This is a genomic window from Streptomyces sp. NPDC005576, assembly GCF_042871745.1.
Classification (GTDB): domain Bacteria; phylum Actinomycetota; class Actinomycetes; order Streptomycetales; family Streptomycetaceae; genus Streptomyces.
In genome coordinates this window covers 137,871-194,368 of record NZ_JBIAJC010000006.1, presented here as the reverse complement: position 1 = coordinate 194,368, position 56,498 = coordinate 137,871, and the positions used below count along the sequence as shown (strand labels likewise).

48 protein-coding genes and 4 pseudogenes (2 of these 52 cut by a window edge) are annotated in these 56,498 nt (G+C 71.0%); 30 read left to right on the top strand and 22 right to left on the bottom strand.

Features of this window, described 5'->3' with window-relative positions:
• The 5 genes and pseudogenes from allB to ACFYPN_RS12795 form a co-directional block, all read left to right on the top strand.
• On the top strand, positions 1 to 1,254 hold the 3' portion of the coding sequence (gene allB, locus ACFYPN_RS12815) for an allantoinase AllB (RefSeq protein ID WP_389298225.1). 66 nt of this gene lie to the left of the window's left edge; the window shows 1,254 of its 1,320 coding nt (coding positions 67-1,320); its start codon lies beyond the left edge, outside the window; its stop codon occupies positions 1,252 to 1,254.
• 2 nt (positions 1,255 to 1,256) lie between these two features.
• Positions 1,257 to 2,405: an allantoicase gene (alc, locus tag ACFYPN_RS12810; RefSeq protein ID WP_389298043.1), complete on the top strand. Its 1,149-nt coding sequence runs from the start codon at positions 1,257 to 1,259 to the stop codon at positions 2,403 to 2,405.
• A 181-nt stretch (positions 2,406 to 2,586) separates the two neighbouring features.
• Positions 2,587 to 3,152, top strand: a pseudogene (locus ACFYPN_RS12805) (GNAT family N-acetyltransferase).
• A 79-nt stretch (positions 3,153 to 3,231) separates the two neighbouring features.
• A pseudogene (locus ACFYPN_RS12800) lies at positions 3,232 to 3,415 on the top strand (hypothetical protein); the annotation flags it as partial.
• Between the two features lie 111 nt (positions 3,416 to 3,526).
• Positions 3,527 to 4,126: a GNAT family N-acetyltransferase gene (locus tag ACFYPN_RS12795; protein WP_358756312.1), complete on the top strand. Its 600-nt coding sequence runs from the start codon at positions 3,527 to 3,529 to the stop codon at positions 4,124 to 4,126.
• Between the two features lie 345 nt (positions 4,127 to 4,471).
• Here the strand turns inward: ACFYPN_RS12795 and ACFYPN_RS12790 are convergent, their stop codons facing one another.
• Positions 4,472 to 5,650, bottom strand: a complete 1,179-nt coding sequence (locus tag ACFYPN_RS12790; protein WP_358756316.1) for a Cmx/CmrA family chloramphenicol efflux MFS transporter — start codon at positions 5,648 to 5,650, stop codon at positions 4,472 to 4,474.
• A gap of 474 nt (positions 5,651 to 6,124) precedes the next feature.
• On the opposite strand from ACFYPN_RS12790, the gene ACFYPN_RS12785 reads away from it, so the two are divergent.
• Positions 6,125 to 6,454 (top strand): putative quinol monooxygenase, encoded by a 330-nt coding sequence (locus ACFYPN_RS12785; RefSeq protein ID WP_358756318.1) that lies wholly within the window; start codon positions 6,125 to 6,127, stop codon positions 6,452 to 6,454.
• A 127-nt stretch (positions 6,455 to 6,581) separates the two neighbouring features.
• Here the strand turns inward: ACFYPN_RS12785 and ACFYPN_RS12780 are convergent, their stop codons facing one another.
• A complete protein-coding gene (locus ACFYPN_RS12780) occupies positions 6,582 to 7,562 on the bottom strand; it encodes a DUF2804 domain-containing protein (RefSeq protein WP_358756320.1) in 981 nt (326 codons plus the stop codon).
• A 42-nt stretch (positions 7,563 to 7,604) separates the two neighbouring features.
• On the bottom strand, positions 7,605 to 8,435 hold the full coding sequence (locus ACFYPN_RS12775; RefSeq protein ID WP_389298040.1) for an aldo/keto reductase: 831 nt from the start codon (positions 8,433 to 8,435) through the stop codon (positions 7,605 to 7,607).
• Between the two features lie 325 nt (positions 8,436 to 8,760).
• On the opposite strand from ACFYPN_RS12775, the gene ACFYPN_RS12770 reads away from it, so the two are divergent.
• Positions 8,761 to 9,675 (top strand): DMT family transporter, encoded by a 915-nt coding sequence (locus ACFYPN_RS12770; protein ID WP_389298038.1) that lies wholly within the window; start codon positions 8,761 to 8,763, stop codon positions 9,673 to 9,675.
• Positions 9,676 to 9,892: 217 nt separating this feature from the next.
• Positions 9,893 to 11,089, top strand: a complete 1,197-nt coding sequence (locus ACFYPN_RS12765) for a cytochrome P450 (protein ID WP_389298036.1) — start codon at positions 9,893 to 9,895, stop codon at positions 11,087 to 11,089.
• Between the two features lie 8 nt (positions 11,090 to 11,097).
• Here ACFYPN_RS12765 and ACFYPN_RS12760 read toward each other — a convergent pair whose 3' ends face one another.
• Positions 11,098 to 12,096, bottom strand: a complete 999-nt coding sequence (locus ACFYPN_RS12760; RefSeq protein ID WP_358756327.1) for a Gfo/Idh/MocA family oxidoreductase — start codon at positions 12,094 to 12,096, stop codon at positions 11,098 to 11,100.
• A 270-nt stretch (positions 12,097 to 12,366) separates the two neighbouring features.
• Between ACFYPN_RS12760 and ACFYPN_RS12755 the strand changes: the two genes are divergently transcribed.
• From ACFYPN_RS12755 to ACFYPN_RS12730, 6 genes are all read left to right on the top strand, one after another.
• Positions 12,367 to 13,356 carry a sugar ABC transporter substrate-binding protein gene (locus tag ACFYPN_RS12755; protein WP_358756329.1) on the top strand — a complete coding sequence of 330 codons (990 nt, stop codon included), beginning with the start codon at positions 12,367 to 12,369 and terminating at the stop codon, positions 13,354 to 13,356.
• Entirely contained in the window at positions 13,353 to 14,417 is a 1,065-nt protein-coding gene (locus tag ACFYPN_RS12750; RefSeq protein WP_358756331.1) for an ABC transporter permease, read from the top strand. Before ACFYPN_RS12755 ends, ACFYPN_RS12750 begins: the two co-directional genes overlap by 4 nt.
• Positions 14,414 to 15,265, top strand: coding sequence for an ATP-binding cassette domain-containing protein (locus tag ACFYPN_RS12745; protein ID WP_358756333.1), 852 nt, complete (start codon positions 14,414 to 14,416; stop codon positions 15,263 to 15,265). Before ACFYPN_RS12750 ends, ACFYPN_RS12745 begins: the two co-directional genes overlap by 4 nt.
• 135 nt (positions 15,266 to 15,400) lie before the next feature.
• On the top strand, positions 15,401 to 16,567 hold the full coding sequence (locus ACFYPN_RS12740) for an ROK family glucokinase (RefSeq protein ID WP_358756335.1): 1,167 nt from the start codon (positions 15,401 to 15,403) through the stop codon (positions 16,565 to 16,567).
• Positions 16,568 to 16,664: 97 nt separating this feature from the next.
• Positions 16,665 to 17,294, top strand: a complete 630-nt coding sequence (locus ACFYPN_RS12735) for a hypothetical protein (RefSeq protein ID WP_358756337.1) — start codon at positions 16,665 to 16,667, stop codon at positions 17,292 to 17,294.
• A 130-nt stretch (positions 17,295 to 17,424) separates the two neighbouring features.
• A complete protein-coding gene (locus ACFYPN_RS12730) occupies positions 17,425 to 17,862 on the top strand; it encodes a hypothetical protein (protein ID WP_358756339.1) in 438 nt (145 codons plus the stop codon).
• A 37-nt stretch (positions 17,863 to 17,899) separates the two neighbouring features.
• On the opposite strand, the gene ACFYPN_RS12725 is transcribed toward ACFYPN_RS12730, so the two are convergent.
• A complete protein-coding gene (locus tag ACFYPN_RS12725) occupies positions 17,900 to 18,946 on the bottom strand; it encodes a LacI family DNA-binding transcriptional regulator (protein WP_358756341.1) in 1,047 nt (348 codons plus the stop codon).
• Between the two features lie 237 nt (positions 18,947 to 19,183).
• On the opposite strand from ACFYPN_RS12725, the gene ACFYPN_RS12720 reads away from it, so the two are divergent.
• From ACFYPN_RS12720 to ACFYPN_RS12705, 4 genes are all read left to right on the top strand, one after another.
• Complete coding sequence (locus tag ACFYPN_RS12720) at positions 19,184 to 20,110, top strand: sugar ABC transporter permease (protein ID WP_358756343.1); 927 nt, start codon at positions 19,184 to 19,186, stop codon at positions 20,108 to 20,110.
• A 5-nt stretch (positions 20,111 to 20,115) separates the two neighbouring features.
• Positions 20,116 to 21,060 carry a carbohydrate ABC transporter permease gene (locus ACFYPN_RS12715; RefSeq protein WP_358756345.1) on the top strand — a complete coding sequence of 315 codons (945 nt, stop codon included), beginning with the start codon at positions 20,116 to 20,118 and terminating at the stop codon, positions 21,058 to 21,060.
• 90 nt (positions 21,061 to 21,150) lie between these two features.
• Positions 21,151 to 22,488, top strand: a complete 1,338-nt coding sequence (locus tag ACFYPN_RS12710) for a sugar ABC transporter substrate-binding protein (protein WP_358756347.1) — start codon at positions 21,151 to 21,153, stop codon at positions 22,486 to 22,488.
• A gap of 126 nt (positions 22,489 to 22,614) precedes the next feature.
• A complete protein-coding gene (locus ACFYPN_RS12705) occupies positions 22,615 to 24,711 on the top strand; it encodes a beta-galactosidase (protein ID WP_358756349.1) in 2,097 nt (698 codons plus the stop codon).
• A 43-nt stretch (positions 24,712 to 24,754) separates the two neighbouring features.
• Here the strand turns inward: ACFYPN_RS12705 and ACFYPN_RS12700 are convergent, their stop codons facing one another.
• Positions 24,755 to 25,348, bottom strand: coding sequence for a helix-turn-helix domain-containing protein (locus ACFYPN_RS12700; RefSeq protein WP_358756351.1), 594 nt, complete (start codon positions 25,346 to 25,348; stop codon positions 24,755 to 24,757).
• Positions 25,349 to 25,499: 151 nt separating this feature from the next.
• On the opposite strand from ACFYPN_RS12700, the gene ACFYPN_RS12695 reads away from it, so the two are divergent.
• Positions 25,500 to 25,955, top strand: coding sequence for a hypothetical protein (locus tag ACFYPN_RS12695; protein WP_358756353.1), 456 nt, complete (start codon positions 25,500 to 25,502; stop codon positions 25,953 to 25,955).
• 61 nt (positions 25,956 to 26,016) lie between these two features.
• On the opposite strand, the gene ACFYPN_RS12690 is transcribed toward ACFYPN_RS12695, so the two are convergent.
• The 5 genes from ACFYPN_RS12690 to ACFYPN_RS12670 all read right to left on the bottom strand — a co-directional run bounded on the left by ACFYPN_RS12690 (position 26,017) and on the right by ACFYPN_RS12670 (position 31,419).
• On the bottom strand, positions 26,017 to 27,519 hold the full coding sequence (locus ACFYPN_RS12690; RefSeq protein ID WP_358756354.1) for a sialate:H+ symport family MFS transporter: 1,503 nt from the start codon (positions 27,517 to 27,519) through the stop codon (positions 26,017 to 26,019).
• Positions 27,520 to 27,598: 79 nt separating this feature from the next.
• Positions 27,599 to 28,279 (bottom strand): N-acetylmannosamine-6-phosphate 2-epimerase, encoded by a 681-nt coding sequence (locus ACFYPN_RS12685; protein WP_389298032.1) that lies wholly within the window; start codon positions 28,277 to 28,279, stop codon positions 27,599 to 27,601.
• Positions 28,276 to 29,283: an ROK family protein gene (locus tag ACFYPN_RS12680; RefSeq protein WP_358756358.1), complete on the bottom strand. Its 1,008-nt coding sequence runs from the start codon at positions 29,281 to 29,283 to the stop codon at positions 28,276 to 28,278. The genes ACFYPN_RS12685 and ACFYPN_RS12680 overlap by 4 nt, the downstream gene beginning before the upstream one ends.
• A gap of 177 nt (positions 29,284 to 29,460) precedes the next feature.
• Complete coding sequence (locus ACFYPN_RS12675) at positions 29,461 to 30,450, bottom strand: acetylxylan esterase (protein WP_389298030.1); 990 nt, start codon at positions 30,448 to 30,450, stop codon at positions 29,461 to 29,463.
• A gap of 243 nt (positions 30,451 to 30,693) precedes the next feature.
• Positions 30,694 to 31,419, bottom strand: a complete 726-nt coding sequence (locus ACFYPN_RS12670) for a FadR/GntR family transcriptional regulator (protein ID WP_358756504.1) — start codon at positions 31,417 to 31,419, stop codon at positions 30,694 to 30,696.
• Between the two features lie 175 nt (positions 31,420 to 31,594).
• On the opposite strand from ACFYPN_RS12670, the gene ACFYPN_RS12665 reads away from it, so the two are divergent.
• The 5 genes from ACFYPN_RS12665 to ACFYPN_RS12645 all read left to right on the top strand — a co-directional run bounded on the left by ACFYPN_RS12665 (position 31,595) and on the right by ACFYPN_RS12645 (position 38,129).
• Positions 31,595 to 33,196: an ABC transporter substrate-binding protein gene (locus ACFYPN_RS12665; protein WP_389298028.1), complete on the top strand. Its 1,602-nt coding sequence runs from the start codon at positions 31,595 to 31,597 to the stop codon at positions 33,194 to 33,196.
• A gap of 74 nt (positions 33,197 to 33,270) precedes the next feature.
• Positions 33,271 to 34,221 (top strand): ABC transporter permease, encoded by a 951-nt coding sequence (locus ACFYPN_RS12660; RefSeq protein WP_358756363.1) that lies wholly within the window; start codon positions 33,271 to 33,273, stop codon positions 34,219 to 34,221.
• Position 34,222: 1 nt separating this feature from the next.
• On the top strand, positions 34,223 to 36,190 hold the full coding sequence (locus tag ACFYPN_RS12655; RefSeq protein WP_389298026.1) for a dipeptide/oligopeptide/nickel ABC transporter permease/ATP-binding protein: 1,968 nt from the start codon (positions 34,223 to 34,225) through the stop codon (positions 36,188 to 36,190).
• Positions 36,187 to 37,200, top strand: coding sequence for an ABC transporter ATP-binding protein (locus ACFYPN_RS12650; RefSeq protein ID WP_358756367.1), 1,014 nt, complete (start codon positions 36,187 to 36,189; stop codon positions 37,198 to 37,200). Before ACFYPN_RS12655 ends, ACFYPN_RS12650 begins: the two co-directional genes overlap by 4 nt.
• On the top strand, positions 37,197 to 38,129 hold the full coding sequence (locus tag ACFYPN_RS12645) for a dihydrodipicolinate synthase family protein (protein ID WP_389298023.1): 933 nt from the start codon (positions 37,197 to 37,199) through the stop codon (positions 38,127 to 38,129). The genes ACFYPN_RS12650 and ACFYPN_RS12645 overlap by 4 nt, the downstream gene beginning before the upstream one ends.
• A gap of 226 nt (positions 38,130 to 38,355) precedes the next feature.
• Here the strand turns inward: ACFYPN_RS12645 and ACFYPN_RS12640 are convergent, their stop codons facing one another.
• Complete coding sequence (locus tag ACFYPN_RS12640) at positions 38,356 to 39,975, bottom strand: alpha/beta fold hydrolase (RefSeq protein WP_389298222.1); 1,620 nt, start codon at positions 39,973 to 39,975, stop codon at positions 38,356 to 38,358.
• Positions 39,976 to 40,232: 257 nt separating this feature from the next.
• Here ACFYPN_RS12640 and ACFYPN_RS12635 point away from each other — a divergent pair, with 257 nt between their 5' ends.
• Entirely contained in the window at positions 40,233 to 42,089 is a 1,857-nt protein-coding gene (locus ACFYPN_RS12635) for an exo-alpha-sialidase (protein ID WP_389298021.1), read from the top strand.
• Between the two features lie 7 nt (positions 42,090 to 42,096).
• Here the strand turns inward: ACFYPN_RS12635 and ACFYPN_RS12630 are convergent, their stop codons facing one another.
• From ACFYPN_RS12630 to ACFYPN_RS12595, 8 genes and pseudogenes are all read right to left on the bottom strand, one after another.
• Positions 42,097 to 42,747, bottom strand: a complete 651-nt coding sequence (locus ACFYPN_RS12630) for a CoA transferase subunit B (protein WP_389298220.1) — start codon at positions 42,745 to 42,747, stop codon at positions 42,097 to 42,099.
• A gap of 5 nt (positions 42,748 to 42,752) precedes the next feature.
• The gene (locus ACFYPN_RS12625; protein ID WP_389298020.1) at positions 42,753 to 43,508 is read right to left on the bottom strand and encodes a CoA transferase subunit A; all 756 of its coding nucleotides are present in this window, start codon (positions 43,506 to 43,508) and stop codon (positions 42,753 to 42,755) included.
• 89 nt (positions 43,509 to 43,597) lie between these two features.
• Positions 43,598 to 44,566: pseudogene (locus ACFYPN_RS12620) on the bottom strand (fumarylacetoacetate hydrolase family protein); the annotation flags it as partial.
• A 227-nt stretch (positions 44,567 to 44,793) separates the two neighbouring features.
• A complete protein-coding gene (locus ACFYPN_RS12615) occupies positions 44,794 to 45,732 on the bottom strand; it encodes a VOC family protein (RefSeq protein ID WP_389298019.1) in 939 nt (312 codons plus the stop codon).
• Positions 45,733 to 45,753: 21 nt separating this feature from the next.
• The gene (locus tag ACFYPN_RS12610) at positions 45,754 to 46,752 is read right to left on the bottom strand and encodes an amidohydrolase family protein (protein ID WP_358756378.1); all 999 of its coding nucleotides are present in this window, start codon (positions 46,750 to 46,752) and stop codon (positions 45,754 to 45,756) included.
• Complete coding sequence (locus ACFYPN_RS12605; RefSeq protein ID WP_358756380.1) at positions 46,749 to 47,879, bottom strand: FAD-dependent oxidoreductase; 1,131 nt, start codon at positions 47,877 to 47,879, stop codon at positions 46,749 to 46,751. Before ACFYPN_RS12605 ends, ACFYPN_RS12610 begins: the two co-directional genes overlap by 4 nt.
• 22 nt (positions 47,880 to 47,901) lie before the next feature.
• Positions 47,902 to 48,864 (bottom strand): cyclase family protein, encoded by a 963-nt coding sequence (locus ACFYPN_RS12600; protein ID WP_389298017.1) that lies wholly within the window; start codon positions 48,862 to 48,864, stop codon positions 47,902 to 47,904.
• Complete coding sequence (locus ACFYPN_RS12595; RefSeq protein WP_358756384.1) at positions 48,861 to 49,862, bottom strand: fumarylacetoacetate hydrolase family protein; 1,002 nt, start codon at positions 49,860 to 49,862, stop codon at positions 48,861 to 48,863. The genes ACFYPN_RS12600 and ACFYPN_RS12595 overlap by 4 nt, the downstream gene beginning before the upstream one ends.
• A gap of 127 nt (positions 49,863 to 49,989) precedes the next feature.
• Between ACFYPN_RS12595 and ACFYPN_RS12590 the strand changes: the two genes are divergently transcribed.
• Complete coding sequence (locus ACFYPN_RS12590) at positions 49,990 to 50,928, top strand: LysR family transcriptional regulator (protein WP_358756385.1); 939 nt, start codon at positions 49,990 to 49,992, stop codon at positions 50,926 to 50,928.
• Positions 50,929 to 50,968: 40 nt separating this feature from the next.
• Here the strand turns inward: ACFYPN_RS12590 and ACFYPN_RS12585 are convergent, their stop codons facing one another.
• Positions 50,969 to 51,961: a LacI family DNA-binding transcriptional regulator gene (locus tag ACFYPN_RS12585; protein ID WP_358756387.1), complete on the bottom strand. Its 993-nt coding sequence runs from the start codon at positions 51,959 to 51,961 to the stop codon at positions 50,969 to 50,971.
• A gap of 325 nt (positions 51,962 to 52,286) precedes the next feature.
• Here ACFYPN_RS12585 and ACFYPN_RS12580 point away from each other — a divergent pair, with 325 nt between their 5' ends.
• The 4 genes and pseudogenes from ACFYPN_RS12580 to ACFYPN_RS12565 all read left to right on the top strand — a co-directional run.
• Positions 52,287 to 54,011 (top strand): discoidin domain-containing protein, encoded by a 1,725-nt coding sequence (locus ACFYPN_RS12580; RefSeq protein WP_389298014.1) that lies wholly within the window; start codon positions 52,287 to 52,289, stop codon positions 54,009 to 54,011.
• A gap of 67 nt (positions 54,012 to 54,078) precedes the next feature.
• Positions 54,079 to 55,449, top strand: a complete 1,371-nt coding sequence (locus ACFYPN_RS12575) for a DUF1996 domain-containing protein (protein WP_389298012.1) — start codon at positions 54,079 to 54,081, stop codon at positions 55,447 to 55,449.
• Positions 55,425 to 55,985: a DUF305 domain-containing protein gene (locus tag ACFYPN_RS12570; RefSeq protein ID WP_358756391.1), complete on the top strand. Its 561-nt coding sequence runs from the start codon at positions 55,425 to 55,427 to the stop codon at positions 55,983 to 55,985. Before ACFYPN_RS12575 ends, ACFYPN_RS12570 begins: the two co-directional genes overlap by 25 nt.
• A gap of 131 nt (positions 55,986 to 56,116) precedes the next feature.
• Positions 56,117 to 56,227, top strand: a pseudogene (locus ACFYPN_RS12565) (3-oxoadipate enol-lactone hydrolase); the annotation flags it as partial.
• Positions 56,228 to 56,411: 184 nt separating this feature from the next.
• Here the strand turns inward: ACFYPN_RS12565 and ACFYPN_RS12560 are convergent.
• Positions 56,412 to 56,498, bottom strand: partial view of a helix-turn-helix domain-containing protein gene (locus ACFYPN_RS12560; RefSeq protein WP_358756392.1) — the end only. Its footprint extends 372 nt past the window's final position; 87 of the gene's 459 nt are visible here — the last part of the coding sequence; its start codon lies beyond the right edge, outside the window; the stop codon is at positions 56,412 to 56,414.

The window sequence follows — 56,498 nt, the reverse complement described above, 5'->3', positions numbered from 1 at the left end:
GGGCGGATCGGGGCGGTCCTGCCGCACGACACCGAAGTACCTCCGGGCGTACGGCTGGAGGAACTCGGCGACCGGGCTCTCCTCCCCGGGCTCGTCGACACTCATGTGCACGTCAACGACCCGGGGCGCACCGAGTGGGAGGGCTTCTGGACGGCCACCCGGGCGGCGGCCGCCGGGGGCATCACGACTCTCCTCGACATGCCGCTCAACTCCCTCCCGCCGACCACCACGGTAGGGCACCTGAGGACCAAGCAGCGGGTCGCGGCCTCCCGGGCGCATGTGGACACCGGCTTCTGGGGCGGTGCGGTCCCGGCGAACGTCAAGGATCTGCGACCGCTCCACGAGGCCGGCGTCTTCGGCTTCAAGTGCTTCCTCTCCCCGTCCGGTGTCGACGAGTTCCCGCACCTGGACCAGGAGGGGCTGGGGCGCTCGCTGGCCGAGATAGCGGGCTTCGGCGGTCTGCTCATCGTCCACGCGGAGGACCCCGGCCACCTGGACGCGGCCCCGCAGCGGGGCGGCCCCGCCTATGCCGACTTCCTGGCCTCGCGCCCCCGGGCCGCCGAGAACGCGGCGATCGAGGGGCTCATCGCCCATGCGAAACGGCTGAACGCCCGCGTCCACGTCCTGCACCTCTCGTCCGCCGACGCGCTGCCGCTCATCGCCGCGGCGCAACGCGAGGGGGTACGCGTCACCGTCGAGTCCTGCCCGCACTTCCTCACCCTCACCGCCGAGGAAGTACCGGACGGGGCGACCGAGTACAAATGCTGCCCACCCATCCGTGAGGCGGCCAACCAGGACGCGCTGTGGCAGGGGCTCGCCGACGGGGTCATCAGCTGTATCGTCTCCGACCACTCGCCCTGCACCTCGGACCTGAAGACGCCCGACTTCGCTTCCGCCTGGGGCGGCATCTCCTCCCTCCAGCTGGGGCTGCCCGCCATCTGGACCGAGGCCCGACGGCGCGGCCACTGTCTCGACGACGTGGCGCGCTGGATGTCCACCGGCCCCGCACGGCTCGCCGGACTGGACCGGAAGGGCGCCATCGAGCCCGGTCGCGACGCCGACTTCGCCGTACTCGATCCCGAGGCGACCTTCACCGTCGATCCCGCAGCCCTCCACCACCGCAACCAGGTCACCGCCTACGCGGGCCGGACCCTGGACGGCGTCGTCACGTCGACCTGGCTGCGCGGGAGCCGGATCGTCCACGACGGCGTCTTCGCCGACCCCTCCGGCCGCCTGCTCGAAAGGAACCTGTGACCATGACGGAGCCCGTGACGCCGCGCTGGACCGGAGACGCCCTCCCCTACACGGGGGGCGACCCGTACGCCGACTACCGCACCCCGGGCCCCGCCGGATTCCCCTTCGGCCACTACGTGGACCTCGCCGCGCGGCAGCTCGGCGCAGGGGTCGTCGCCGCCAACGACGAGTTCTTCGCGGAACGGGAGAACCTGCTGAAGCCGGGACACGCCGTCTTCGACCCCGAACGCTTCGGGCACAAGGGCAAGATCATGGACGGCTGGGAGACCCGCCGCCGGCGCGGTGCGAGCGCCGACCGCCCGCACCCCGAGGACGAGGACCACGACTGGGCACTCGTACGGCTCGGCGCCCCCGGCATCGTACGGGGACTGGTCGTGGACACCGCCCACTTCCGCGGCAACTACCCACGCGCCGTCTCCGTGGAAGCCACCTCGCTGCCGGGCGCCCCCTCGCCGGAGGAACTGCTGGCGCCGGACGTGAAGTGGACGACGCTGGTGCCCCCTACGGAGATCGCCGGCCACGCCGCCAACGGCTTCACGGTCGACGCCGAGCAGCGCTTCACCCACCTGCGGGTCAACCAGCACCCGGACGGGGGCATCGCCCGGCTCCGGGTCCACGGAGAGGTCGTACCCGACCCCGCGTGGCTCACCGCCCTCGGCACCTTCGACCTGCTGGCCCTGGAGAACGGCGGCCGGGTGGAGGACGCCTCGGACCGCTTCTACTCCCCGGCCACCAACAGCATCCAGCCCGGCCGCTCCCGGCGGATGGACGACGGCTGGGAGACCCGCCGCCGCCGCGACCGGGGCAACGACTGGATCCGTTACACCTTGCCCGCGCAGGCGGAGATCCGGGCGGTGGAGATCGACACCGCCTGTCTCAAGGGCAACGCGGCCGGCTGGGCGACACTCTCGCTCCGCGACGAGGGCGACGGAGCGGACGGGGACGACGAGGCGTGGACCGAGTTCCTGCCCCGCACCCGCCTCCAGCCGGACACCAACCACCGGTTCGTCCTGGAAGCGCCGCTACGCGCCACCCGGGTGCGCATCGACATCTTCCCGGACGGCGGGATCTCCCGGCTGCGCCTCTTCGGCTCCCTCACCGAGACCGGCGCGCACCGGCTGACGGCCCGTCACCACGAGCTCGGCGGCTGAGGGCTCGCGGAAGAACAACATGCGGGCACCCGACGCTCCGGCCTGCGAAGTCACGTCTCGGAACCAGCAGGTTGATTCCTGCGATCCCCTAGGGGCGTGGGTCAGTAACCGCTTCGCTGCAGCCGAGGCCGGAGAGCGGGGTCTCGGGTGGGCCGGGGGCTGCCTGGTCATGGATCCGGCCATGACCAGCGGTGTGACCACTGAGCCCGCCATCATCCTTGACGCCATGGAGCTGACTGCCGATCCGGAGCTGGAGGTCCGGTTCGCGAAGTCGGCCCACCAGATCCTGGTGGAGCTGGTCAGCGGAGGTGCTGCGCTGGGCTGGGTCGAACCACCCTCACGGGATGAGGTGGCGGAACTTCTTGACCGCGTCGTCTCCGCGGTGCGGGCCGGGGATGCGGCCCTGCGTGCTGCTTACCTCGACGGTCGGCTCGTGGGACTGGGGTACTGGCTGCGTTACAACGACCGACCCATCGGCCACACGCCGATCCGGAGAAGGTCGCGGTAGACGCTGCTGCCCATGGTCGCGGCGTCGGCCGGGCGCTGACCTCTGCCCTGATCGCTGACGCCCGGGAGGCGGGTATCGAAGTCCTCACCCTGGACGCCCGTGGCGACAACACCAGTGCCCTGCACCTCTACCGGTCGCTGGGCTTCACCGAATACGGCCGTCTCGCCGACTTCGTCGCCGTCGGCGAACACCGCTACGACAAGGTCTTCTGCATGCTGGACTTCCGTCGGCAAGACTGAGTCACTGCCACGCACCAAGGCCCGACGGCGCCCGGTTGCGCTCCGTGCTCTTCCATGCGGGACGATCACCACATATGTGGTGGGGAGAGACTGTCGAGTCGGTCGAGACGAAGCGGTCTGGGGCCGTCCGGCGGCGGTGGACAAGACGTTTCGGGCCTTCGATCCGCACCAGGTCCTGCTGCTGCCTCCGTCGCCGGACGACTGGCTGCCCGAGGACCACCTCGCCCGGTTCGTCCGCCGACCTGGTCGACGGGGCGCTCGACCGGGGAACGACTGAACGTGCTCAGCTCTGCCCGGATGCTGGTCACCCCGGCTGTCGGCCCGTCCGCGCCGATAGCGTCCACGCGGAGTCGGGCGATCACTTGGGGGTAGGGATGGAGCTGCGGACCACCGCGCTGGCGGGCACTCACGTGCGACTGGAACCGCTCACCCACGACCATCACGACGGGCTGTGCGAAGCGATCCGCGACGGCGAGTTGTGGAAGCTGCACGTGACGCTCGTCCCTCACCCCCACGACGTGGGTGCGTTCATCGACGACGCGCTCGCCGCTCGCTCCGCCGGCACCCAGCTCGCGTACGCGACCATCGACCTGGCTACCGGACGCATTGCCGGATCCACCCGCTTCATGGCGATCAGCCTGCCGAACCGCAGACTTGAGATCGGTTTCACCTTCCTCGGCCGTGCCTGGCAGCGCACCGCCGTCAACACCGAGGCCAAACTGCTGATGCTGAGCCACGCGTTCGAGACCCTCGCCATGAACCGCGTCGAGTTCCTCACCGACGTCCGCAACAGCACATCGCGGGCCGCGATCACCCGCCTCGGCGCCACCCACGAAGGGATCTTGCGCCAGCACATGGTCATGCGCGACGGCTGGATCCGTGACTCCGCGCTGTACAGCATCACGGCCCCTGACTGGCCCGACGTGAAGAACGCCCTCGCAAGCCGCCTTGAGCGGCAATCGCGCACCCTCTGACCAGTCGTTCAACCACCGCGAGAACCGGGCGCGTCCGCCCACAGGGGCTGAGTACGTTCACCTGTACGCCGACAGCAATGCGCGCGAGAGGTCGAGCGGCAACCGCGCCACGCGGTTTGGCGATCGCTTCTCAACGCTTTCGGTTGGGGCCTGAGACGGTGAGAAGCGCGGGACGCTGGAGTGGTCCTGTAGCCCGGCCTCGCCGTATGTGTCGTACCGGCTCTTCCCCGTGGACAGGCACGCGCGGGAGACGCCGGCCCCGGCTGCCATCTGGGCGATCGACGGCTGGGGCAGCGTTCCACGAGCCTTCGGCTTCCTTCGACGTTCAAGGGGCGTTCGCATGTGTCACTGGAACACCTCGTCGCTCCGGCCGGCCGCGACGCCGGTGCGGAGGGGGAGGGCGAGGAGTAGCGCGACACCGACCAGGAGTCCACTCGCCCACAGCGGTCCGAGGCCCCCGGCCTCGGTACTGAGGGTGGTCGCGGCGACCAGAGGGCCGGCGACGGCGCCGATGTTGAGTGCCGCGGTCGCATACGAGCCGGCCATCGTGGGGGCTTGTGCTGCCTCGTAGAGGACCCGGGTGATCAGTGTGCTGCCCAGGGCGAACGACAGCGCGCCCTGCACGAACACGAGGGTGCACAAGGCGACCGGCCTGTCGGCCATGACCGCCAGAGCCGGCCAGCCGATGAGCAGCAGCGGACCACCGACCGCGATGACCAGACCGGGACGCTGGTCCGACAGTCGGCCGGCGACGGTGACGCCGACGAAGGAACCGGCACCGAAGAGCACCAGAACGACAGAGATCCACAGCTCACCCAGCCCGGCGGTGCCGGTCACGACGGGAGCGAGGAAGGTGAAGCTTCCGAATGTCGCCGCGTTCACCAGCGCGCCCAGCAGCATCACCAGGATCAACCGCGGCCTGGTGAGCAGGGCGAGCTCCGCCCGCAAGGCAGGGCCGCCGGTCGCCTCGGCCTTCACGCGTCCCGCCGGGATGCCCCTCAGGACGCCGAGAGCCGCGGGCAGGCAGAGAGCGGCGACTGCCCAGAATGTGGCCCGCCAGCCGAGCACCGTCCCGAGTACCGACCCTCCGGGGACACCGGCGATCGTGGCCACCGTTGTGCCCGACAGCAGCACGGCGAGCGCACGGCCCTTCTTGTCCGGCGGGACCAGTGTGGCGGCAGCCGTCAGAGCGACGGCCAGGAACCCTGCGTTCGCGAGCGCGGCGACGACCCGGGTAGCGAGCAGGACCGGGAAGCTGGTGGTGACGGCCCCTGCGGCGTGAGCTGCCGCGAAAGCGAGGATGAATGCGAGAAGGCTGGATCTCCTGGGCCAGTTGCGGGCAAACGCGGCCACAAGCGGGGCCCCGACGACCATGCCGATCGCGAAGGCCGAGGTGAGCGTGGCGGCGGTCCCGACGGTGACGTCGAAATCTGAGGCAACGTCCGGCAACAGGCCGGCGAGCATGAACTCCGAGGTGCCCATGGCGAAAACCGCCACAGCAAGCAGGTACAGCGGGAGAGACATCGAAGGCTCCGAGGTGAGGAGAAGCACGGGAAGGTCATCTCGTCACCGCGGCCGGCCCCATGGGCACACTCGTCCCACCACGGAATGCGGCGCGACGACAGGGCTACAGGCTCAGGGCTTCAGGGGGCTGACGGCGTGACCGAAAGCCCCCACCTCGTCTGACTCAGGACTCGACATGGCTCGCACGCTACCCGACCGACGCCCCGTGAGGCACCTGTGCCACCAACGTCATGTCCCGCAACAGCCAGTGCCCCTCCCGGCAAGCTTCGCCCGTCGCCGGTGGCACACATGGCCGGTCGCGGCACCGGAGGAACGACGGGCGCGGGCGGGGACGGGGACGGGGACCGGGGGTGCCGGAGCGGATCGGTGCGCCCGGAAGGTTCGGTACGCGGTGGTATGTCACCCTGGTCGCGGTGCGGCCCGGGCCTCCGGTGCCCGGCGGCACGTCACCGTACGTCCCGACCAGGAGCAGCCATGATCTTCATCGCCGTCAAGTTCACCGTCCTCGTCGCCGAACGCGACAACTGGCTCCCCGCGATGGAGGAGTTCACCCTCGCCACCCGCTCCGAGCCGGGCAACGTCTTCTTCGACTGGTCGTTCAGCGTGGAGAACCCCAACCAGTTCGTGCTGCTCGAAGCCTTCCGGTCGGCCGAAGCGGGCGAGGCACATGTGCAGTCCGCCCACTTCCAGGCCGCCATCAAAACAATGTCGTCCCTGGTCGCCGAGGTCCCCGAAATCATCAACGTCGAGGTCCCGGGCGACGGCTGGTCCCGGATGGCGGAGGTCGCCCCGGTCAACCGCTGAGGAGAGGCGGGGGGAGGGATGGCGGTGGTCCGGGCGGGCGGCCGTCGCAGCGCCGACCGCACAGGTCCGGCCCGTCGCCCGTACCACCGGGCTCTTGGTAGCGCCACCGCCGGCAACGGCTACGGCGCTACCACCGGTTGTGCGCCTCCTCGGCCCAGCCGACCAGTCCGTCGAGATCCGTCGCCGTCCCGTCGTCGGTCAGGGCCCAGCCACTGAAGGTGCCGAAGCACTGATGGGTCTCGTTGGCGACGACCCCGAGGTTCGTCCGGCCGGCCTTCTCGTGGAACGGGTGGAACCACACGTCCACCCGCTCTCCGGCGATGTGCCACGGCCGCAGCCAGTCGGACCGGTCGTAACTCCACCGGAGTTCCTCGCCGATCTTGTGCAGGCGGCCGTCGACGAACAGGGCGTTCTCCGTGACGCCGGTGCCCTCGGTCCACTTGCCGCCCAACTGGAGCGCGCGCCCCGGAGCCGCTCCGGCCGCCCAGTTCCACGTGATCGTGTACGGCCACTTGCCGCGGCCGTGATCCAGCACGGCGAACGCGTCCGGACCGCCCACCGCGTACGTCCGCCCCCGCACCGCCAACGTACCGCGCACGGGTCGCCCGACGTCCTTGACGGTGTACTGGAACCGCTTGCCGCTCCACGGAACGACCACGCCGAGCGCTTCGTGCCCCGGAGGCAGCGGCACCTCCACGTCGAGGCGCACGTCCGGCCCGGTCGCCCGGATCGTGGAGCCGCCCGGGGTCTGCGCGATGTCGATCTCCAGGGTGCCCGTCCGGGCCGAGACGGAGCCCTCGCCGCTGCGTGCGGGCAGGACCGTGCCACGGGCCAGCGGCACCACCGCGTCCGTACGGTGCTCGACGCCGGTCGCCCGGTCCAGTACGTAGAGCTCGTGCACGCCCGCGTAGTCCAGTGACGAGACGACCAGCCCGACGATGTGGTCCGGTGTGACGATTCCCCAGTACTCCCAGCGCTTTCCCCGGCCCCAGCCGCGCAGGTTGGCGGTGTGCAGGGGGCGGCGGGTCCAGCCGACCGCCGCGGGGTTCAGCCGCCCGTCGGGGCGGCAGAGGTCGACGGGGGACGTCAGCTCGGGTTCATGCGTCATCCGCGCAGAATAGGGCCACCGGGCGGCCCTCGGACCGGGCGGTCAGAACTCCTCGTGGTCGTCCGGATCGCCGCCGAACCGGTGCCGGTCCCCCGAACCGATCCGGTCCAGTTGGTCCGGCGTCAGCTCGAAGCCGAACAGATCGAGGTTCTCCCGCTGCCGCCCCGGGTCGGCCGACTTCGGGATCGGCACCACGCCCAGCTGGGTGTGCCACCGCAGCACCACCTGGCCGGGCGTCACCCCGTGCTCGCGGGCGATGGCCACGGTCTCCGGTGCCTCCAGCACCTCGCGGCCGCGCGCCAGCGGACTCCAGGCCTGCGTCACGATGCCCTTCGCCGCGTGCACCTCCCGCAGTTCGTCCTGGGGGAGGAGCGGATGCAGTTCGATCTGGTTGACCACGGGCACCACCCCGGTCTCCCGCTCCAGCCGGTCGAGCTGCGCGGGGGAGAAGTTCGAAACACCGATGGAGCGGACCAGCCCCTCCTCACGGAGTTTGATCATCGCCTTCCAGGTGTCCACGTACTTGTCCACGCGGGGCAGCGGCCAGTGGATGAGATAGAGATCGACCCGGTCGACGCCGAGCGCGGCCCGCGACTCCTCGAAGGAGGCCAGCGTCTCCTCGTAGCCGTGGTGGCGGCCGGGCACCTTGGTGGTGACGGTGATCTCCTCGCGCGGCACTCCGCTGCGGGCGATCCCGCGTCCGGTACCGCGCTCGTTGCCGTACTTCTTCGCCGAATCGACGAGCCGGTAGCCGAGGCCCAGCGCCCCGGCGACGGCCTCCTCCGCCTCGTCGTCGTCCAGCGGATAGGTGCCGAGACCGACCGCGGGAAGGGTGCGGTGGTCCAGGAGGGCGAGCTGCGGGGTGGCGCTCATGATCGTCCTTTCCCGGTTCCGTGCGGTCCCGCCAGCGTAGGACGGCCGGTGCCGCCGGGCAGGTCGCGGCGGACGGGGCCCGTGCGGGGGCGGGGGCGCGGGGTGCGCGTGTTCGGCGAACGGGTGAACGCGACCGGGGACGCGGGTTCCGCCCCGGGAACGGCGCCGGATAGCGTGACCCGGTCCGTGCGCGAGCCGGCGAGGTCTCCCACGCCGCGTCCCTCGCGATGACGTCTCCGCCGCGCGGAGATCCCCGGTCGCGGGGATCCGCCCCCGCCGGCAGACCCCTCGCCGCGCGAGAACCCACGAGTACCAGGAGTACCGAGTGTCCGCTGCCGCCCTGCCCGCCGTCGCCCCGTCCCGCCCCGCCTGGTCGACCGACCTGCCCGTACTGGCGGTCGCCGTCGTCTGGGGATCGAGCTACCTCGCGGCCAAGGGCATCACCACACCGGGGACCGTCGTCGCGGTCCTCGTCCTGCGCTTCGCTGTCGTGCTGCCCGTCCTGGCCGTCGCCGGAGCGCGCGGTCTCCGCGCCCTCACGGCGGCCCAGTGGCGGGGCGCGGGGCTGCTCGGTCTCATCCTCAGCGGGATCTTCCTGCTGGAGACGTACGGAATCGTGCACACCTCGGCGACGAACGCCGGGCTGATCATCAGCCTCACCATGATCTTCACCCCGCTCGCGGAGTCGGCGGTCAGCCGAACCCGGCCGACCGGCCGCTTCCTCCTCGCCGCCGGGCTCTCCGTCACGGGCGTGGTGCTGCTGACCCAGGGCGGCGGGTTCACCAGCCCCTCCGGCGGTGACCTGCTGATGCTGCTCGCCGCCCTCGCCCGTACGGTCCACGTCCTCGCGATGGCCCGGATCAAGGCCGTCCGGTCGGCCGACTCGCTCTCCCTGACCACGGTCCAGCTCGGCAGCGCGGTCGCCGTCTTCGCCGTGCTGGCCGCCGCACCCGGTACCGGCACCGCGCCCTGGACGGTGGCCGCCGGATTCGGCGCGGGGGAGTGGGCCGGACTGCTCTTCCTCGCCGCGTTCTGCACGCTCTTCGCGTTCTTCGTGCAGATGTGGGCGGTACGGCGCACCTCGCCGTCCCGGGTCAGCCTGCTGCTCGGTACGGAACCCCTGTGGGCCGCCGCGGTCGGCATCGCGATCGGGGGCGAGCGCCTCGGTGTTCTCGGGGCGGTGGGCGCGGTGCTGGTCCTCGCCGGAACGGCCTGGGGGCGGCGCGGCACGCGGGCCTGACGGGTCCGGGGCGGTCCGTCAGGCCGGGCCTGACGGGTCCGGGGCGGTCCGTCAGGCCCGCGTGCCGCAGCCGTGCGCAACAGCGCCCCGCGGCATGAGGGTTGGACCGCCCCCAGGTGAGGTAGGGACTCGCACGGGGCGGTGTCCCTCCACTGCCGCCACGCCGGCCGCGGACCGTACCGGCTCCGGCGCGCCCGGCCCTCCGAAAGGAACCGCAGTGACCATCGACGCCACACTTGATCTCGGCGCACTCGGCGAGGCGTTCACCCGGGACCCGTACCCCTTCTACGCCGAACTCCGCGCCCGGGGGCCGGTCCACCGGGTGGTCCTCCCCGACGGGACGCCCGCCTGGCTCGTGGTCGGATACGAGGCCGGACGCGAACTCCTCGCCGATCAGAGGCTGTCCAAGGACTGGAGCAACGCCTCGCCGCTCCTCGGTGTCCACCAGGTGACCGCCGGAAAGACCATGCTCAGCTCCGACGCCCCGGACCACACCCGGCTCCGCAAGCTGGTCGGCCGCGAGTTCACCCCTCGTCGTATGGAACAACTCGCCCCGCGCATTCAGCAGATGACGGACGAGCTGCTCGACGTCATGCTGTCGGAACCCGGCCGCCGCACCGATCTCGTCGACGCGCTGTCCTTCCCGCTGCCCATGGCGGTCATCTGTGAGCTGCTCGGTGTGCCCGCCATGGACCGGCGCAGCTTTCGGAACTGGTCCAACACCGCGCTCGCCTCCACCGACGCCGAGGCGCGCAGTACCGCCGTCGCCTCGATGACCGCGTACGTCGCCGGGCTGCTCGACGACAAGCGGGGGCAGCCGGGCGATGACCTCATGAGCGCGCTCATCCACACGGCGGACGAGGAGGGAGACCGGCTCTCCGGCGACGAACTGGCGGGCATGGCATGGCTGTTACTCGTCGCCGGCCATGAGACCACGGTCAACCTCATCAGTAACGGCGTGCTCCATCTCCTCTCCCACCCGGACCAGTTGAAGGCATTGCGAGCCGAACCGGGCTTGATCGGGAATGCGGTGGAGGAGATCCTGCGCTACGACGGCCCCGTCGAGACGCCCACCTACCGCTTCACCACCGACCCGCTCCCCGTCAGCTCCACGGTGATCCCGGGCGGCGGCGAACTCGTCCTCGTCGCGCTGGCCGACGCCAACCGGGACCCCGCCCGCTTCGAGGGCGCCGACCGCTTCGACATCACCCGGGACGCGCGCGGCCACGTCTCCTTCGGCCACGGCATCCACTACTGCCTCGGCGCACCCCTCGCCCGCGTCGAGGCACGGATCGCGATCGGCTCGCTGCTGGCGCGCTGCCCCGGACTGCGGCTGGACGCCGATCCGGAGCGGCTCACCTGGCGTACCGGGATGCTGATCCGGGGACCCGAGCGCCTGCCGATCGGCTGGTAGGGCCGGACTCAGCCCGGGATCTCGGCGAGCGCCACCGGGCGCCGCTGCCGCCGTGAACGCTCGCACGCCTCGGCGACCCGCAGCGCCGCCAGGGCCTCCCGGCCGTCGCACGGATTCTCCGCCCGGCCCGCCGCCAGCCGGAGAAAGGCGTCGAGCTCGGCCTCGTACGCCGGGGCGAACCGCTCCAGGAAGCCCGACCACGCCTTCAGCGGGGCGTCCGGGCACCCCGGTTCCACCGAAGTGAGCGGGGTGCGGTCGTCGAGGCCCACCGCGATCTGGTCCAGCTCGCCCGCCAGTTCCATCCGTACGTCGTACCCGGCGCCGTTGCAGCGGGTCGCCGTGGCCGTCACCAGGGTCCCGTCGTCCAGCGTCAGCAGGGCGGCGGCGCTCGACACGTCCCCCGCCTCGCGGAAGGCGGCCGGACCCGCGTCCGATCCGGTGGCGTACACCTCGGTCACCTCGCGGCCGGTCACCCACCGGACCATGTCGAAGTCATGGATCAGGCAGTCGCGGAAGAGGCCGCCGGAGAGGGTGAGGTAGGTGGGGGGCGGCGGTGCGGGATCGGAGGTGACGGCGCGCACGGTGTGCAGCCGGCCGAGCCGTCCCTCGCGGACCGCCTCGCGCGCCGCGCGGTACCCGGCGTCGAAACGGCGCATGAAGCCGAGCTGGAGCACCGACCCCGCCGCCTCGGCCTCCGCCAGCGCGGCCAGCGTCCCCGGCAGGTCCAGGGCGACCGGTTTCTCGCAGAACGCGGGCAGCCCCGCCCGCGCGGCGCGTCCGATCAGACCGGCGTGGGCGGCCGTGGCCGACGCGATCACCACCGCGTCCACCCGGCCGGTGAAGACGTCGTCGACCTCCACCGCGGTCGCGCCCGTGCGGGCCGCCGCAGCCGCCGCGCGCGCGGGATCCGCGTCCGCCACGACGAGCGAATCAACCGCGGGATGACGGCTGAGCACCTCCGAGTGGAATGTGCCGATACGTCCCGTTCCGACCAGTCCGATACGCATGGCCTCACCGTGGCGTCCGCCCTGGCGCCGTGTCAAGCACGCGCAGGGGCCCCGGCCGGGGGCCGTTGCCCCCTACGACCTGGGATTTCGCCCGCGCGCCCGGACGACACATTCATTTGTCCGGGCCCTGCCGGGTGCCGCCCGTCGAACCTCGGGGATACTTGGGCAGCCGGGCCGGGACCTCACACGTCCGCGGCACACCGGGCGGCAGAGTGAGCGGCACAAGAAGGGCACGGCTTCGTGGCAAGGGTTCGGACAGGGGTACGCGCGATGGGCGCCGTGCTGGCAGTGGCGCTCGGGGCATCCCTCGCGGGATGCAGCAGCACCGGCGGCAGGCGGGCGGAGGAACGCGCGGCCGCGTCCCAGGCCGCCTCCGAGGGCCGTTCCGCCGTGAACACGCCCCGCTGGACGTTCGCCATGATCACCCACTCGGGCGATGGCGACACCTTCTGGGACATCGTCCAGAAGGGCGCCGAGGAGGCGGCAGGCAAGGACAACATCAACTTCCTGTACTCGCACAACGACGAGGCGCAGCAGCAGGCGCAGCTCGTCCAGACCGCGATCGACAAGAAGGTCGACGGGATCGTCGTCTCGCTCGCCAAGCCGGAGGCGATGAAGGACGTCGTCGCCAAGGCCACCAAGGCCGGCATCCCGGTCATCACCGTGAACTCCGGCTCCGCCCAGTCCAAGGCCTACGGCGCGATCACCCATATCGGCCAGGACGAGTCGATCGCCGGCGAGGCGGTCGGCGACGAACTGAACACGCGCGGCCGCAAGAACGCCCTCTGTGTCCTGCACGAACAGGGCAACGTCGGCCACGAGCAGCGCTGCGCCGGTGTGAAGAAGAACTTCGACGGCAAGACCACCAACCTCTACGTCGATGGCACCAACATGCCCGACGTCCAGGCGTCCATCGAGGCGAAGCTCCAGACCGACAAGAGCATCGACGCCGTCGTCACCCTCGGCGCCCCCTTCGCCGACGCCGCCGCACAGGCCAAGAAGTCCGCCGGCAGCCACGCCGAGATCGACACCTTCGACCTGAACGCCAAGGTCGCCACCGGACTCAAGGCCGGGACGCTCGGCTTCGCCGTCGACCAGCAGCCCTACCTCCAGGGCTACGAAGCCATCGACCTGCTCTGGCTCTACCGCTTCAACCGCAACGTCCTCGGCGGCGGCCGGCCCGTCCTCACCGGTCCGCAGATCATCACGGCAGACGACGCCGACGAACTCGCCCAGTACACGGCCCGGGGCACACGATGACGGGAACCGGACAGACCACGGCCCCCGCCCCCGCACCGGGCCGGGCCGACGAGAGGCTGCTGCGCACCTCACCGCTGCGCAGGCTCCTCGGCCGCCCCGAACTCGGCTCGGTCGTCGGCGCCGTCGCCGTCTTCCTCTTCTTCGCCGTGGTCGCGAGCAGCTTCCTGCAGCTGTCCAGCTTCGGCACCGTGCTCTACGCGGCCTCCACCATCGGGATCATGGCCGCGCCGGTGGCACTGCTGATGATCGGCGGGGAGTTCGACCTCTCCGCCGGCGTCATGGTGACCAGCTCGGCGCTGATCTCCTCGATGTTCAGCTACCAGATGACGGCCAACGTCTGGGTCGGCGTCTTCGTCTCGCTGCTGGTCACGCTGGCCTTCGGCGCGTTCAACGGGTTCATGCTGACCCGGACCAAGCTGCCGAGCTTCATCATCACCCTCGGCACCTTCCTCATGCTGACCGGCCTCAACCTCGGCGTCACCAAGCTCATCAGCGACACGGTGTCGACCAAGGCGATCGGTGACATGTGGGGCTTCGACTCCGCCCACGCCGTCTTCGCCTCGCAGCTCACCCTCGGCAGCGTCGAGCTGAAGGTGACGCTCCTCTGGTGGGCGGGCCTGGTCGCCGTCGCCACCTGGATCCTGCTCCGTACCCGCTTCGGCAACTGGATCTTCGCGGTCGGCGGCGACGAGGGCGCGGCCCGTGCGGTCGGCGTCCCGGTGATCCGTACCAAGATCGGCCTCTACCTCGGAGTGGCGTTCGCCGCCTGGGTCTCCGGCCAGCACCTGCTCTTCAGCTACGACGTCGTGCAGTCCGGCGAGGGCGTCGGCAACGAGCTGATCTACATCATCGCGGCCGTCATCGGCGGCTGCCTGATCACCGGCGGCTACGGCTCCGCGATCGGCTCGGCCGTCGGCGCCATCATCTTCGGCATGACCAGCAAGGGCATCGTCTACGCCGAGTGGAACCCGGACTGGTTCAAGTTCTTCCTCGGAGCGATGCTGCTCCTGGCCACCCTGCTCAACACCTGGGTACGCAAGCGCGCGGAGGCGACGACATGACGGCCCCGGCCAACGGGGCCACGGCCCCCCAGGCGCTGGTCCAGCTCGACCACGTCAGCAAGTTCTACGGCAGCATCAAGGCCCTGACCGACGTCTCGCTGGAGGTCCACGCGGGCGAGATCACCTGTGTGCTCGGCGACAACGGCGCCGGCAAGTCCACCCTCATCAAGATCATCGCCGGATTGCACCGGCACGACGAGGGAGCCTTCCGGATCGACGGCGAGGAGACCACCCTCGCCAACCCCCGCGACGCCCTCGACCGGGGCATCGCCACCGTCTACCAGGACCTCGCCGTCGTCCCGCTCATGCCGGTCTGGCGCAACTTCTTCCTCGGCTCCGAGCCGACCACCGGCACCGGCCCGTTCAAGCGCCTGGACGTCCGGCTGATGCGCGAGACGACCCGCGCGGAACTGCTGCGCATGGGCATCGACCTGCGCGACGTCGACCAGCCGATCGGCACCCTCTCCGGCGGCGAACGGCAGTGCGTGGCGATCGCGCGCGCCGTCCACTTCGGCGCCAAGGTCCTCGTCCTGGACGAGCCCACCGCCGCGCTCGGCGTCAAGCAGTCCGGAGTCGTACTCAAGTACGTCGCGGCCGCCCGGGACGCCGGACTCGGAGTGGTCCTCATCACGCACAACCCCCACCACGCGTATCTCGTCGGCGACCGGTTCGTCCTCCTCAAGCGGGGCGCGATGGCCGGCAGCCACACCAGGGGCGACGTCACGCTCGACGAGCTGACCCGGCAGATGGCGGGCGGCAGCGAGCTCGACGAGCTCAGCCACGAACTCGCACGTGCCTCCGCGCCGACCTCCATCGGCGGCCACCGGGTGGACGACGACACCCGGTGAACCGACGGCGGCTCCGCCGCGGCGGAAGCCGCCGAGGCGGCTGCGGGCGGACGGCAGTGGCAGAATCGACCGAGGTGGGCGCCGTCCGCCGTCGGCGGCACTGACCCGCCGGCCACCTGAGACACCGCAGGGACGATGAGCACGTACCGCGACTTCACCCACCGCGGCTCCGCCCGCGCCACCGTCCTCAAGACCGTCGGTACGCGGGAGCGGCGCTCCCACCTCACGGCGCCCCGCGTCCCCACCGTCGGCATCGACATCGGCGGCACCAAGGTGATGGCCGGGGTCGTCGACGCCGACGGCAACATCCTGGAGACGCTGCGCACCGAGACGCCGGACAAGTCCAAGAGCCCCCGGGTCGTCGAGGACACCATCGTCGAACTGGTGCTGGACCTCTCCGACCGCCACGACGTGCACGCCGTCGGCATCGGCGCGGCCGGCTGGGTCGACGCCGACCGCTCCAAGGTGCTGTTCGCCCCCCACCTCGCCTGGCGCGACGAACCGCTGCGCGACGCCCTCGCCTCCCGGCTCGTCGTGCCCGTCATGGTCGACAACGACGCCAACACCGCCGCCTGGGCGGAATGGCGCTTCGGTGCCGGCCGGGGCGAGGACCACCTGGTGATGATCACCCTCGGTACCGGGATCGGCGGCGCGATCCTGGAGGACGGGCAGGTCAAGCGGGGCAAGTACGGCGTGGCCGGCGAGTTCGGACACATGCAGGTGGTCCCCGGGGGCCACCGCTGCCCCTGCGGCAACCGGGGCTGCTGGGAGCAGTACAGCTCCGGCAACGCCCTGGTCCGCGAGGCGAAGGAACTGGCCGCCGCCGACTCCCCGGTCGCCCACAACCTCATCGAGCGTGTCAAGGGCAACATCCCGGAGATCACCGGACCGCTCATCACCGAGCTCGCCCGCGACGGCGACGCGATGTGCATCGAGCTCTTCCAGGACATCGGCCAGTGGCTCGGCGTCGGCATCGCCAACCTCGCCGCCGCGCTCGACCCCTCCTGCTTCGTCATCGGCGGTGGCGTCAGCGCCGCCGACGACCTGCTGATCGGCCCCGCCCGGGACGCCTTCAAACGCCACCTCACCGGCCGCGGCTACCGCCCCGAGGCCCGGATCGTCCGGGCGCAGCTGGGCCCCGAGGCCGGCATGGTCGGCGCCGCCGACCTCGCCCGGCTCGTCGCCCGCCGCTTCCGCCGCGCCAACCGCCGCCGGGTCGAGAGGTACGAGCGGTACGCGCAGATCTACGACCAGGCCGCGAGCACCCTGCGCAGCACGCGGAGCGCCCGTACCGGCGACTGACAGTCCGGGCGAACCGCGCGGGGCCCGCTCCCGCCCGGCGCCGCCGGCCGCCCCCCAACCCCGCCCGCGTACCGAAGCTCCGAGGGATCCGAAGATCATGACCGCAGCCGAGCATCCGAGTCCCGAGGGAACCGTGATCGCCGACGCCGCAGAGCAGCCCGCGGTGCCGCACCAGTGCCCCCCGGGGGACGGTGACCCCGCGCACGACCCGCGCCGGGTCTTCCGCAGGCGGCTGATCACCGCGACCATCATCGTGCTGCTGATCGGCATCCCGGCCGGCTACCTGCTCGTCTCGGCCGGCCAGAGCCGCAGGTCCGGCAAGGACAAGGAGGTCGAGGCAGCAGCCCAGGGGCTGCGCCTGAGCTGGCCGTCGCGGATGCAGCGGCGGATCTTCGAAGTACCCGTGCCGGGGAACGCGACCGGCGTGCAGTACTACGAGACCAACAACTGGAAGGCGAGCCGGATGTATCTGAAGTTCCGGACCACCTCCGCCGGTCTCGACCGCTTCCTCAGCGGGATGGGCACCGACCGGGCGGCCCTGAAGACCGGCAGGATCACGATCTCCCAGCGGGACATCCGGATCACCGACTGGAACTTCTGGTACGGCGCCGAGTGGGCCGGGACGACGCACAAGAACAAGGACCCCCGGCCCACCCAGAACATCACCGTGAACATGACCGACCCGGCATCCCCGGTCGTCTACGTGGTCTCCGCGGCCACTCCCTGAGCGAATCCATCAGCCGGGAGGCGGAGTTGGCCCACCTTTACGGCAACTCGCCGCGCCAGGAGGGCTGTCGGGTCCGGAAAGCCCCGCCTTCCCGCCCCGCTCCGGCCTGACCCCCGCTACCGTGGGCCGGATGCAGCCACCGCAGCCTCACCACGCCCCCGGACCGACCGTCCCGGAACAGCCCCGCAATCGCACCAGGACCGTGCTCCTCCCTCTCCTGGCCGGGCTGGTGCTCGGAGCCGCGGGGACGGGCGTCGCCTGGGCACTGAGCACCGGCGGCGCCTCCGCCGAAGGAAGCCCGGCCGCGGACGCGCGCGCCGCGTGCCAGGCACTCGACGGATTCGACCCGAACCTGTACACGGCGAAGGGACCGGCGGGGGACATCGCGCTCAACCGCTACGCGGCGGCCGGCGCACTGTCCGCATCGGCGGCAGCGGGCGATGCGCGGTACAAGCCGCTCGCCCAGGCCATCCGCGACTCCCAGCAACGTCACTCCGTGACCTTCGAATTCGGCCCGGCGGTGATGAAGGACCTGGACCACGCCCGCGCACTCTGCGACGACGTGTAGCCCGGCCGGAGCCGGCCCGCAACCGCCCGCCGCGGCGTCACGCCGGCGGCGGCGCGGTGCTCTCCCGCACGACGAGTCGCGTCGGTACGAGGGTCGTTCCGTGCTCGGGTCCGCTCTGCCGCATCTGGTGCAGGACGCCCGCGACGCAACGGCGGCCCACCTCGCCGAAGTCCTGGTGGACGGTGGTCAGCGGCGGCTGGAAGGAGCCGGCCTCGGAGATGTCGTCGAAACCGACGACGGAGACGTCCCGGGGCACCCGGCGGCCACGCTCGTGGAGGGCGCGCAGCAGGCCGAGCGCCATCTGGTCGTTGGCCGCGAACACGGCGGTGCACTCCGCCTGTTCGGCGATGTGGAGCCCCGCCCGGTAGCCCGACTCCGCCGACCAGTCGCCCCGTACGAGGGGCGGCAGTACCCTTCCCGCGTCCTCCAGCGCCGTACGCCAGGCGTCCGTCCGGCGTTGTGCCGCGTAGGAACCCTCCGGGCCCGCGAGGTGCCAGACGGTGCGATGGCCCAGTCCCAGAAGGTGGTTGACGGCATCGCGGGTGCCGCCCGCCTGGTCGGTGTCGACGACGGTGTAGCGGTCCCCGGCATCGGAGTCCGCGACGACCACCTTCACGTGCGGCGGCAGCGAGAGGCGCGCCTCGTCGAGGAGGTGGACCTCCATGATGACGATGGCCGCGTCGATGGCGAGCTCACCGAGGCGCGAGAAAGCGCCCCGTACCTCGTCCTGGGTGGGGACCGCGACCGGCAGCAGGGTGACCGCGTACCCCTCCTGCGCGGCCGAGGTCGCGATGGCTTCCAGGGTGCGCACGTTGCCGGTGGTGGAGAGCGTGAAAGTGATGACGCCGATGGTGCGGAACTCCCCGCGCTTGAGGGCGCGGGCCGCGCTGTTGGGGCGGTAACCGAGGTCCTTCATCGCGGCGAGGACCTGCCGGCGGGTCTCCTCGTTCACGCCGGGGAAACCGTTGGAGACGCGGGAGACGGTCTGGGAGGACACCCCGGCGACGCGGGCCACATCCGCCATCGAAACAGTTCTGCGGCGCGTCGGATGCCCGTCTCCGGGTGTCGGACCGGGCGGGGACATGCCTGGGTCCCTGGGGCGTTCGCCTGCTTCGTCCACCGTCTCCCTCATCGGATGTCGCCTTTCGTGTACGGCTCTTGACCGCCCATCTGGGGGCAGTGTAGACATGCCGCCACCGAATGTTTACGTAAACATAACGCCGGGCGGGCGGGGCGAGCGAGCCGCCCCCGGCCAGGTCACCTTCCGGAACGTGTGCGTGAACGTATTCCGGTCCGGTGAAGCACGAGCGAGGGACGCGAGATGACGACGTTGCAACCGTCGGCGGCCACAGGGGCCCGCCCGGCCGGACCGCCGGTGGCACGGCCCCGCCGTTCATGGGCCGGCTGGGGATTCATCGGCCCCTTCGTACTCGTCTTCGCCCTGGTCTTCCTCGTGCCGCTCGGATACTCGATCCACCTGAGCCTCTTCCGCACCCAGTTGATCGGCGGCACCACGTTCGTCGGCTTCGACAACTACCAACAGGCATTCCAGGACCCACAGTTCTGGGACGGTGTCGCCCGTGTCGGACTCTTCCTGGTCGTCCAGGTGCCGATCATGCTCGGCATCGCGCTCTTCGTCGCGCTCGCCATCGACAGCGGCCGCCTGTACGGCAAGGAGTTCTTCCGGATATCCGTCTTCCTGCCCTACGCGGTGCCCGCCGTCGTCGCCACCCTCATGTGGGGCTTCCTGTACGGCCCCCGCTTCGGCCTGGTGGGCGACATCAACGACGCGTTCGGCGTGCACCTGCCCGACCCGCTCTCCTCCGGACTGGTCCTCGCCTCGATCGGCAACATCGTCACCTGGGAATTCGTCGGCTACAACATGCTGATCTTCTACTCGGCCCTGCGCGTGGTCCCGCACTCCCTCTACGAGGCCGCCGAGATCGACGGGGCCGGTCAGTGGCGGGTCATCTCCGCCATCAAACTCCCGGCGATCCGGGGCGCCCTGGTCATCGCGACGATCTTCTCGGTCATCGGCAGCTTCCAGCTCTTCAACGAGCCCGCCATCCTGCAGAAGCTGGCGCCGAACACCATCACCACCGACTACACCCCGAACTACTACACGTACTCGCTGTCCTTCTCCGGCCAGCAGCACAACTACTCGGCGACGGTCGCCATCGTCATGGGCGTGATCACCATGATCGTCGCCTACGCCGTCCAACTGCGCGGCATGCGCAAGGAAGCGTGAACGTGATGACGACGAACAGTGCGACCGAGACCGCACGACCCGCCGCGACGCCCAGGAGCGCCGCCGCACCCCGCCTGCGCATGCCGCGCCGCGCACACACCCCGGGCCGCCCCCGGCGCAGCGTCCTGCTGACCCTGGTCACCACCGTGGTCCTGGTCTACAGCCTGCTCCCGCTGGTATGGCTGGTGCTCAGCGCCACCAAGTCGCAGACCGGACTGGCCCGTTCCTTCGGGCTCTGGTTCGACGGCGACTTCGCCCTGTGGGACAACCTCAGCCGGACCTTCACCTACCAGGACGGGGTCTTCGGCCGCTGGCTCCTCAACACCCTCCTCTACGTCGTCGTCGGTGCGGGCGGCGCCACCCTCCTCGCGGTACTGGGCGGCTACGCCCTCGCCAAGTTCCAGTTTCCCGGCAAGCGCGCCGTGCTCGCCGTCGTCATCGGCGCCGTCGCCGTGCCGACCACCGCGCTCGCCGTGCCGACCTTCCTGCTGTTCAGCAAGATCGGGCTGACGGACACCCCCTGGGCCGTCATCGTCCCCTCGCTGATCTCACCGTTCGGCCTGTACCTGATGTGGGTGTTCGCCACCGAGGCCGTCCCCGTCGAGCTGATGGAGGCCGCCCGCATCGACGGGGCGAGCGAGCTGCGCACCTTCTTCCAGGTCGCCCTGCCGCTGCTCGCCCCGGGTACCGTCACCGTGCTCCTCTTCACCACGGTCGCGACCTGGAACAACTACTTCCTGCCGCTGATCATGCTCAAGGACCCCGACTGGTACCCGCTGACCCTCGGCCTGGATGCCTGGAACAAACAGGCCGCCACGGCCGGCGGCGAGGCCGTCTTCAACCTGGTCGTCACCGGCTCGCTGCTCACCGTCGTGCCGCTGATCGCCGCCTTCCTGCTGCTCCAGAAGTACTGGCAGTCCGGCCTCGCCGCCGGAAGCGTCAAGGAGTAGCGCGGGCCGGGGCGTCGCGCGTGCGCTGCCTCTCCCCCCCGACTGTCCGCACGTCATGTCGACCGACCACGAGGAAGTGGAAATACCGCCATGCCCCAGCACTCACGCCGCCTGTTGCGCGGTCTCGGTCTCGTCTGCGCCCTGGCCCTGGGGGCGACCGCCTGCGGTGGCTCCGACGACGACTCGGCCCAGAAGCCGGTGGGTTCGTCCGGCATTCAGGCCGCACTGCAGAAGGGCGGCACCGTCACGGTGTGGGCGTGGGAGCCCACCCTGAGGCAGGTCGCCGAGGACTTCGAGAAGAAGTACCCGAAGGTCGATGTCAAGCTGGTCAACGCGGGCACCAACAACGACGAGTACAAGGCGCTGTCCAACGCCATCTCGGCGGAGAAGGGCGTCCCGGACGTCGCTCAGCTGGAGTACTACGCGCTCGGCCAGTACGCCCTGACGAAGGAGGTCGTCGACCTCAAGGCGTACGGCGCCGACAAACTGGCCGGCTCGTACTCGCCCGGTCCCTGGAACTCGGTCTCGTCCGGCGGCGGTGTCTACGGCCTCCCGATGGACTCCGGACCGATGGCGCTCTTCTACAACAAGAAGGTCTTCGACCAGTACAAGATCGCCGTGCCGACCACCTGGGACGAGTACGTCGAGGCCGCCCGGACACTGCACAAGGCGAACCCGAAGGCGTACATCACCAGCGACCTCGGCGACGCCGGTCTCACCACCAGCCTGCTCTGGCAGGCCGGTTCGCACCCGTACAAGGTCGACGGCACGAAGGTCGGCGTCGACTTCACCGACGCGGGCGCGGTCAAGTACACCGACACCTGGCAGAAGCTCATCGACGAAAAGCTCGTCTCGCCGATCGCCGGCTGGAGCGACGACTGGTACAAGGGCCTGGGCGACGGGACCATCGCGACCCTGCCGATCGGCGCCTGGATGCCCGCCAACTTCGCCTCCGGCGTGAAGGACGCCGCCGGTGACTGGCGCGTCGCCGCGCTGCCGCAGTGGGAGGCCGGCGCGAACGCCAGCGCCGAGAACGGTGGCAGCTCGCTCGCGCTGCCCGCGCAGGGCGAGAACAAGGAACTCGCCTACGCCTTCGTCGAGTACGCCAACTCCGGTGCGGGCGTGCAGACCCGCATCAAGAACGGCGCCTTCCCGGCGACCACCGCGGACCTGGACTCGAAGGAGTTCCAGGACACCGCGTTCCCGTACTTCGGCGGTCAGAAGGCCAACGAGATCTTCGCAGCCTCCGCGAAGAGCGTGCCCAGCGGCTGGAACTACCTGCCGTACCAGGTGTACGCCAACTCGATCTTCAACGACACCGTCGGCAAGGCGTACATCTCCTCGACCAAGCTGTCGGACGGTCTGAAGTCGTGGCAGGACAAGTCGCTCCAGTACGGCAGCGAGCAGGGCTTCACCGTCGAGAAGTAGCACCCGAGGCCGTTCAGGCGGTGTCCGCCGCTCGTCGCCGGGGCTGGGCCACGCCCTGACCGCACCCTGATCAGCGGGCACCGCCCCCGTCACCTCTTCCCCACGCCGGCCTCCGGAAGGACGCGCATGACCTCCCCCCGCATCTCCCGCTTCCCGTACGCGAAGGGCCCGGACGGCAGCCGCCGGCTCGGCTACGGCGCCGACTACAACCCCGAGCAGTGGCCGCGGGAGGTGTGGGAGGAGGACGTCCGGCTGATGCGGGACGCCGGGGTGAACATCGTCTCCCTGGCGATCTTCTCCTGGGCCCGTCTCCAACCCGCCGCCGACAGCTGGGACTTCGGCTGGCTCGACGAGGTCATGGACCTGCTGCACGCCGGCGGCATCGGCGTCGACCTCGCCACCGCCACCGCGTCGCCACCGCCCTGGCTGACCACCGAGCATCCGGAAATCCTCCCGGTGACCGCCACCGGAGAGACCGTATGGCCCGGTGCGCGGCAGCACTGGCGGCCCACCTCGCCCGTCTTCCGCACCCACGCACTGCGCCTCGTGCGGGAGATGGCGACCCGCTACGCGGACCACCCGGCCCTCGTCGCCTGGCACGTCAGCAACGAACTGGGCTGCCACAACATCTACGACTACTCCGACGACGCCGCCCTTGCCTTCCGCGACTGGCTCCGCCGCCGCTACACCACGCTCGACGCCCTCAACCACGCCTGGGGCACCAACTTCTGGTCCCAGCACTACAGCGACTGGGACCAGATCCTGCCGCCCCGCCTGGCGGGGTCGCACCCCAACCCGACCCAGCAACTCGACTTCAAGCGCTTCTCCTCGGACGCGCTCAAGGGGTACCTGCTCGCCGAGCGGGAGATTCTGAGCGAGATCACCCCCGACACCCCGGTCACCAGCAACTTCATGGTGATGAGCGGAACGAAGGGAATGGACTACGCGGACTGGGCGGACGCGGTCGACTTCGTCTCCAACGACCACTACGCCACCACCGGACCGCGCAGCCGCGAGGAACTCTCCTTCTGTGCCAACCTGACCAGCGGGATCGCGGGCCACCGGCCTTGGTTCCTCATGGAACACTCCACCAGCGCCGTCAACTGGCAACCCATCAATCCGCCCAAGCGACCCGACGAGTTGGCACGCGACGCGCTGCTCCACGTCGCCCACGGTGCGGATGCCGTCTGCTTCTTCCAGTGGCGCCAGTCCGCGGCCGGCGCCGAGAAGTACCACTCGGCGATGGTTCCGCACGCCGGGGAGGACAGCAGGCTCTACCGTGACGTGGTCGGGTTGGGGCGGACCCTGGAGACGCTCGCACCCCTCAACGGCAGCGGGCGCGAACCCGCCCGGGTCGCGATCCTCTTCGACTGGGACTCCTGGTGGGCGAGCGAGCAGGACTCGCACCCCACCTCCCTCCTCGACTACCACCGCGAGGCCCTCGACTGGTACTCGGCACTGCTGCACCTGGGTGTCCGCGCCGACGTGGTGCCCGCCCACCGCACCGAGTTCGGCCCGTACGACGTCGTGATCGCGCCGGTCCTGCACGTCGTGCCGCAGCCCCTCGCCAAGGAGCTCACCCGTTACGTCGAAGGCGGCGGCCACCTCGTCACCACCTACTTCTCCGGCGTCGTCGACGAGAACGACCACATCTGGCTCGGCGGCTACCCGGGGGCCCTGCGCGACCTGCTCGGCATCCGTGTCGAGGAGTTCGGCCCGCTGCTCGACGGGGAGACGGTGGACCTCGATCTCGGCCTCGATCCCGGCCTCGCGCCCGGTGCCGGAAGCACCACGACCGGCAGCCTCTGGACCGACCGGATCGACGTCACCGGTACCGACGTGGAGATCCTCGCCCGCTACCGCACCGGCACGTACGCCTCGCGCCCGGCGGTCACCCGCCGCCGCGCCCCGGAACAGGGCTCGGCGACGTACGTGTCCACCCGCCTCGGTGCCGAGGGCCTGGCCGTACTCCTCCCCGGGCTGCTGGAGCCGGCCGGTGTCACCGGGGAACTGCCCGAGCAGGCCGGGGGAGTGGTCGAACAGGTCGTGCGACGCGACGGCGAGAACCGCTACGTGTTCCTCGTGAACCACGGCGACGCAGAGGTCCCGCTGCCCGGACTGACCGGTGACGTACTCGTGGGACCGCCGGCCGGTGCCGGGTTCGTCCTGCGCCCCCGGGAGGTCGCCGTACTGCGGCAGACGACGAGGCGGCGCGCGGTGTAGCGGCCGGTGCGCCGGTCGGCAGGCACGGCTCCCGTCGCACCGGTTACGCCGGCTGCCGATCGGCCCCTGCGGCGCCCCCGATACCGGCGATGAGCGTGTCGAGGCCACGCTTGATGCGGGCCAGGTCCCAACCGCGCTCGGTGCGCTGGAAGGCGAAGAGGCCGGGGGTGAACGCCATGAGGAGCAGGTCCGCCAAGTAGGCGGTGTCGCTGTCGGGGGCGATCTCGGCGACCATGTCGACGACTTGGTCGTGGTGCCGGCGGAACGGGGCGCTGTGATAGCGCCCCGCCGGCATGCTGGCCTCCGCCAGGAGGAGCAACTCCCGGTTGTTGTCCACCAGTTCTGCCATTCCGTGCAGAAAGGCGCGGAGGCGTTCGGGCGCCGACGGGGTCGCGTCCTCGCAGTGCCGCGCGAACGCCTGCTGGAAGCGGGACTCGTTGTCGTCGATCAAGGCGTAGACGAGGCCCGCCCGGTTCTGGAACCGCCGGTAGGCGGTGCCGACCCCGACCCCGGCTTCCTTGGCCACCGCGTCCAGGGAGAGTTCGGCGAAGCCGTCCGCCGCGAGCAGGCGCCGGGCGGCATCGAGGATGCGGAGGCGATTGCGGGCGGCGTCGGCGCGTTCGACGGGGGCGGTCATGAGGAGCAGCGTAACGGACGTAGCGGAGAGCTCTCCGGTTACCTCTTGAAAGCGGAGAACTCTCCGCTTATTGTTGCGGTACGTCGACCGCGGCACCTTCCGGCCGATGGTGGGTCCTTCAACGAGCCTTTGCCACCAGGAGATTCACGACATGGCTGCCACCGTCACCTCCTCTTCCTCCTCCTCTTCCGATGCGACCCTCCAGCTCAACGGCCAGGTGATCGGCATCGCCTACCACGCGATCGCCGCGGTGCGGGATCGGCTGCTCGCCGCCTCGGGCCTGACGTTCCACCAGTCCGTGGCGCTCAAGGCGGTAGCCGACGGGCTCGGCCGAGCCGGCGCCGTCGACCGGGTGACCGCAACACTCAAGATCGACGAGCCGGAGGCGTACGCGCTGCTGGCCGGACTCGCCGGGGCGGGGCTGCTCGACGGTGACCATATGTCCCTCACGGACAGGGGCGGGGCGGCCCACCGAGGATTCACGGACGCGGCGGCCGGGTTGACCGAGCGGCTGTACGGCGAGCTTCCGGCGGCCGAACGCGAGGTCGCGGCCCGTGCCCTCGCCCACGTCACCGCCAGGGCGAACGCCGAACTCGCCGCCCTGTAGGGGATCGGGCGCCGGACCTTCCCGGGGCGACCCGTCCCCGGGTCCCGGCAGCCGGTGGCGGTCAGTGCTTCGTGGGTACCGGCCGCGGCGCAGGTACCGGAGTCGCGTTCGGAGCCGGAGCCGGACTCGGAGCCAGGTGGTCGTCCGGGGCATCCGGGTCGGTCAGTCTGTTCAGCCGCGCCGGAACGTCGAAGCCGATCAGGAACACCACGATCACCGTGCCCGCGAAGGTGAGTACGGCCAGGGCCCTCCCCAGGTCCATGCCGGACGCCAGATGCGCCCCGAGCACGGGGGCCACCGCCCCGCCCAGCGCCCCGACGTTGTAGGTGAAGCCGAGCGCCGCGCTGCGGCCGCGGGTGGGGAAGTGGCCGCCGATGTAGCGCGGCAGCAGCCCGGAGATCCCGAATCCGGTGGCCTGGAGCAGGAACAGCAGACAGCCGAGTACGAGCACGTTGTCGCGTACGGCGAAGACGGGGACGACGAAGACGAGCGAGGTCAGCAGGGTCAGCGCATACGTCTTGCGCACGCCGATCCGGTCGCCGAGGAAGCCGGCCGCCCAGCAGCCGGCCATGGTGCCGAAGCCGGCGAAGGAGAGGACTCCGGTGACCTGGCCTCCGCTGTAACCCAGCTCGGTCCTGAGGTAAGTGGGGAGGAGCGACTGGATGGGCCAGGAGTAGAGGAACGCGAAGAAGAGCGTCACGATCATCGACACGTGGAGCAGCCAGCTCCGACGCCCGCCCAGCTGTACCGCGAACGCGACCAGACAGAGGCCCGCGACCGCCGACAGTGGGGGCACGAGCCCTGCGCCGCCCGGCGTGAACACCAGGAGGAGCGAGAGAGTCGCGATCACGGCGAGGACGGTGTTCACCACGGCCACCCGCGGCGTACGGAACAGCGGACGGAGCGGGCCAGGCGGTGTCCGGCGGATCATGGCCGGGGCCCCGACCTCCTCCGTCCACGCCTCGGTCTCCGGCAGGGTCCGTCGCATCCAGAGGGCGACCGCGATCGGGAGGAGACCGAGGTAGAACATCCACCGCCAGCCGAGCGAGGGCACCACCCAGTCGTAGACCTGCGCGGCCAGTACCGATCCCAGGGAGAAGCCGGAGATCAGGAAGCCGCTGGCCCGCCCGCGCAGACGGGCGGGCCAGCTCTCCAGGACGTAGGTCGCCCCGGCACCGTACTCGCCCGCCATGCCCATTCCGATGGCGAGCCGGGCCGCGAAGAGGCTCTGGTAGTTCCAGGCGAATCCGCACGCGAAGGTGGCGAGCGAGTAGAGCAGGATGCTGACCACCATGGAGAGCCTGCGCCCGTAACGGTCGCCGAGGGCGCCCAGGACCGCCCCTCCGAGCCACCGGGTGACGAAGGCGGCGGAGACCAGGCCGGCCGCCTGCGTCGTGCCCAGCCCGAACTCGTCGGCGACCTCGGTGAGGACGAGGGTGATCAGGACGAAGTCGAACCCGTCGAGGACGTACCCGATCCAGGCTGCGAGGAAGGACTTCCAGGAGGCGCCGCCGACCTCGCGGTACCAGGGGAGCGTGGGTGATTTCAGCACGATGCGTTCCATGATGCGGTACTTCTGCCGACCGCCGGGCGGCGGCCTCGTCCGGTGGACGCTCAGGGCGGCCGGACGAGGCCGGTGGCACTCAGGGCCGGGCGAGACCGGCGACGAAACGTGCGGTCAGCGCGGTGGGTGCGGTGATCGCGGTGCCGACCACGACGCTGTGGGCACCACGGCCGAGAGCCTCGCGGGCCTGCTCGGGCGTGTGGAGCCGGCCCTCGGCGACGACCGGCACGGAGACGGCGGCCGCGAGCGCTTCCACCAGGTCGAGGTCCGGGCCCGGCTGCTGCGGAGAGCCCGCCACGTAGCCGGAGAGGGTGGTGGAGACGAAATCGGCCCCGAGTCCGGCCGCGGCGATGCCCTCGGCGAGCGTGGAGACGTCGGCCATCACCAGTGCGCCCGCCGCGTGCACGGCCGTGACCAGTTCGGCGAAGGACGAGCCGTCGGGGCGCGGCCTGTCGGTGGCGTCCGCGGCGACGACGGCGGCGCCCGCCCCGACGAGCGCCAGGGCGTGGTGGACGGTCGGGGTGATGTAGACACCGGTGTCGCCGTCCTTCCACAGCCCTATGACCGGGAGGTCCACGGCTTTGACGATCGCGGCGACGACCTCCGGCTCGTTGGCGCGGATCGCCGACGCCCCGCCGAGGGCGGCGGAGCGGGCCAGCCGTACGAGGGTGGAGGTCTCGCGCATGGGGTCGCCGGGGGGCGCCTGGCAGGAGACGATCAGGTGGCCTCGGAGCGTGTCGGCCGGATGCTGTGCGGTCATCGGGGAACTCCCGGTCGGTGGAGGGGAAGGGACGTGGTCAGTGCGGCCGCGCCCAGTACGGCGGCGTCGTGGCCGAAGAGCGGGGACTCGGGTACGAGCCGTCCGCGCAGAGGAGGCATCAGTTCGGCGGAGAACGCCGCGGCCAGCGCCCGTCCGTAGGTCGCGCCGATCCGGGGGACCCCGCCGCCCACGACGACCCGGTCGGGGCCGAGAGCGTTGGCGAGGCCACCGAGGACCCGGCCCAGAGCCGTCGCTCCGGTGGTGATGGCGTGCACGGCGGCACGGTCGCCTCCGGTGGCACGGGCGGCGACCGTTTCGAGCCGGTCCACCGGGGTGCCGGTGAGCCGCTCGTAGTGAGCGGTGATGCCGGGGCCGGACGCGATGACTTCCAGGTGACCGGTGGTGTCCGTGCCGCAGGTGCAGGGCAGTCCGGCGGCCTCCGCGCTGGGCATGTGGCCCAGGTGGCCTGCCAGGCCGTACGCCCCGTGCAGCATCCGCCCGTCGACGGCGAGCGCTCCGCCCACGCCGGTCCCGACGGCCGCGAAGAGCAGCGAACCGTGCGGGTCGCGCAGGGCGGCGAGTTCCGGCCCGGCGGTGGCCCGTACGTCGTTGTCGCAGGCCACCGGCAGTCCCGTACGGTCCGCCAGGCCGGCGCCGAGCAGGGTGCCCGCCCACCCGGTGATCGAGTCGGTGGCGCTGGTGACCACGCCGGTGCGGGGATCGACAACCCCGGCGGCGGCGATGCCGAGCACCGCCGCCAGCCCTCCGGGGTCCACCTCGGCCGCCGCCGCGGCGAGCGCGTCGAGCACGGCGGGCGCACCGTCCCGGGCGGGGGTGGGGCGGGTGTGCCGGGCCAGGACGGTGCCGTCGGCGGCGAAGAGCGCCGCCGCGATCTTTGTGCCGCCGAGATCGAGGCCGATGACGGCCGCTCCGGTGGTCAGGGTGGTTCCGGTGGGGCCGGCAGCACTGGTGCGGCCGGCCGTACTGGTGGGTCCCGCGCTCATCGGGCCGCCACCGGGCGGACACCGTGCGGCGGTGTGGTCAGGGGCATGGTGGCGAGCTCCCACTCGTTCGGAACGCCGGTCGGGCAGTGTCCAGCGGCGAGAATCGGATCAGGACATGAGACGTGAGGTGGGCCGGTCCCGCAGGGAGGCCGGCGCGATGCGCGGACCGTCGCGGTACTACGCGGTGGCGGATCTGTCGAACAGCGAGCGGACCCAGGTGAGCTGTCGACTCCGGTGGTGTTCCGCGCCGCCCTCGTGGCCGTTGAACCCGTACACCTCCAACTCCTTCGGCCCGGCGTACCGGTTGTAGGCCGTGAAGCAGGTGGACGGCGGGCAGATCTCGTCCATCATCGCGATCGAGAAGAGGGCCGGCGCGGTCGCCCGTACGGCGTGGTGGGCCCCGTCGAAGTACGACAGCGTACGGAAGACCGATGCGGCCCGGTCGCGGTGGAGGCTCAGGTAGGAGGCGATCTCGGTGTAGGGCGGCAGGGCCGTGATGCGTGCGGCCCGGGGGAAGTTGCACAGGAAGGGCACGTCCGGCATCACGCCGGCCAGGCCGCGAACCAGGCCGGACACGGCCAGGGCGATGCCTCCCCCCTGGCTGACCCCGGTCACCACGATGCGCGCGGGGTCGATCTCGGGGTGCTCGCGCATCGCCTCCACGCACCGGACGGCGTCGGTGACGACCCGCCGGTAGTAGTAGGTCTGCGGACTCTCGATGCCGCGCGTCAGGAACCCCGGGATGGCCCCCGCCGCGCCCGCGTCGGTGTCGTCGGTCGCTCCGACGGCGGCGGACCACCCCTGGCCGCGGGTGTCCATGACCAGGTGCGCGTAACCGGCGCAGGCCCAGAGGAGGTTCTCGTGGGCCAGCCCGCGTCCCCGTCCGTAGCCCAGGAATTCGACCACGCAGCCCAGTGGTCCCTCAGACCGCGCGGGCATGCGCAGCCACCCCCGCACGGGCCGGCCGCCGTGGCCCGGGACGCTGACGTCGTACACGCGCACCTGGGGGAGGCCCGCGGTCACCTCGGTGAACACCGCCCCGGTGGGGGCGACTCCACCGGGGCCGGCGGCCAGGGTGTCGGACCAGAAGGCGTCGAATCCGTCGGGTTCCGGGAGGTCGGGCCGGTAGGTGAGGCAGTCATCGAGGGGGAGATCGACCGACGGCATGGGCGGGTCCTCCAGGCAGTACCGAACGGTACCGAACGGCACCGATAGGACAGGAGACGTCAGATGTCCTGTCGGAATCGGAACTTTAGGGAGGGGGTCGGTCTCCGTCAAGCGAATGCCCGCCGGTGATGTCCGCCCGGCGGGAAGCCGCCCGACAGGCTCTCGGGTGCCGCCACAGGCTCTCGGGCGCCCCGGCGGGCTCCTCGGGCGTCGCGTCAGGCTCTCGGGAGTCGCCGCGGGCTCTCAGGCGTCGCGGCGGGCGCGTGCCTCCGTGATCCGGCGCCTGACCGGGGCGTAGTGATCCTGGATCGCCTTGAGGAAGGCGGCCGGGTCGCCCGCCCGCACGGCGTCGACGATGTCCTGGTGTGCGGCGATCGTCGCGGTCTCGTCCGCGTGCGTGAATCCGTCGAGGTGCGGTGCGACGATCGCGTAGACGTCCCAGAAGGCCAGGGTGAGTTGACCGATGAGCTCGTTGCCCACCGGTGCGACGAGGAGTGCGTGGAAGGCGCGGTCCGCGGCGACGAACCCGGTGCCGTCACCCGCGCCGGTGGCGCGCATGGTCGCCACGAGCCCGTCCAGCGTGTCGAGTTGCTCGCCGGTCAGGGAGCCCACGATCCGGTCGGCCATTCCGCGTTCGAAGAGCTCGCGCACGTCCACCAGGTCGGCCATCACCTGGAAGTCGTCGTCGGGGGAGAGGAGCCCCCGGAAGGTGAGGCTCTCCACCAGGGCGGAGAGGCTGAGCCGGCCCACGTAGGTGCCGTGGCCGTGGCGGACGTCGACGATGTCGAGCGCGTCCAGGATTTTGACCGCCTCGCGCACGCTGGAACGGCTGGCTCCGAGGGCCTCGCACAGGGCGGGCTCGGGGGGCAACGGGTCGCCCGGGCGCAGCCGTTCGTCGAGGATGTACCGCTTGATCCCGTCCACCACCTCCTGCCGCAACAGTGTGCGACTCGGCCTGGCGCCGGAAATTTCGGGACTCCCCACCTCTTGACCCCTCTCGATTGTCGAGCTACGTTCCCAGACTATCAAGGCATCGGACATCTGACGTCTTACGCCCTAGTCTCGCACTCCACGGACTGGGCTCCTCGCGGACGAGCTGCTCCCCTTGCCGTCTCCTCTCCCTCAACGTCCCCTTGGAGGACCCGTGCCCGAGCTGAGGCCCACAGGCGTCGAGCGCCGTACTTTCCTGCGGTATGCCGGTGTCGTCGGTGCGGCAGCCGCCATCACGGCGAGCGTGTCCGCGTGCGGAGGGCCCTCGTCGACCGGTGACGGCGCGTCGGATTCCGGCACCGGCACCGGAACCGGAACGATCGAGGCCGGCCTCTCGTACGCGCTGTCGACCGGGTTCGACCCGATGACCACATCGGGGGCCACCCCGTACGCGGCCAACATGCACATCTTCGAGGGTCTCGTGGACCTCGACCCGGTGACCCTGGAAGCCCGGCCCGCTCTCGCCACCGGGATGCCGCAGAAGATCAACGCCACCACCTACCGGGCCACCCTGCGCGACGGCGCCACCTTCCACGACGGGTCGGCCGTGACCGCCGACGACGTGGTCTTCAGCTTTGAACGCATCCTCGACCCCGACAACGCTTCCCTGATGGCACAGTTCGTGCCCTTCATCGACACCGTCGAGGCGGTCGACACCAAGACCGTCGAGTTCAAGCTGAAGTACGCCTTCGCCCTCTTCCCCTCCCGCATATCGGTGGCCAGGATCGTGCCGAAGAAGATCGTCGAGGCGGACGCCAAGGGATTCGACGCCAAGCCGGTGGGCTCGGGGCCGTACAAGTTCGTCGAAGCGATCCGCGAGGACAAGATCGTCTTCGCCCAGCACGCGGCGTACAACGGCTCGCACCCGGCCAAGGCCGAGAAGATGATCTGGCGGCTGATCTCGGACTCGTCGGCCAGGGTCAGCGCCATGCAGTCCGGCCGGGTCCAGGCCATCGAGGACGTCCCCTACATCGACGTCGCCGGGCTCTCCGCCACGGCGAAGACCGAGTCGGTGCAATCCTTCGGCCTGCTCTTCCTCATGTTCAACACCGCCGACAAGCGCTTCGCCGACAAGCGGGTGCGCCAGGCCCTGCACTACGCCCTGGACACCGAGAAGATCATCAAGACCGCCCTGATCGGCAACGCGACGGCCGCGACCGGCTACGTCCCCACCACCCACCCGGACTACCACCCGGCCGCCACCGTCTACACCCACGACCTGGCGAAGGCGAAGAAGCTGCTGGCCGAAGCCGGCGTCGGGAAGCTCAAGTTCACCGTGCTGCTGACGGACACCGGCTGGGTCAAGGACGTGGCCCCCCTGATCAAGGAGAGCTGGGCCGCCGCCGGCGTCGAGGCGACCCTCTCCATCGCCCAGTCCGCCGCGCAGTACGCCAAGATCGACAGCGGCGACTTCGAGGTGCTCGTGGCACCCGGCGACCCCTCCGTCTTCGGCAACGACGCGGACCTCCTGCTCCGCTGGTTCTACTACGGCTTCTGGCCCGAGAACCGGTACGGATGGTCCAAGACGGCCGCCTACAAGCAGGTCAAGCAACTCCTCGACAAGGCGGCGCAGGCCGCTGACGACGCGGCCCGCAAGCAGCTGTGGGGCCAGGTCACCGACCTCGTCGCCGAGGAAGCCGCGCTCTACCCGATCTTCCACCGCAAGCTGCCCACCGCCTGGAGCGAGAAGGGGCTCTCCGGCTTCGCGCCGCTGCCCACCACGGGCCTGTCCTTCCTGGACGTCGGCCGCGCCTGAACCCCACGTGTCCGGGCCGCAGCCGCACGGGGCGGCCCGGACACGCTGCCCGCCCAACCGCAAGGAAACCGACGATGGTTGCATTTCTCCGGCTTGCGCTGCGCCGCGTCGCGATGATGCCGGTGATGATCCTCGGCATCGCGCTACTCGTCTTCGTGGTGCTGCAGTTCTCGCCGACCGACCCGGCCTACAACGCGCTCGGAGAGAGCGCGTCGCCAGAGGCCCGCGAGGCATTCTCCGAAGCCAACGGGCTCAACGACCCCCTGCCCGTACGCTACTTCCGTTTTATCGGCCAGCTGCTCCACCTGGACCTCGGCTCCACCGTCCCGCCCAGCCGGCCCGTGATCGACCGCATCACCGAGGCCTTCCCGCTCACCCTGCAGCTGACGTTCCTCGGTCTCCTGCTGGCCGTCGTCCTCGCCACGGTCGGCGGAGTCGCCGGGGCCATGTACCGCGACCGCTGGCCCGACCAGCTCTTCCGGCTCCTGTCCATGACCGGCGTGGCCGTCCCCTCCTTCTGGCTCGGGGTGCTGCTCATCCAGCAGTTCGCGCTGAACAGCCCCGTCTTCCCGACCGGCGGCTACACCAACCCCGCCGACTCCTTCGGGGGTTGGCTCCGCAGCATGGTGCTCCCCGCCGTGTCGCTCGCCGTACCGGTCGCCGCCTCGCTCGCACGGCTCGTGCGCACCTCCATGGTCGCGGAGCTCGACCGCGACTACGTGCGTACCGCCAGGGGAAACGGGCTCCCCGTCTTCCTGGTGATCCGCTCGGTCCTGCGCAACGCCCTCGTCACCCCGCTGACCGTGCTCGGGGTGAAGGTCGGCTACCTGCTCAGCGGTGCCGTCGTCATCGAAGCGATCTTCGACCTGCCCGGCATGGGCAAGCTCATCCTCGAAGGTGTCACGGGCGGCGACGTCGCGCTGGTACAGGGCACCGTGCTGACCATCGCCATCGCGTTCCTGGTGGTCAACATCATCGTCGACCTGCTCTATCTGCTGGTCAATCCGCGCATCAGGACGGTGTGACATGTTCACCACGGGCCGCCTGGCCACCAAGCTCTCCCGACCCGGGATCGCCTTCCGCTCCCTTCCCACCGCCTCCCGGGTCGCCCTCGCCGTGCTCGTCGTGGTGGTGCTCGGCGCGGTGTTCGCGCCGCTCCTCACCCAGGACCCCCTGTCCACCGGAACACCCGTGCAGGCGCCCAGCGGCGCGCACTGGTTCGGCACCGACCGGGCGGGGCGCGACGTGTTCGCCCGGGTGGTGCACGGCGCTCGCTACTCGTTGGTCATCGGCCTCGGCGCGACCGCGCTCGCCCTGCTGGCCGGCTCCGTCCTCGGCTCGCTCGCGGCGACCTCCCGCAAGCTCGGCGACGAAGCGATCATGCGCACCCTCGACGTGGTGATGTCGTTCCCGCCGATCGCGCTCGCCGCCGTCCTCGTCGCCGTCTTCGGCACGAGCATCCCGGTCATCATCTTCACCGTCGCCTTCGTCTACACCCCCTCGCTGGCCCGAGTGGTGCGCGCCAACGTGCTCGCGCAGTACGGCGAGGACTACGTGGCGGCCGAGAAGGTGCTCGGAGCGAAGCGTCCGTACATCGTGCTCCGGCACGTGGCCGTCAACTGCATGGCCCCGGTCCTGGTGTTCGCCACCGTCATGGTCGCCGAGGCGATCATCTTCGAGGCATCCCTCTCCTTCATCGGAGCCGGCGTCCAGGACCCCGACCCCAGCTGGGGCAGTGTGCTCGCCTACGGCCGCCAGATCCTCCTGGCCGGAGGCTGGTGGGCCACCTTCTTCCCCGGCCTCGCCCTCCTGATCACCGTCCTGGCCCTCAACGTCCTCTCCGAGGGGCTGACCGACGCCTCCGCCGCACCGAAGGGCGGACGCACCGGCGGCGGCACCCACGAGACCGCGAAGCCCGACCCCGTCGAAGCCGCCTCCACCGTCGACGTCGACGCCGCGCTCGCCCGGCTCGCCCGCCACATCGACGCGACCGAACCCTCCGTCGTCCCGGTGCGCGAGGACGCCGGGGAACTCCTGGTCGTACGCGACCTGGCGATCCGCTTCCCGGACCGCTACGGCGGCATCCCCGTCGTCGACCGGCTGAACTTCACCGTGCGCGAGGGGGAGACCCTCGGGCTGGTCGGCGAGTCAGGCTGCGGCAAGTCCATCACCAGCCTCGCCGTCATGGGCCTGCTCGCCCGCAACGCCCAGGTGGACGGGGAGATCCTCTACCGGGGCCGGGACCTCCTCAAGCTCCCCCCGAAGGAGCGCCGGGCGTTGATGGGGCCCGAGATCGCGATGGTGTACCAGGACGCGCTCTCTTCCCTCAACCCCTCCGTACTCGTCGGCACCCAGCTCAAGCAGCTCACCTCGCGCGGCGGTACGAAGACCCCCGCCGAACTCCTCGAACTGGTCGGGCTCTCACCGGAACGCACCCTGCGCAGCTACCCGCACGAGCTCTCCGGCGGCCAGCGCCAACGCGTCCTCATCGCCATGGCCCTGTCCCGCAGTCCCCGCCTCCTCATCGCCGACGAGCCGACCACCGCACTCGACGTCACCGTCCAGGCCCAGGTCGTCGAACTCCTGATCCGGCTGCGCGACGAACTCGGCTTCGCCATGGTGCTGGTCTCGCACGACCTCGCCCTGGTCGGAGACCTCTCCCACCGCGTCGCCGTCATGTACGCCGGCCACCTGGCCGAGGTGGGCGGCACCCGGGCGGTGCTGACCGACCCCGCCCACCACTACAGCCGCGGCCTGCTCGGCTCCGTCGTCTCCCTCGAAGCGGGCGCCGACCGCCTGCACCAGATCCGCGGAGTCGTCCCCGCACCCCAGGGCTTCGGCGGCGGCTGCCGCTTCGCCGGGCGCTGCCCGGCGGCGACCGACCTCTGCCGCGGTACACCGCCGGCGCTCACCGCGCGCGGCACCGCGGAGGACCACGCCTTCGCGTGCCACCACCCGGCCGAGGCCGTACAACTGGAAGGAAGCGCCCTGTGATCAGGCTCGACGGCGTCCACGTACGCCACAAGGCGCGCAGTGGAGGCATCTTCGCCAGGGACGCCGTGCACGCGCTCACCGACGTCTCGGTCGAGGTGGCGCGCGGCGAGATCCTCGGCCTGGTGGGGGAGTCCGGCTGCGGCAAGTCGACCCTGGCCAGAGTCCTCACCGGCCTGCAGAAACCCACCGAGGGCGAGGTCCTCTTCCACGGGCGTGACCTCTGGGACATCCCCGCGGCCGAACGGCGGGACCGGTTCGGCTCCTCCGTCGGCGTCGTCTTCCAGGACCCGTCCACCGCCCTCAACCCGCGCCTCACCGTCCGCCGGATCCTGCGCGACCCGCTGGACGTCCACCGGCGGGGAACCGTGGCGGAGCGCGAGGAACGGGTGGAGGAACTCCTCGACCTCGTCGGCCTCCCCGGACACACCCTCGCCGCCCTCCCCGGACAGCTCTCGGGTGGTCAGCGCCAGCGCGTCGCCATCGCGCGGGCCCTCGCCCTGGAACCGGACCTCATCGTCGCCGACGAGCCGACCTCCGCACTCGACGTCTCGGTACGTGCCCAGGTCCTCAACCTCCTCGTGGATCTGCGGGAACGCCTCGGTCTCGGCATGGTGTTCATCTCCCACGACATCCAGACGGTGCGCTACCTCGCCGACCGCGTCGCGGTCCTCTACCTCGGCCGCATCGTCGAGGAGGGACCGGCCGAAGCCGTGGCCGGCGCCCCGCGCCACCCGTACACCGAGGCCCTGCTCTCCGCGACGCCCAGCCTGCTGGAGCACACCGAACGCATCGTGCTGACCGGGCCGGTGCCCTCGGCGACCAATCCGCCGACCGGCTGCCCGTTCCGCACCCGCTGCTGGAAGGCCGACGACGCCTGCGCCTCCGCCTTCCCGGCACCGGCACAGGACGCGGCGGCAGGCCCGCACCGCTGGCACTGCGTCCACCCCCAGCCCGCCCGACCGTCCGACGGGGACCCCACCCCGCGGACGCCTGCAAGGAGCACCGCATGAGCACGTCCACCACCCCGTACACCGGAGTGATCCCGCCGGTCGTCACCCCGCTCACCGCAGACGGACAGATCGACCGGGCGTCCCTGGAGAGGGTCGTCGGTCATCTGCTCCAGGCGGGGGTCAACGGCCTTTTCGCCCTCGGGAGTTCCGGCGAGACCGCCTATCTCACGCCCGCGCAGCAGGACGAGGTCACCCAGGTGATCACGACCACGGCCGCAGGTCAGGTGCCCGTGGTCGTCGGCGCCATCGAGACCACCACCAACCGTGCGATCGAGCGGGCCCGTGCGGTGGCCGGCCTCGGCGCCGACGCGGTGGTGGCGACCGCGCCCTTCTACACCCGTACCCACCCCACCGAGATCGACCGCCACTTCAGGGCCGTCGCCGCGGCCGTCGACCTCCCGCTGCTGGCGTACGACGTACCGGTGTGCGTCCACAGCAAGCTGACCCCGGACCTGCTGGCGCCACTCGCCGCGGACGGGGTGCTGGCCGGAGTGAAGGACTCCAGCGGGGACGACGGCTCCTTCCGCGTCCTGGCCGGCGCGACCCGGGACCTGCCCGGGTTCTCCCTGCTGACCGGGCACGAGCTGGTGGTGGACGCCATGATGCTGTGCGGCGCCCACGGCTCGGTGCCCGGTCTCGGCAACGTCGACCCGCACGGCTATGTCCGGCTGCACGAGGCGGCGGTACGCGGTGACTGGACCGCCGCCAGGGCGGAGCAGGACCGGCTCGTCGCCCTGTTCGAGATCGTCGGGGCGGCCGACACCGCCACCGCGTCGGCGACGGCGGCCGGGCTCGGGGCCTTCAAGACGGCACTCGAACTGCTGGGCGTCATCGCGACGAACGTGGTGAGCCCGCCGATGCGCCGCCTCGACACGGAGGAGCGCTCCAGGATCGCCGCCGTCCTGGAGCGCGCCGGCCTGCTGGGCTGACCGGCGCACACCCCCGGAGCCCGCACACCGCGCGAGCCCGGACGCGCCAAGACCACTGCCGTCGTCGGACTCGTACCGACGGCGGCAGTTCGCCGCGCCCGCCCGCCCGTGCGGGCCGGCCCCTGTCCGGGTGCCCGCCTACGAGCGGTTGCGGTACAGAGATCCCGGACGAGTGATCGCATCCGTGGTGAGCTCGGACCGGTGTCGGACGAGTGCCCCACGTCGGTCAGCCGTATCGCTGCAGGAGCCCGTCCACGTACGCCTCCAGCCGTCCTCCCAGCACCTCGGCAGTCAGATCGGCCCGCCCCAGTTCACGCCACGGCCCGGCCAGTTTCGCCGCGTCGGGGCAGTAGTGCAGGGCGTCGAGCAGCCGCCAGTACAGGTGGTCGGGCCCGTCGGCGAGGTCGCCGCCGTGTGCCTCGTACCGCTCGCGGAAGTCCAGCCCGTACGCGGGTCCGTGCAGCAGTGCGAGCGCGGTCGAGCAGTGCGCCACGTCCAGGTCGGCGGGGCCCCACGAGGTCTCGACCCAGTCCACGACACCGGTGATCCGCAGTTCGGGCCCGGCTCCCGTGAAGAGGACGTTTCCAGGGTGGAAGTCGCGGTGCAGGAAGCAGCCGTCGTACGACGGCGGGTCGCGACGGATCACATCGACGGCCCGCGCCCACAGAGGGCCGTCCGGGGTGCGGACGCGCTCTGCGGACGTCCACGCCCGGTAGGCGCGCGGTCTGTCGTTCGGTACGACGCCGTGGATGCTGACGAGCTGGGCGGCGAGCAGGTCCAGACGCTGTGCGAGGTCGTCCTCGTCCACGCGGACGCGGCCGGGCAGCGCGGACATCAACAGGGTCGGGTGGTCGCAGTGCTCGGCCGCGGCGTCCACGGCGACGAGCTCGGGCGCGGGAATGCTCTCCTGCCCGGTGAGCAGGGTCAGGGCGGACGCCTCGCGGGCCAGCAGTCCGGGCCCGTGGTGGCGGAAGAACGGCTGCACGAGGGTCCGTTGCACCAGGGCAGTGCCGTCGTCGAGCGTGAGCCGGCGCATCTGGGAGCTCCAGCCACCGGACAGGAGGCGCCGGCCGGTGACCTCGCGGCCGTCGCCGAGCTGCTCGGCTACCCACGCCCGTGTGGCTGACCAGCCGTGGTCGTCGAGGCCGGTCAGCACCGCCTCGACGAACTCCCGCCTGTCGTCAGCGTGATCGCGGAACCACATGCCCAACTGGTCCTGTGCGTGCGGAAGGTCGAACCGCGTGTACTGGGCGCGGGCGGCCAGCGCGTCCTGTACGGACTCGGTCACCGCGGCCGGAATCACCGCGTCCGTGCCCGGTACAGCGAGTACCGCCCGGCCCTCGTACGCCCGCAGCAGCTGCAACGCGGGCGCCTCACGCCAGCTGTCCGGCCGCCGGATGATCCTGCTGAACCGGCCGTCCCCGTCCTCGAAGGGCATCTCCCACGCCTCTGCGGCATACACGGCGGGCGCGCACAGCCCCAGCGCCGTCACCCGGTCCCCGTAGTGGGTGGCGAGATCGGCCACCGTCTGCCCGCTCATGCTGAAACCCACCAGGACCAGCGGTCCCTCCTCCCCGCCATAGGCGTCGATCACCGCGACGGCCTGCTCGAACCGTCGCCGCAGGCTCGACTCACTGAGCCTTCCCGTGCTTTCGCCGTGCCCGGAAAAGTCGAAGGCGACCCCTCGGCAGCCGTGGGCCACGAAGTCCTGTACCAGCGGGCGCAGTCGCTCCATGCTGCTGGTGCCCGCGCCATGCAGCACCACGGCGGTGACCCCGGAAGGTTCACCGCCGTACACGCCGCTGAGCCGCTCACCGTCATGGTCGTGCGTGAAGTCGAAGAGCATGCTGCCCATTCACTCACGACGTGGCCCCCGTCTCTCGGGAGTATCACCGTCGGCCTTCCCGCGGGGCGGCCTGCTGACCCGTCGGCGACAGGTCAAGGCGATAAGCAGTACGCGTAGTTGGCGCCGTGCGCGCCGGTGCCCGCGCACCGGTGCGATCTATTGACGCCCCGGGTCCGCACTCCTACTGTCACCCAACAGAAGACGTCTGATGTCTGCTGTCAGGTGTCTAGTTTCTCTAGGTAAGGAGAGCGGACAACGTGTTTGCACCATTCATGCCACGCCCGGTGCGGCGCCCCTGGGCCCTGACCGTGCCCACCCTGCTGGCCCTCGTGACCGCGATCGCCGCGGTACTCGTCGTTCCCGTTCGAGCATCGGCGGTCTCCCCGGACTCCATGGCCTCTTCGGCCGTGAGCGGGCAGTCGGCCGTGGTCGACCAGGACTGCACCAGCAGCCGGATCAGGATCACTCTGGTCAACGAGACCTCGGCGGCGACGACTTTCACCGCCATCTGGGCCGGTGTCGGTACCTATACGCGCACCGTGAGCGCGGGCGACCGTACCAACCTCTACTTCACCAAGGACGACGGCACGGCGTACGCCTCCGTCGTCACCACCCCCGAAGGGCTCAACACCTCCCTCAACGGGACTCTCGACTGCGGCACGGCGCTGGGTGCGCAGATCAGCATGGAGTGTCCGCGCAACGCCGACGGATCACTGCCCCCGACCCACCGACTGAGGCTGACCCTGGTCAACCGGTCGGCGGCCTCGCGGGTCTTCACGGTCGGCTGGCCCGGTCGCGCCGTGTCCCCGTGGACCGTGACCGTGCCCGCCCACTCCTCGGACGCGTCGATGTACTGGACCGTGGACAACGGAACGCCCTACACCCTCACCACCACGGCCACCGGATTCGCCCGTACCGAGAGCGGCAAGGCGACCTGCGGACTGGCTGCCGGAACCCCGGGCATGAACTCCCAGACCCTCTTCTCCGTCACCGATCCCATAGACGGAGTCAACACGCGTCGTGCGGACGGTGGTTACGAGGAGAAGTCGAGGACGGTGGCATCGGTCCGCATCCCGGCGATGGCCGTCTCGAACACCGGCACCATCGTCGCCATGGCGGACGCCAGGGTCTCCGGCGCGGCCGACCTCGGCGGCAGCGGCAACGACATCCAGGTCGCCATGCGCCGCAGCAGCGACGGCGGCGCCACCTGGACCAGGGCCGAGATCGTCCAGCACGCCGCCACCACCACCGAGGGGTACGGAGACGTGAGCCTGCTGGTCGACCGTTCGGTGGGCGCGAGCGGCAAGATCTACGCCTTCCTCAACTACTCCCCGGCACCCGGCATCGGCTACTACGGCTCCTCCGCCGGCTCCAACTCCGCGACCGATGCCACCGCGATGCACATCCGCTACGTCACCTCGACCGACCAAGGCGCGACCTGGTCCACCCCGGTAGATGTCAACCCGCAGGTCAAAAAGGTGAGTTGGGCCGGTATGTTCGCGTCCTCGGGGCACGGGATCCAGCTGGCCGACGGCCGCCTCGTGCAACCGATCGTCTACCGCGAGAACGGCGTCGACCACGCCGCCGACATCTACTCCGACGACCACGGGGCCACCTGGAGGGCCGGCGCCCCGGCCGCCACCGGAGTGAACGAGAGCAAGGTCCTGCAGCGCGGGTCCGGCAAGGTGGTCCAGAACATGCGGTCCAACAGCGGCGGCAACCGCTGGTACGCCACGGCGAGCGACATCGGCGCGTCCGACGTGGCGAGCGCCTTCGGCACCCCCTGGAACTCGGGTCTGATCGACCCGGGCTGCAATGCCGACGAGATCTCCTACCTCTCGCCCACCGACGTGAACGCCGGCGGGTACCCGGCCGCCACCGACGTCTCGCTCTACAGCGGCAACGCCTCCGCCGCCGGCCGCAACGAACTGACCGTGCGGGTGAGCGAGGACGACGGCGCGAGTTGGCAGCACGAGGTCCTGATCAAGCCGGGCGCAGCGGGCTATTCGACCATGGCGGTACTCAAGGGCGGCACGGTCGGAAACCTGTACGAGATCGGCTCGACCGGCGGGATCGTCTTCACCGGCTTCTCCCTCGCCTGGGCCACGCAGTAGTTCCCCGTCAGCGGGCCGCGGCGACGCTGTCCAGGCGCAGGGGAGCGCTGGTGCGCGCGGTGATGTCCTCGACGGTCACTCCCGGAGCGGTCTCGACGAGAGCGAGGCCCTCCGCGGTGACGTCGAGGACGCCGAGGTCGGTGATGATCCGGTGCACGCACCGCTGACCGGTCAGCGGCAGGGTGCACTCGTCGAGGATCTTCGGCGTGCCGTCCTTGGCGGTGTGTTCCATCAGGACGATGACCCGGCGGGCTCCGTGAACGAGGTCCATGGCACCACCCATGCCCTTCACCATCTTGCCCGGGATCATCCAGTTCGCGAGGTCCCCCCGGGAGGAGACCTGCATGGCGCCGAGGACGGCGGTGTCGATGTGGCCGCCGCGGATCATGCCGAAGGAGAGCGCGGAGTCGAAGAAGCTCGCCCCGGGCAGGACGGTGACCGTCTCCTTGCCGGCGTTGATCAGATCCGGGTCGACCTCCGCCTCCGACGGGTAGGGGCCGGTGCCGAGGATGCCGTTCTCGGAGTGCAGCACGACGTGTACCCCGGGCGGCAGATGGCCGGGGATCAGGGTGGGGAAGCCGATGCCCAGGTTGACGTAGGAACCGTCGGTGAGTTCGGCGGCGGCGCGGGCGGCCATCTGGTCGCGGGTCCAGCCCAGGGTGCTCATGCGCGCACGGTCCTCTTCTCGATCTGCTTGTCGGCGGCTTCGGCCGGGGTCAGTTCCACCACGCGCTGCACGTAGATACCGGGCAGGTGCACCTCGTCGGGGTGGAGTTCGCCGGGCTCGACGAGCTCTTCCACCTCGGCGACCGTCACGCGGCCGGCCATCGCGGCGAGTGGGTTGAAGTTGGCGGCCGCGCGGCGGAAGACGAGATTGCCGTGCCGGTCGCCGCGCCAGGCGCGTACGAGGGCGAAGTCGGTGGTGATGCCGTGCTCCAGTACGTACGAACGTCCCCGGAACTCCCGGATCTCCTTGGGCGGGGAGGCGACGGCCACCGTCCCGTCGGGGGCGTACCGCCACGGCAGGCCGCCCTCGGCCACCTGGGTGCCGACACCGGCAGGGGTGTAGAAGGCGGGGATGCCCGCGCCGCCCGCGCGGAGCCGCTCGGCGAGCGTGCCCTGCGGGGTCAGCTCCACCTCCAGTTCGCCGGACAGGTACTGCCGGGCGAACTCCTTGTTCTCCCCGACGTAGGAGCCGGTGACGCGGTCGATGCGGCCGGCGGACAGCAGCACGCCGAGGCCGCGGCCGTCCACCCCGCAGTTGTTGGAGACGACGCCGAGTCCGCTCGCGCCCTGCGCGTGGAGGGCGTCGATGAGGACGGCGGGGACGCCGGAGAGGCCGAAGCCGCCGACGGCGAGCGAAGCGCCGTCCGGTATGTCGGCGACCGCCTCGGCGGCGCTGCCGTGCACCTTGTTCACAACGGGTCCTGCCTTTCAAGGGTGGTTGGCGCAGGCGGAGGCGCCGGGCGGGACCGCCTGCCGGGCTCCGTCGACGGCCGCCCCGGTTGCGGGCGGTCCCGGTCGCGACGCCGGCCGGCCGGCAGCGGCACGGGGGCCACACCGGCCACGACGGTGCTGGTCAGAGTGCCGATGCCTTCGACGGTGAGGCTCACGGTGTCGCCGGGCCGCAGCGGTGGCGGGTTCTGCTCGCCGCGCAGCCCCCAGAGCTCGGCGAGGCAGCCGCCGTTGCCGCACGTGCCGGAGCCGAGGACGTCACCGGGCACGACACGGGTGCCCCGCGAGGCGTAGGCGGTCATCTCCTCGAAGGTCCAGCTCATGTTCGACAGCAGGTCCCTGCCGATCACCTCTCCGTTGACCTGTGCCGTCAGCGCGAGGTGCAGCAGGCCCTCGGCATCCCGGTACGGCTCCAGTTCGTCGGCGGTGACCAGGTACGGGCCGAGCGTGGTGGCGGTGTCCTTGCCCTTGCAGGGGCCGAGACCGACCTTCATCTCCGCGGACTGCAGGTCGCGCGCGGACCAGTCGTTGAAGACGGTGTAGCCGACGATGTGGTCGCGGGCCTGCTCGGGGGTGAGGTCGCTCCCCTCCCGGCCGATGACGGCGCCCACCTCCAGTTCGAAGTCGAGCGCGGCCGAGCCGGGGGGCATCGGGACCTCCTCGTCCGGGCCGTAGACGGCGTGCGGGTTGGTGAAGTAGAAGGTCGGCGCCGCGTACCACTGGTCGGGCACCCCCGCGATGCCGTCGACGGCGCGGCGCACGCCTTCGACATGCTCCTCGAAGGTCACGAAGTCGCGTACGGACGAGGGCTCCAGAGGAGGGAGGAGCCGCACCTGGGAGACGTGGGGGCCCGGGGGTACGTCCAGCGCCGCCGCACCGGCGGCGAGCAGCCCCGGCAGCCCGCCGGTCTCCTTGAGGAGAGCGGTGAGCGAGGTGACACCGGGGAGGGGGAAGAGCGTGCCGTCCTCTTCCACGACGGCTACGCGGTGACGGTGCTGGTACTCGTAGGCGGCGAAACGCATGTGCGGCTCCTGGGGGAGGCAGGGAGGGGCGGAGGGCGGGTGCCGGGTCGCGGCTTCGGTCGACCGCTCGCCGGGAGGACGGCCCGCGCCCCGTTGCCGTGGGCGTCGGCGGATCAGGGCCCGGCGGGCCGCCCGGCGGGCCAAGGCCGGACGCACGCGGGTGGCCGGCGGTTCACGGTCGTCGGTGGGGGCGTCGCGCCCCTGGCCGCGAACCGCCGGACAGGTCCTCAGACCGGAGGGGCGATGAAGACGCCGCGGTCCGGGTCGTTGAAGGACTCCTTGGCGACGATCTCGTTCATGGCGTTGGCGGTGCCCCACTGGTCGGTGACCTCGGGCCGGGAGAAGTCGTAGACGTGGGGGTGCCAGGTGTCCTCGTCGAGGTTCTCCAGCTCGGTCGTGTACTCGACGGTGTTGCCGTGCGGGTCGAGGAAGTAGGTGAAGGTGTTGTCGCCCGCCATGTGCCGGCCGGGACCCCAGACCTTCTTGAAACCGGCCCGCATGACGCGGCCGGAGCCGCGCATGTACTCGTCGATGCCGCGCATCTCGAAGGAGACGTGGTGCAGCGCCGTGTGCGGGCCCTGGGCGATCGCCATGGAGTGGTGCTGGTTGCTGATCCGCATGAAGTGCATGACCTCACCCATGTGCGGTGAGCTGAGCGTGTCGGAGAGGGCGAAGCCGAGGTGGCGCTCGTACCACTCGCGGGTGCGGTTCAGGTCGGGGGAGTTGAGGACCACGTGGGAGAGCTTGACCGGGATGGCCTCCTTCTCCTCGATCTTCCGGTGCTGCCGGACCTCGACGTCGGCGGAGACCTCGATGGTCCGGCCGTCCACGTCGAAGAAGCGGAAGCCGTAGCCGCCACCGGGCGTGTCCACCGCCCCGGGCCGGGATATCAACTGCACGCCTCCGGCCAGGAGTCGCTCGGCGAGCGTGTCGACGGCGGCGGCGTCGACCGCGCCGTAGGAGACGAGGTCGAGGCGCTTCTCCTCGGCCTTGCGCAGCCGCACGACGTAGTTCTCGGGAGAGCCCTCGGCCGCCAGGAAGGAGATCCCGGAGTCCTCGGAGACCGTGGTGAGGCCCCAGACTCCGGCGTAGAAGTCGAGCTGCTTCTCGTAGTCCGGCACCGCCAGGTCCACATGGCGCAGATGGGTGAGCAGACGTCCGTTCATGGTGCTTCCTCCTCGTTGAGGTCAGGCATGACGCAGCAGGGCAGCGGCGTTTCCACCGCGTACGGAGTCGAAGTCGGCCTCGGAGAGGCCGGCGGCGCGCAGGGCGGCGACCGGGTCTTCGGTGCCCATGTCGAAGGGGAAGTCCGAACCGAGCAGCACCCGGTCGGCGCCCGCGACACGGACCAACTCCCGCAGGACGTGCGGGTCGTGGACGAGCGAGTCGAAATGGATCCGCTTCAGGTAGCTGCTCGGCGGATGGGCGCATCCCGAGCCCGCGTCGGTGCGCGCGGACCAGGCGTGGTCGGAGCGGCCGATGTGGGTGGGCAGGTAGCCGCCACCGTGCGCGGCGAGCAGCTTCAGCCCGGGGTGCCGGTCGAGCACCCCGGAGAAGATGAGGTGCGAGAGGGCGACGGCGTTCTCGGTGGGCTGGCCGACCGTGTTGGACAGGTACCACTGGTCCAGGCGCTCGTCGAGCGTGCATCCGAAGGGGTGCAGGAAGAGGATCGCTCCCGTCTCCTCCGCCCTGGCCCAGAACGGCTCGTACGCCGGGTCGGAGAGCTCCCTTCCCGGAGCGTGGCTCGACAACTCCACGCCGAACAGGCCCTGTTGCAGGGCGTGGTCGAGAGCAGGCACCAAGAGGCCGGGGTGTTGCAGGGGTACGATCCCCAGGCCCCGCAGCCGGTCCGGTGCCGCCGCGCAGTGCGCTGCGGTGGCTTCGCCGGCGAGCCGGCAGACCTTCTCCGCCGTGTCCTCGTCGGCCCAGTAGTGGTAGTGCGAGGGGGAGGGGCTGACCAGCTGGACGTCCACGCCCTGCGCGTCCATCGCCGCGAGGCGTACGGACACGTCGGTCAGCTTCGGTATGCGCGCGCCGACCATGGGGCCGCTGACGGCGAGCGCGGCGGCCCCGTTGCGCCGGGCGTCCAGCTCCTTGGCCGCGGCCAGTCCCGGCATGCCCGCCACGAGCGCTTCGACACCGGGCAGCAGGACGTGCGCGTGTACGTCCACGGTCGGGGAAGTCACGGCAGCTCCCGGAGCATCGTCATGGTGCGGCCCATCAGGCCGGGAACGTCCGCGTCCCGCACCCCGTCGAGCTGCCACTGGCCGATCTGCACGGACGCCTCCACGACGGGCCGGACCCGGGCGATGCGGCGCTCGTAGTACGCCTGGAAGAGCGCGTCGTCCCAGACGTCGGTCGCGGTCAGCATCTGAGCCAGCACGAGGGAGTCCTCCAGCGACAGGGCCGCGCCCTGCGCGAGGGTGGGCGGGCAGCAGTGCGCGGCGTCGCCGACGAGGACGACGCGGCCGCGGTGCCAGGCCCCCTCGACCAGCAGCTTGTCGAACCAGGTGTAGTTGACCTGTTCCGGATCGGTGATCGTCTCGGTGATCTCCGGCCAGAAACCGCCGTAGGCGGAGGTCAGACGGCGCATCTCGTCGGCGTACGAGTCCACCGGGATGGAGGCCCGGTCGCGGTTCGCCTCGACGACGTACGCGTAGAGGGTCTCCTCGCCGGTGGGACAGTACCCGGCGATGTGGGCCGGGCCGCCGTAGGCGAGGTCGGTGCGGGTCAGACCCGCCGGGCGAGGAGCGGCGACGCGCCAGATGGCCATGCCGGTCGGTTCCGGTTTCGCCGTGATGCCGATGGCGGCGCGGGTGGTGGAGCCGAGGCCGTCGGCGGCGATCACCAGGTCGTAACGGCCTTCGGCGCCGTCGGAGAAGCGCACGGTGACGCCGCCGTCGTCCTGTTCCAGGGCGGTGGGCCGGACACCCAGGCGTACGTGCGCTCCGCTCGCGCGGACCGCGTCGATGAGGATCTGCTGCAGTCGCGGGCGCTGCATGCCGACGGTGGCCGGCAGGTCGTCGCCTCCGCTGCGGATGTCGTCCTGCGCGTGCAGGACGGTGCCGTCGGGGGCGGTGATGCCGACCGAGCCGAAGCCGTAACCGGATGCCTCCACCCGGTCCCAGACGCCCAGTTCGCGCAGCACGCGCAGAGCGTTGCCCTGGAGGGTGATACCGGAACCCGCGGTGGCGTTCCAGTCGTCCTTGGCCTCGATCAACTCGACGTCCACGCCGGCCCGACGCAGCAGGACCGTCACCGCGTTACCGGCCGCCCCGCCACCGACCACCAGGACCGTACGGGCTCTACTCATGGGAACTCCTTCGTTCCTCTTGTTACTTGACGGCGATCGGGTTCACGGGGCTGCCGACCGCCCCGGTGATGCGCAGGGGTGCGGCGGTGAGCGAGAACTCATGCACCCCGTCGTTGGCGCAGTCCTCGGCGAGAGCGTCGAGGTCCCACATCTCGCCGATCAGCAGACCGATGTTGGGGATGGCGACCTGGTGCAGCGGCTGGAACGCGTGGTCGAACTCGTTGGGCCGCACCTCGAAGCCCCAGGTGTCGGTCGCGATCGCGGCGATCTCCGTGCCGTGCAGCCAGCCCGCAGCGGTGAAGGACAGTCCCGGAGCCGGACCGCCGGCGTACTCGCCCCACCCGTCGCGGCGGACCCGGGCGAGCTGCCCGGTCCGCACCAGGACGATGTCGCCGCGCCCCACGGCGACGCCGTGGGCCTCGGCCGTGGCCGCCAGGTGCTCCCCGGTGATGGCGAAGCCGTCGGGCAGTTCCCCGCCCTCACCGATGACACGCCCGACGTCCAGCAGCACCCCGCGACCGGCGACGTGCGGTGCCATGTGCTCGATGCCGGTGACCAGGTCGCCCTCCGAGGTCACGACCTTCTCCGCGGGCCGCCCGTTCCACGCCTTGCCGTGGTCGAAGATGTGGCCGAGTCCGTCCCACTGGGTGGAGCACTGCAGCGGCATCGCGATGACGTCGTCGGCGCCGCCGAGTCCGTGCGGGAACCCCTGCCCGGTGACGACGGCGTCGGTGCCGGTGTCGAGCATGGTGTGCACGGGGTTGGTGCGCCGGCGCCAGCCCTTCTGCGGACCGTCCATGTCGAAGCTCTGGGAGAGGGAGAAACTCACGCCCCGCCGGACGAGGGCGGCGGCCTCCCGGCGCTTGGCCTCGTCGAGGAAGTTGAGGGTCCCGAGCACGTCGTCGGCGCCCCAGCGGCCCCAGTTCGAGTACGCCTCGGCGGCCTGGGCGATCGCACCCTCGGGGTCGGCGCGGTCGAGGGTCATGACGCTTCCGTGCTGACGCAGCGGGTGCGCTGCACGCCGAGCCCGGTGACCGAACCCTCCATGACGTCCCCGTCGCGCAGGAGCCGGCCCCAGTGCATGCCGTTCCCGGCGGGACTGCCGGTCAGCACGAGATCGCCGGGGAGGAGGCGTGCGGTCTGCGACACGTACGCCACCACACGCGCGACATCGAAGATCATGTCCTTGGTGGACTCGTCCTGCATGGTGTCGCCGTTCAGCTTCAGCGTCACCTGCAGGTCGCCCGGGTCGGCCACCGACGCGGTGGGCACGATCCAGGGGCCGAGCGGGGTGAAACCGGGCGCGTTCTTGCTGCGCAGCCAGTCCGTGCCGATCTGCGGCATGTCCCGGCGGAACACGGTCGCGCGGTCGGTGAGGTCGTTGGCGATCGTGTACCCGGCGACGTGGTCCAGCGCCTCCGCCACGGACACCTGGAAGGCGGGCCGACCGATGACGACAGCCAACTCCAGTTCCCAGTCGGGCTTCTGGGCCCATGCGGGGAGCACGACGTCGTCGTACGGCCCGGTGATCGCGCTCGGCAGGCCGATGAACACGTACGGCAGGTCCTCGGTGGCCCGCCGGTCCATGATCTCCGCCGCCTCCGCCCGCCGCTCCTCCTCGGACCGGTCATCGCCCGGGGCCCGGTGCGCGACGTGCAGGTCGATGACGTGCTGCCGGTAGTTCGCGCCGGACTGGAAGACCTGACGCGGCTCGACGGGGGCGTGCACCCGGAAGTCGGCCAGCGGCTTCCGCTCCGGCCCGTCGCCCTCGGCCAGTGCCTCCAGACGGGGAAGCGCCGACTCCCAGTCCTCCAGGAGGCCCCGGACGTCCAACCGGTCGTCGCCGAGGGCTGCTCGAAGGTCGAGTACCCGGGCGTCGGGCGTGACGAGAGCGGGGAACGCGGGCCCGTCGGGGGCAGAGAGCGTGGCGAGGGCGAACGGTCCGGCGAAGAGCGCGGACGCGGGTGCAGGTTTCACGGACATGTCCTCCTGATTGCGATGTGACTAATCTGGACCCGCCACCCGGAATCATGGAAATAGATTGTATGGATGGCTGTCATCCATCCCGTTTATTGCGGCTGGTAGGCGCCGTACAGCGAGGAGAAAGCCCGTGAATCTGTCCCGCCTGGACCTGAATCTCGTGGTCGCGTTGCGCGCTCTGCTGGAGGAGCGGAACGTCACGCGCGCCGGACAACGCGTCGGACTCAGCCAGCCGGCCATGAGCGCGGCCCTCTCCCGGCTGCGGCGGCACTTCGACGACGACCTGCTGGCCCGGGTCGGCGGCCACTACGAACTCACCGCCCTCGGACAGGTCCTGCTCGACCGCACCTCGACGGCGTACGACGTGCTCGAACGCCTCTTCGCCAGTCAGGCCGCCTTCGACCCGGCCACCGAGAGCCGCGAGTTCAAGCTGATCGCGTCCGACTACGCCGTCGCCGTCTTCGGTGCCGAGCTCGCCCGGATCATGCACGAGGAGGCCCCCGGCGTCCGCCTGCGCTTCGCCCAGACCCCGCCCACCGTGGTCGACGACACGGCCACGCTGCTGAGCGCCACCGACGGTCTGCTCATGCCGCACGGCGTCATCAGCGGTTTCCCCGCCACCGACCTCTACGAGGACAAGTGGGTCTTCCTCGTGGCGGACGACCACCCGAGCGTGGGGGACCGGCTGACCCGGGAGGACCTGGCCCGGTTGCCCTGGGTCACCTACCAGCGCACCTACGACGCCCCCGCCGTGCGCCAGCTCGGGATGCTGGGTGTCGAACCGCGCGTGGAAGTCTCCGTCGACAGCTTCCAGCTCCTGCCGCTGCTCGTCGCCGGGACCCGGCGCATCGCCCTGATCCAGGCCCGCCTCGCCCGGCTGCTCACCCCGCTCGCGGCCGTCCGGGTCCTGGAGCCGCCGTACGAGGCGGTGCCGCTGCGGGAATCGATGTGGTGGCACCCGGTGCACACGCACGACGCCGCCCACATCTGGCTGCGCGAGACGGCCGCACGGGTCGGCAGCGGCATGGCCGACGCCCCGCGCGGGACGCCGCCCCCTGCCGGACCCTGATCCACCGGACACCACCTCGGAGGGGGGCGCTGCCGGGAGATCAGGTCGACTCGCGCACCACGAGTTCGTTCGGCATGATCACCGGCGTGGTGGGGCCACCGTCGATCAGGCCGAGGAGCAGGTGGACGGCGGCGGTCGCCTGGTCGGCCATCGGGCTGCGCACCGAGGTCAGCGCGGGACTGGTGTAGGACGCGGCCTCTATGTCGTCAAAGCCGATGACCGCCACGTCTTCGGGGACCCGCCGGCCCGCCCGGTGAAGGGTGCGCAGGGCTCCGATCGCCATCAGGTCGTTGGCGGCGAACACCGCGTCGAGGTCCGGATCGTCCTCCAGGAGCTGCCGCATGGCTTCGGCGCCGGAGGTCCGGGTGAAGTCGCCCAGCGCCACGATGGAGCGCCGGCCGGTGTCACGCAGTGTCTGACGGTAGCCGTCGAGACGTTCGCGCGCCTCGTACAGTTCGAGCGGTCCGGTGATGGTGGCGATCCGGCGCCGCCCGCGCTCCAGAAGGTGACCCACGGCCAGCGCCGCTCCGCCGGCGTTGTCCAGTGCCACGTACGGGACGTCCGGCGCGGAGGTGCGGTTGAAGGACACGACGGGCAGGCCTTGCCTGGCGAGTGCGGCCGGCAGCGGATCCGTACCGTGCAGGGCGACCAGGAGCACGCCGTCCACATGGCCACCGGCGATGTACTGCACCACCCTGCTCCGGCTCTGGTCCGATTCCGCGAGCATGAGCACGAGCCGTTTGCCCGCGCTCTCGAGCTCTCTGCTGACGGCCCGTACCACGGCGGAGAAGAGGGGATCGTCGGAGACGACTCCCTGGGGCGGGTCGGAGACCACGACGGCGACGGTGTCCGTACGGCGGGTGACGAGATTGCGCGCCGCTCCGTTGGGCACGTAACCCAGTTCGTGGACGGCACGCATGACGACGTCCCGGATCTGCGGGGCGACCGTCGTCTCGCCGTTGATGACCCGGGAGACGCTCGATTTGGACACGCCCGCCCGGGCGGCGACCACTTCGAGAGTAGGGCGTCTCATACGGGTCCGTCCCCTCTGCCGCCCGGGTGCCTGCGCGGGGCGGGTTCTCTCATCGGGGCGACCTCCGGCTCTGCGTCATGGCGATGTGAGCAGCGTATCCGCAGGCCGGAGCGGCCAGAGCACGGTCCGGGCGCGTCCCGCGCGACGCCTCCCCCTCGACCGTCGGCACGCCACGTGCTCGGCGAGAGACCGCTCCCTCGGATCGTCCCGCCCATGGCGATGCTTTTTTTCGAGGTGAAAGAGGCATTGACAGCCTTTACCAGCACCTCCATTCTCCCTCTCAGGGAGCGCTCCCTGACCTCCCCCCCCACGTGAGGAGTCGCCCGTGCAAACCCTGCTGCGTCGCTGTGCCTTACTGCTGGCCCTCGCGGCCTCGCTACTCGCTTTCACCGCCCTCCCCGCCCCTTCCGCCCAGGCGGCGGAGGTCCTGCTCTCGCAGGCGAAACCCGTCACCGCGTCGAGCACCGAGGGCCCCTTCGGCGCTCAGAGCGCCGTCGACGGCGATCTGGGGACGCGCTGGTCCAGCGCCTTCGCCGACCCCCAGTGGATTCAGATCGACCTCGGCGCGAGTGCCGCCATCAGCAAGGTCGTCCTCAACTGGGAAGCCGCCTACGCCAAGGCGTACCGGATCGAGGTGTCGAACGACGCGGCGAACTGGACCGTCGTCCAGCAGACGGCCACCGGCACGGGCGGCGTCCAGACCCTGACCGTCACCGGCACCGGCCGCTACGTGCGCATGTACGGCACGCAGCGCGCCACGCTCTACGGCTACTCACTCTGGGAGTTCCAGGTCTACGGCACCACCGGCACCGGAACTCCCGGCGGCGACACCGGCAGACTCCTCTCCTACGGCAAGCCGGGCGCGGCTTCTTCCTCCCAGGGCGACTCGAACTGCTGGGAGTGCACGCCGGCCCGGGCTTTCGACCGGGACCCCGCCTCCCGCTGGGCCACGAGCCCCACCACGGGATGGGCCGATCCGGGGTGGATCTCCGTCGATCTCGGCGCGACGGCACAGATCGACAAGGTCGTCCTGCAATGGGACCCCGCCTACGCCAAGTCCTTCCAGATCCAGGTCTCTTCGAACGGAACCGACTGGACGCCGGTCTATTCGACGACGTCCGGCACGGGCTTCAAGCAGACGCTGGCCGTCTCGGGAACCGGCCGCTACGTCCGCATGTACGGGACGCAGCGCGCCACCCCCTACGGCTACTCGCTGTGGGAGTTCCAGGTCTACGGCACCGGCGGCGCTCCGACACAGGCTCCGCCGCTGCCGAGTGACCCCGCGAACCCGCCGCGGCTCGTGTGGAGCGACGACTTCGACGGCGCCGCGGGCGGCAAGCCCGACGCGTCGAAGTGGAGGGCCGATCCGGGTTCCGGACCCAACAACGAGCTGGAGTACTACACCGATCACCGCAACGCCGCGTTGGACGGGGCGGGACACCTGGTGATGGAAGCACGCAAGGAGGCCACCGCCGGATCGTCGTGCCCGCCCGACCCGTTGAGCGGCAGCACCACCTGCCAGTACACCTCGGCGCGGATGAACACCGGCGCGACCTTCCAATTCACCTACGGGCGCGTCGAAGCACGCATCAAGGTCCCCAAGGGCAACGGCATGTGGCCCGCGTTCTGGATGATGGGCGCCGACTTCCTGACGGGCCGCCCGTGGCCGTACAACGGCGAGGTCGACATCATGGAAATCCTCGGCAAGGACGTGAAGACCGCGTACTCGACCGTCCACGCGCCCGCCTACAACGGCGGAGGCGGCATCGGCTCGCCGTACACACTGCCCGGGAACGCCGACTTCTCCGACGACTACCACACCTGGGCCGCCGACTGGAACAGCAGAGGCATCACCTTCAGCCTCGACGGCCGGACCGTCTTCACCCTCGACAAGGACCAAGTGGAGCAGACCCGCGGGCCGTGGATCTTCGACCACCCCCACTACATGATCCTCAACCTGGCGATCGGAGGTGACTGGCCGGGCCCGACGGACGCCACCACCCCCTTCCCCTCCAAGATGCTCGTCGACTACGTGCGGGTCTACCAGTAGGCCGTGCGCGGGCACGAGAAGCAGGTCCACCCCCCTCTTCACCCCGCGACGCCCGTGAGGAAGTGACATGCGCAGATCTCCCGTCCCCCTCTACACCCTGATGGTGACCGCTCTGGCGGTCGTACTGGCCGCCGCCCTGAGCCTGACCGTCTCGGCCACCCCGGCGCAGGCCGCGACGGTCACGGCCCAGGCCGAGTCCTACGCGGCCCAGTCCGGCGTCACGCTGGAGGCGACCGCGGACACCGGCGGCGGCCAGAACGCCGCGTTCCTCGCCGACGGCGACTGGATGCGCTTCGACAACGTCGACCTCGGCGGAGCCGACCGGCTGACGGTGTCCGCCCGGACCGCTTCCGCCGTCGGCTCGGGCACGGTGGAGCTGCGTACCGCCGGCCTCACCGGACCGCTCCTCGCCGTCATACCGGTCTCCCCGACCGGCGGTTGGCAGAACTGGTCCACCCTGACCACCGAGGTCACCACCCACCCGGCCGGCGCGCAGACGGTGTTCGCCGTGCTGCGCAGCACGACACCCGGCGACTTCGTCAACGTCAACTGGTTCTCCTTCGCGGGCGAGGGAGACGGCGCAGTGGCCGGATGGGTCCCGGTCGACCAGGCCAAGTGGAGCGCGCAGCTGGCGCAGTTCCGCGCGATGACACCGGCCGCGGTGCCCGGGGGTGTGGTCCGGGTTCCGGAGTTCAACGCGACCTGCACCTACAGTCACTCCAAGCCGGACGACCCCATCGTCCTGCCGGGTCTCCCCGGCGCGTCCCACATGCACAGCTTCTTCGGCAACAGGAGCACCGACGCGTTCACCACGACCCAGTCGCTGCGGGCCCACACACCGACCAGCTGCACCCCTGCCGACGACCTCTCGGCGTACTGGATCCCCACCCTGTACGAGGGCGACACGGCCGTCGAACCGGAAGGCATGATCGTCTACTACGGCTCCCGGCTCACCGACCCCGCGGCGACCGTTCCCTTCCCGGAGGGATTCCGCATGATCGCCGGCAGCGCCAAGACGCAGACGCCCACCCCCGCGGGATCGCCCGGCCAGTTCTGGTGCGCCGGTGAGGGCGGCGAGACCGGACGCAGCGCCGACGGCAACTGGCCGGTGTGCGCCCCCAAGGCCCACCTCACCCACCAACTGGTCTTCCCCGACTGCTGGGACGGGAAGAACCTCGACAGCCCCGACCACAAGTCGCACGTGGCGTTCACCTACGACGGAAAGTGCAGCGGCGCCTATCCCGTCGCCATCCCCAACCTCTCCTTCGTCACCAGCTACCCGACCAGCGGCACCACGGCCGGTTTCCGGCTGGCTTCGGGCATGGCGTCGTCCATCCACGGCGACTTCTTCAACGCGTGGGACAACGCCGCTCTCGGTCACCGCGTGAAGGACTGCATCAACCAGAAGGCCAAGTGCAACGCCGCCGGGACGTTCTGACCTGGTGGTCGGCGTGCGTCGTGGCCCTGGCGCTGCCGGCTGTCGGCTGCACCGCGCAGCCGACAGCCGGCGCGTCGGCACCGGCCTTCAACGCCACCGACAGCGCCTGGATCCTTCTGATGATCCCCATGGCAGAGCGTGCGCGGCTCCTGACCGATCTGGCCCCCTCCCGCACGGCAGACCCGGCCCTGGCCGACTTCGCGGCGCACACCGGATCGGTGCTCCGCGCGGACCTGCGCCGCCTGCGGGCGGTGCTGCGGCTCTCGGGCGTCCCCGACACCCACCCCCACGAGGGGCACGACATGCCGGGCATGGTCAGCCTCGCCACCCTCCAGGAGGCCGCCGACGCGACCGGCCTCGCCTTCGACCGGATTCTCACCGGCGCGCTGCACGCCCACTTCACGCAGTCCCGGCTGCTCTGCTCCGGCGAGAGGACCGGGGGCCGGGCGGACCAGGCGAAGGACCTGGCCACATCCCTCGCGAAGAGCGCGGCCGCACAGACGTCCCGGCTGGACGAGCTGCGCGCGCCGCAGTGAGTGCCGTGACCGCATCGGCAGCTCGTCGCACGGTCGTGCCGAAGCGTCCTGGCCGGCCGTGACCGGTGTGAAGATCCGGTCCCTCGTGAGGACCCGGCGCTGCTGGAGAAGGTGGGAGTTGCGTTCGGCGGGTGAGCGAGGCACTGCCGCACACCCTCCCATAGGGCTTTGACGGGCCGGAAGACGCCCCGGTCCCGGTGATCGGGCCCTGCCCGGGCACCACCTGGCACATGTGGGAGAGACCGTTCTCCGGCATCCCCGTGATCCATGTGATGCGCGTAAGGCCAGGTCGGCTCATTCAGGTCCACGTGCGCCCGCCGAGTCCGTGAGAGCGCTGTGAGAGGCGAAGCCTCCCGCGCCCGGTGCTGACCGGGGGGTTGCGCACCCCGTCCGGCCCCGTTCCGCCGGACAGGGCGCGGCGGCCGGTCATCCCGTCTTCCGCACCCGGGAGTTGTCCACGTCGACGATCCCGCCGTCCGCGTCGGTCGGTACGACCTCCGGCACGGGTGTGCC

Excerpts from the sequence above, each read along its gene's own strand:
- alc (WP_389298043.1), top strand. The coding sequence starts at position 1,257 with ATGACGGAGCCCGTGACGCCGCGCTGGACCGGAGACGCCCTCCCCTAC.
- ACFYPN_RS12795 (WP_358756312.1), top strand. The coding sequence starts at position 3,527 with ATGGAGCTGCGGACCACCGCGCTGGCGGGCACTCACGTGCGACTGGAA.
- ACFYPN_RS12790 (WP_358756316.1), bottom strand. The coding sequence starts at position 5,650 with ATGTCTCTCCCGCTGTACCTGCTTGCTGTGGCGGTTTTCGCCATGGGC.
- ACFYPN_RS12785 (WP_358756318.1), top strand. The coding sequence starts at position 6,125 with ATGATCTTCATCGCCGTCAAGTTCACCGTCCTCGTCGCCGAACGCGAC.
- ACFYPN_RS12780 (WP_358756320.1), bottom strand. The coding sequence starts at position 7,562 with ATGACGCATGAACCCGAGCTGACGTCCCCCGTCGACCTCTGCCGCCCC.
- ACFYPN_RS12775 (WP_389298040.1), bottom strand. The coding sequence starts at position 8,435 with ATGAGCGCCACCCCGCAGCTCGCCCTCCTGGACCACCGCACCCTTCCC.
- ACFYPN_RS12760 (WP_358756327.1), bottom strand. The coding sequence starts at position 12,096 with ATGCGTATCGGACTGGTCGGAACGGGACGTATCGGCACATTCCACTCG.
- ACFYPN_RS12755 (WP_358756329.1), top strand. The coding sequence starts at position 12,367 with ATGGGCGCCGTGCTGGCAGTGGCGCTCGGGGCATCCCTCGCGGGATGC.
- ACFYPN_RS12750 (WP_358756331.1), top strand. The coding sequence starts at position 13,353 with ATGACGGGAACCGGACAGACCACGGCCCCCGCCCCCGCACCGGGCCGG.
- ACFYPN_RS12745 (WP_358756333.1), top strand. The coding sequence starts at position 14,414 with ATGACGGCCCCGGCCAACGGGGCCACGGCCCCCCAGGCGCTGGTCCAG.
- ACFYPN_RS12740 (WP_358756335.1), top strand. The coding sequence starts at position 15,401 with ATGAGCACGTACCGCGACTTCACCCACCGCGGCTCCGCCCGCGCCACC.
- ACFYPN_RS12735 (WP_358756337.1), top strand. The coding sequence starts at position 16,665 with ATGACCGCAGCCGAGCATCCGAGTCCCGAGGGAACCGTGATCGCCGAC.
- ACFYPN_RS12730 (WP_358756339.1), top strand. The coding sequence starts at position 17,425 with ATGCAGCCACCGCAGCCTCACCACGCCCCCGGACCGACCGTCCCGGAA.
- ACFYPN_RS12725 (WP_358756341.1), bottom strand. The coding sequence starts at position 18,946 with ATGTCCCCGCCCGGTCCGACACCCGGAGACGGGCATCCGACGCGCCGC.
- ACFYPN_RS12720 (WP_358756343.1), top strand. The coding sequence starts at position 19,184 with ATGACGACGTTGCAACCGTCGGCGGCCACAGGGGCCCGCCCGGCCGGA.
- ACFYPN_RS12715 (WP_358756345.1), top strand. The coding sequence starts at position 20,116 with ATGACGACGAACAGTGCGACCGAGACCGCACGACCCGCCGCGACGCCC.
- ACFYPN_RS12710 (WP_358756347.1), top strand. The coding sequence starts at position 21,151 with ATGCCCCAGCACTCACGCCGCCTGTTGCGCGGTCTCGGTCTCGTCTGC.
- ACFYPN_RS12705 (WP_358756349.1), top strand. The coding sequence starts at position 22,615 with ATGACCTCCCCCCGCATCTCCCGCTTCCCGTACGCGAAGGGCCCGGAC.
- ACFYPN_RS12700 (WP_358756351.1), bottom strand. The coding sequence starts at position 25,348 with ATGACCGCCCCCGTCGAACGCGCCGACGCCGCCCGCAATCGCCTCCGC.
- ACFYPN_RS12695 (WP_358756353.1), top strand. The coding sequence starts at position 25,500 with ATGGCTGCCACCGTCACCTCCTCTTCCTCCTCCTCTTCCGATGCGACC.
- ACFYPN_RS12690 (WP_358756354.1), bottom strand. The coding sequence starts at position 27,519 with ATGGAACGCATCGTGCTGAAATCACCCACGCTCCCCTGGTACCGCGAG.
- ACFYPN_RS12685 (WP_389298032.1), bottom strand. The coding sequence starts at position 28,279 with ATGACCGCACAGCATCCGGCCGACACGCTCCGAGGCCACCTGATCGTC.
- ACFYPN_RS12680 (WP_358756358.1), bottom strand. The coding sequence starts at position 29,283 with ATGAGCGCGGGACCCACCAGTACGGCCGGCCGCACCAGTGCTGCCGGC.
- ACFYPN_RS12675 (WP_389298030.1), bottom strand. The coding sequence starts at position 30,450 with ATGCCGTCGGTCGATCTCCCCCTCGATGACTGCCTCACCTACCGGCCC.
- ACFYPN_RS12660 (WP_358756363.1), top strand. The coding sequence starts at position 33,271 with ATGGTTGCATTTCTCCGGCTTGCGCTGCGCCGCGTCGCGATGATGCCG.
- ACFYPN_RS12655 (WP_389298026.1), top strand. The coding sequence starts at position 34,223 with ATGTTCACCACGGGCCGCCTGGCCACCAAGCTCTCCCGACCCGGGATC.
- ACFYPN_RS12645 (WP_389298023.1), top strand. The coding sequence starts at position 37,197 with ATGAGCACGTCCACCACCCCGTACACCGGAGTGATCCCGCCGGTCGTC.
- ACFYPN_RS12640 (WP_389298222.1), bottom strand. The coding sequence starts at position 39,975 with ATGCTCTTCGACTTCACGCACGACCATGACGGTGAGCGGCTCAGCGGC.
- ACFYPN_RS12615 (WP_389298019.1), bottom strand. The coding sequence starts at position 45,732 with ATGAACGGACGTCTGCTCACCCATCTGCGCCATGTGGACCTGGCGGTG.
- ACFYPN_RS12605 (WP_358756380.1), bottom strand. The coding sequence starts at position 47,879 with ATGAGTAGAGCCCGTACGGTCCTGGTGGTCGGTGGCGGGGCGGCCGGT.
- ACFYPN_RS12600 (WP_389298017.1), bottom strand. The coding sequence starts at position 48,864 with ATGACCCTCGACCGCGCCGACCCCGAGGGTGCGATCGCCCAGGCCGCC.
- ACFYPN_RS12595 (WP_358756384.1), bottom strand. The coding sequence starts at position 49,862 with ATGTCCGTGAAACCTGCACCCGCGTCCGCGCTCTTCGCCGGACCGTTC.
- ACFYPN_RS12585 (WP_358756387.1), bottom strand. The coding sequence starts at position 51,961 with ATGAGACGCCCTACTCTCGAAGTGGTCGCCGCCCGGGCGGGCGTGTCC.
- ACFYPN_RS12575 (WP_389298012.1), top strand. The coding sequence starts at position 54,079 with ATGCGCAGATCTCCCGTCCCCCTCTACACCCTGATGGTGACCGCTCTG.